At 67.3% G+C, this 55,792-nt stretch carries 58 protein-coding genes and 1 pseudogene (1 of these 59 cut by a window edge); 22 read left to right on the top strand and 37 right to left on the bottom strand.

Going from position 1 to position 55,792, the window contains the following annotated elements; translation table 11 throughout:
- The 7 genes from A5790_RS06870 to A5790_RS06840 all read right to left on the bottom strand — a co-directional run.
- Positions 1 to 52 carry the 5' end (the start) of a hypothetical protein gene (locus A5790_RS06870; RefSeq protein ID WP_066842157.1) on the bottom strand. Its footprint begins 653 nt before the window's first position, so only the first 52 of its 705 coding nucleotides appear in the window; its start codon is at positions 50 to 52; its stop codon lies off the left edge, out of view.
- A complete protein-coding gene (locus tag A5790_RS06865; RefSeq protein WP_066842155.1) occupies positions 52 to 954 on the bottom strand; it encodes a hypothetical protein in 903 nt (300 codons plus the stop codon). The genes A5790_RS06870 and A5790_RS06865 overlap by 1 nt, the downstream gene beginning before the upstream one ends.
- Positions 951 to 1,943: a hypothetical protein gene (locus tag A5790_RS06860; protein ID WP_066842153.1), complete on the bottom strand. Its 993-nt coding sequence runs from the start codon at positions 1,941 to 1,943 to the stop codon at positions 951 to 953. Before A5790_RS06860 ends, A5790_RS06865 begins: the two co-directional genes overlap by 4 nt.
- Positions 1,934 to 2,407 (bottom strand): hypothetical protein, encoded by a 474-nt coding sequence (locus A5790_RS06855; RefSeq protein ID WP_066842149.1) that lies wholly within the window; start codon positions 2,405 to 2,407, stop codon positions 1,934 to 1,936. Before A5790_RS06855 ends, A5790_RS06860 begins: the two co-directional genes overlap by 10 nt.
- Positions 2,397 to 3,266 (bottom strand): DUF58 domain-containing protein, encoded by an 870-nt coding sequence (locus A5790_RS06850; RefSeq protein WP_066842147.1) that lies wholly within the window; start codon positions 3,264 to 3,266, stop codon positions 2,397 to 2,399. The genes A5790_RS06855 and A5790_RS06850 overlap by 11 nt, the downstream gene beginning before the upstream one ends.
- A 7-nt stretch (positions 3,267 to 3,273) precedes the next feature.
- The gene (locus A5790_RS06845) at positions 3,274 to 4,275 is read right to left on the bottom strand and encodes a MoxR family ATPase (RefSeq protein WP_064425323.1); all 1,002 of its coding nucleotides are present in this window, start codon (positions 4,273 to 4,275) and stop codon (positions 3,274 to 3,276) included.
- Positions 4,276 to 4,372: 97 nt separating this feature from the next.
- Complete coding sequence (locus tag A5790_RS06840; RefSeq protein ID WP_082961618.1) at positions 4,373 to 5,536, bottom strand: sulfotransferase; 1,164 nt, start codon at positions 5,534 to 5,536, stop codon at positions 4,373 to 4,375.
- 115 nt (positions 5,537 to 5,651) lie between these two features.
- On the opposite strand from A5790_RS06840, the gene A5790_RS06835 reads away from it, so the two are divergent.
- Together A5790_RS06835 and A5790_RS06830 are read left to right on the top strand one after the other, a co-directional pair.
- Positions 5,652 to 6,227 (top strand): TetR/AcrR family transcriptional regulator, encoded by a 576-nt coding sequence (locus A5790_RS06835; RefSeq protein ID WP_064419898.1) that lies wholly within the window; start codon positions 5,652 to 5,654, stop codon positions 6,225 to 6,227.
- A complete protein-coding gene (locus tag A5790_RS06830) occupies positions 6,224 to 7,321 on the top strand; it encodes a DUF1214 domain-containing protein (protein WP_064427087.1) in 1,098 nt (365 codons plus the stop codon). The genes A5790_RS06835 and A5790_RS06830 overlap by 4 nt, the downstream gene beginning before the upstream one ends.
- A gap of 82 nt (positions 7,322 to 7,403) precedes the next feature.
- Here the strand turns inward: A5790_RS06830 and A5790_RS06825 are convergent, their stop codons facing one another.
- Positions 7,404 to 8,273: a 1,4-dihydroxy-2-naphthoate polyprenyltransferase gene (locus tag A5790_RS06825; protein WP_066842146.1), complete on the bottom strand. Its 870-nt coding sequence runs from the start codon at positions 8,271 to 8,273 to the stop codon at positions 7,404 to 7,406.
- Positions 8,274 to 8,317: 44 nt separating this feature from the next.
- Between A5790_RS06825 and A5790_RS06820 the strand changes: the two genes are divergently transcribed.
- The 5 genes from A5790_RS06820 to A5790_RS06800 are packed head-to-tail and all read left to right on the top strand — an operon-like array spanning position 8,318 to position 12,315.
- Positions 8,318 to 8,542 carry a hypothetical protein gene (locus tag A5790_RS06820; protein WP_066842144.1) on the top strand — a complete coding sequence of 75 codons (225 nt, stop codon included), beginning with the start codon at positions 8,318 to 8,320 and terminating at the stop codon, positions 8,540 to 8,542.
- A gap of 2 nt (positions 8,543 to 8,544) precedes the next feature.
- Complete coding sequence (locus A5790_RS06815) at positions 8,545 to 9,330, top strand: S-methyl-5'-thioadenosine phosphorylase (protein ID WP_066842142.1); 786 nt, start codon at positions 8,545 to 8,547, stop codon at positions 9,328 to 9,330.
- Entirely contained in the window at positions 9,327 to 10,358 is a 1,032-nt protein-coding gene (locus A5790_RS06810) for an NAD(P)-dependent oxidoreductase (RefSeq protein ID WP_066842141.1), read from the top strand. The genes A5790_RS06815 and A5790_RS06810 overlap by 4 nt, the downstream gene beginning before the upstream one ends.
- Positions 10,358 to 11,164: an alpha/beta hydrolase gene (locus A5790_RS06805; protein ID WP_066842140.1), complete on the top strand. Its 807-nt coding sequence runs from the start codon at positions 10,358 to 10,360 to the stop codon at positions 11,162 to 11,164. Before A5790_RS06810 ends, A5790_RS06805 begins: the two co-directional genes overlap by 1 nt.
- Before the next feature lie 23 nt (positions 11,165 to 11,187).
- Positions 11,188 to 12,315 (top strand): nitronate monooxygenase family protein, encoded by a 1,128-nt coding sequence (locus A5790_RS06800; protein ID WP_066842139.1) that lies wholly within the window; start codon positions 11,188 to 11,190, stop codon positions 12,313 to 12,315.
- Positions 12,316 to 12,369: 54 nt separating this feature from the next.
- Here A5790_RS06800 and A5790_RS06795 read toward each other — a convergent pair whose 3' ends face one another.
- From A5790_RS06795 to A5790_RS06785, 3 genes are all read right to left on the bottom strand, one after another.
- Positions 12,370 to 12,822: a nitroreductase family deazaflavin-dependent oxidoreductase gene (locus A5790_RS06795; protein WP_066842137.1), complete on the bottom strand. Its 453-nt coding sequence runs from the start codon at positions 12,820 to 12,822 to the stop codon at positions 12,370 to 12,372.
- A 127-nt stretch (positions 12,823 to 12,949) separates the two neighbouring features.
- On the bottom strand, positions 12,950 to 13,972 hold the full coding sequence (locus A5790_RS06790) for a cell wall metabolism sensor histidine kinase WalK (protein WP_066842135.1): 1,023 nt from the start codon (positions 13,970 to 13,972) through the stop codon (positions 12,950 to 12,952).
- Entirely contained in the window at positions 13,972 to 14,673 is a 702-nt protein-coding gene (locus tag A5790_RS06785; RefSeq protein ID WP_066842134.1) for a response regulator transcription factor, read from the bottom strand. Before A5790_RS06785 ends, A5790_RS06790 begins: the two co-directional genes overlap by 1 nt.
- A 103-nt stretch (positions 14,674 to 14,776) precedes the next feature.
- On the opposite strand from A5790_RS06785, the gene A5790_RS06780 reads away from it, so the two are divergent.
- The 3 genes from A5790_RS06780 to A5790_RS06770 are packed head-to-tail and all read left to right on the top strand — an operon-like array spanning position 14,777 to position 16,721.
- The gene (locus A5790_RS06780; protein WP_066842133.1) at positions 14,777 to 15,433 is read left to right on the top strand and encodes a glycosyltransferase family 2 protein; all 657 of its coding nucleotides are present in this window, start codon (positions 14,777 to 14,779) and stop codon (positions 15,431 to 15,433) included.
- Positions 15,430 to 16,092, top strand: a complete 663-nt coding sequence (locus tag A5790_RS06775; RefSeq protein ID WP_066842132.1) for a DUF2064 domain-containing protein — start codon at positions 15,430 to 15,432, stop codon at positions 16,090 to 16,092. Before A5790_RS06780 ends, A5790_RS06775 begins: the two co-directional genes overlap by 4 nt.
- Positions 16,092 to 16,721, top strand: coding sequence for a class I SAM-dependent methyltransferase (locus A5790_RS06770; RefSeq protein ID WP_066842131.1), 630 nt, complete (start codon positions 16,092 to 16,094; stop codon positions 16,719 to 16,721). The genes A5790_RS06775 and A5790_RS06770 overlap by 1 nt, the downstream gene beginning before the upstream one ends.
- On the opposite strand, the gene A5790_RS06765 is transcribed toward A5790_RS06770, so the two are convergent.
- From A5790_RS06765 to A5790_RS06750, 4 genes are all read right to left on the bottom strand, one after another.
- Positions 16,718 to 17,194: a hypothetical protein gene (locus A5790_RS06765; RefSeq protein WP_231987621.1), complete on the bottom strand. Its 477-nt coding sequence runs from the start codon at positions 17,192 to 17,194 to the stop codon at positions 16,718 to 16,720. The genes A5790_RS06770 and A5790_RS06765 overlap by 4 nt on opposite strands.
- Entirely contained in the window at positions 17,187 to 18,455 is a 1,269-nt protein-coding gene (locus tag A5790_RS06760; RefSeq protein ID WP_082961612.1) for a molybdopterin-dependent oxidoreductase, read from the bottom strand. The genes A5790_RS06765 and A5790_RS06760 overlap by 8 nt, the downstream gene beginning before the upstream one ends.
- A 52-nt stretch (positions 18,456 to 18,507) precedes the next feature.
- Positions 18,508 to 19,863 (bottom strand): hypothetical protein, encoded by a 1,356-nt coding sequence (locus A5790_RS06755; RefSeq protein ID WP_066842123.1) that lies wholly within the window; start codon positions 19,861 to 19,863, stop codon positions 18,508 to 18,510.
- An 85-nt stretch (positions 19,864 to 19,948) separates the two neighbouring features.
- Positions 19,949 to 20,563 carry a pyridoxamine 5'-phosphate oxidase family protein gene (locus A5790_RS06750; RefSeq protein WP_066842121.1) on the bottom strand — a complete coding sequence of 205 codons (615 nt, stop codon included), beginning with the start codon at positions 20,561 to 20,563 and terminating at the stop codon, positions 19,949 to 19,951.
- Between the two features lie 76 nt (positions 20,564 to 20,639).
- Here A5790_RS06750 and A5790_RS06745 point away from each other — a divergent pair, with 76 nt between their 5' ends.
- Positions 20,640 to 20,981, top strand: coding sequence for a DUF3140 domain-containing protein (locus A5790_RS06745; protein WP_066842119.1), 342 nt, complete (start codon positions 20,640 to 20,642; stop codon positions 20,979 to 20,981).
- On the opposite strand, the gene menE is transcribed toward A5790_RS06745, so the two are convergent.
- Both menE and A5790_RS06735 read right to left on the bottom strand, forming a co-directional pair.
- Positions 20,978 to 22,096 (bottom strand): o-succinylbenzoate--CoA ligase, encoded by a 1,119-nt coding sequence (gene menE / locus A5790_RS06740; RefSeq protein ID WP_255361508.1) that lies wholly within the window; start codon positions 22,094 to 22,096, stop codon positions 20,978 to 20,980. The genes A5790_RS06745 and menE overlap by 4 nt on opposite strands.
- Before the next feature lie 47 nt (positions 22,097 to 22,143).
- Entirely contained in the window at positions 22,144 to 22,446 is a 303-nt protein-coding gene (locus tag A5790_RS06735; RefSeq protein ID WP_064399641.1) for a DUF3349 domain-containing protein, read from the bottom strand.
- 222 nt (positions 22,447 to 22,668) lie between these two features.
- On the opposite strand from A5790_RS06735, the gene A5790_RS06730 reads away from it, so the two are divergent.
- The 3 genes from A5790_RS06730 to A5790_RS06720 are packed head-to-tail and all read left to right on the top strand — an operon-like array spanning position 22,669 to position 24,545.
- Entirely contained in the window at positions 22,669 to 23,931 is a 1,263-nt protein-coding gene (locus A5790_RS06730) for an inorganic phosphate transporter (RefSeq protein ID WP_066842117.1), read from the top strand.
- A 13-nt stretch (positions 23,932 to 23,944) separates the two neighbouring features.
- Complete coding sequence (locus tag A5790_RS06725; RefSeq protein WP_066842115.1) at positions 23,945 to 24,229, top strand: hypothetical protein; 285 nt, start codon at positions 23,945 to 23,947, stop codon at positions 24,227 to 24,229.
- Positions 24,230 to 24,242: 13 nt separating this feature from the next.
- The gene (locus A5790_RS06720; protein WP_064399847.1) at positions 24,243 to 24,545 is read left to right on the top strand and encodes a DUF3349 domain-containing protein; all 303 of its coding nucleotides are present in this window, start codon (positions 24,243 to 24,245) and stop codon (positions 24,543 to 24,545) included.
- A gap of 11 nt (positions 24,546 to 24,556) precedes the next feature.
- On the opposite strand, the gene A5790_RS06715 is transcribed toward A5790_RS06720, so the two are convergent.
- From A5790_RS06715 to A5790_RS06700, 4 genes are all read right to left on the bottom strand, one after another.
- On the bottom strand, positions 24,557 to 24,928 hold the full coding sequence (locus A5790_RS06715) for a VOC family protein (protein ID WP_066842113.1): 372 nt from the start codon (positions 24,926 to 24,928) through the stop codon (positions 24,557 to 24,559).
- Positions 24,929 to 24,947: 19 nt separating this feature from the next.
- Positions 24,948 to 26,489 carry a long-chain-fatty-acid--CoA ligase gene (locus tag A5790_RS06710; RefSeq protein WP_066842111.1) on the bottom strand — a complete coding sequence of 514 codons (1,542 nt, stop codon included), beginning with the start codon at positions 26,487 to 26,489 and terminating at the stop codon, positions 24,948 to 24,950.
- Positions 26,490 to 27,374 (bottom strand): SDR family oxidoreductase, encoded by an 885-nt coding sequence (locus A5790_RS06705; RefSeq protein ID WP_066842109.1) that lies wholly within the window; start codon positions 27,372 to 27,374, stop codon positions 26,490 to 26,492.
- A gap of 72 nt (positions 27,375 to 27,446) precedes the next feature.
- Positions 27,447 to 28,013 (bottom strand): TetR/AcrR family transcriptional regulator, encoded by a 567-nt coding sequence (locus A5790_RS06700; RefSeq protein ID WP_066842107.1) that lies wholly within the window; start codon positions 28,011 to 28,013, stop codon positions 27,447 to 27,449.
- Between the two features lie 146 nt (positions 28,014 to 28,159).
- On the opposite strand from A5790_RS06700, the gene A5790_RS06695 reads away from it, so the two are divergent.
- A complete protein-coding gene (locus A5790_RS06695) occupies positions 28,160 to 29,104 on the top strand; it encodes an oxygenase MpaB family protein (protein ID WP_066842105.1) in 945 nt (314 codons plus the stop codon).
- A 55-nt stretch (positions 29,105 to 29,159) separates the two neighbouring features.
- On the opposite strand, the gene A5790_RS06690 is transcribed toward A5790_RS06695, so the two are convergent.
- The 5 genes from A5790_RS06690 to A5790_RS06670 are packed head-to-tail and all read right to left on the bottom strand — an operon-like array spanning position 29,160 to position 32,899.
- The gene (locus A5790_RS06690; protein ID WP_066842103.1) at positions 29,160 to 30,071 is read right to left on the bottom strand and encodes a 1,4-dihydroxy-2-naphthoyl-CoA synthase; all 912 of its coding nucleotides are present in this window, start codon (positions 30,069 to 30,071) and stop codon (positions 29,160 to 29,162) included.
- Positions 30,068 to 30,517 carry a nitroreductase family deazaflavin-dependent oxidoreductase gene (locus A5790_RS06685; RefSeq protein WP_066842099.1) on the bottom strand — a complete coding sequence of 150 codons (450 nt, stop codon included), beginning with the start codon at positions 30,515 to 30,517 and terminating at the stop codon, positions 30,068 to 30,070. The genes A5790_RS06690 and A5790_RS06685 overlap by 4 nt, the downstream gene beginning before the upstream one ends.
- Positions 30,518 to 30,527: 10 nt before the next feature.
- Positions 30,528 to 30,983 carry a nitroreductase family deazaflavin-dependent oxidoreductase gene (locus A5790_RS06680; protein ID WP_156656318.1) on the bottom strand — a complete coding sequence of 152 codons (456 nt, stop codon included), beginning with the start codon at positions 30,981 to 30,983 and terminating at the stop codon, positions 30,528 to 30,530.
- 16 nt (positions 30,984 to 30,999) lie between these two features.
- A complete protein-coding gene (locus A5790_RS06675) occupies positions 31,000 to 31,686 on the bottom strand; it encodes an HAD family hydrolase (protein WP_066842098.1) in 687 nt (228 codons plus the stop codon).
- A 10-nt stretch (positions 31,687 to 31,696) separates the two neighbouring features.
- Positions 31,697 to 32,899 (bottom strand): RNA polymerase sigma factor, encoded by a 1,203-nt coding sequence (locus A5790_RS06670; RefSeq protein WP_066842253.1) that lies wholly within the window; start codon positions 32,897 to 32,899, stop codon positions 31,697 to 31,699.
- Between the two features lie 152 nt (positions 32,900 to 33,051).
- Between A5790_RS06670 and A5790_RS06665 the strand changes: the two genes are divergently transcribed.
- Both A5790_RS06665 and A5790_RS06660 read left to right on the top strand, forming a co-directional pair.
- A complete protein-coding gene (locus tag A5790_RS06665; protein ID WP_064398109.1) occupies positions 33,052 to 33,261 on the top strand; it encodes a hypothetical protein in 210 nt (69 codons plus the stop codon).
- Entirely contained in the window at positions 33,245 to 33,847 is a 603-nt protein-coding gene (locus tag A5790_RS06660; protein WP_066842090.1) for a nucleoside/nucleotide kinase family protein, read from the top strand. Before A5790_RS06665 ends, A5790_RS06660 begins: the two co-directional genes overlap by 17 nt.
- 98 nt (positions 33,848 to 33,945) lie before the next feature.
- Here A5790_RS06660 and fadD8 read toward each other — a convergent pair whose 3' ends face one another.
- Positions 33,946 to 35,580, bottom strand: a complete 1,635-nt coding sequence (gene fadD8, locus A5790_RS06655) for a fatty-acid--CoA ligase FadD8 (protein ID WP_066842088.1) — start codon at positions 35,578 to 35,580, stop codon at positions 33,946 to 33,948.
- A gap of 169 nt (positions 35,581 to 35,749) precedes the next feature.
- Between fadD8 and A5790_RS06650 the strand changes: the two genes are divergently transcribed.
- Positions 35,750 to 35,980 (top strand): DUF3253 domain-containing protein, encoded by a 231-nt coding sequence (locus A5790_RS06650; protein ID WP_066842080.1) that lies wholly within the window; start codon positions 35,750 to 35,752, stop codon positions 35,978 to 35,980.
- 87 nt (positions 35,981 to 36,067) lie between these two features.
- Here the strand turns inward: A5790_RS06650 and A5790_RS06645 are convergent, their stop codons facing one another.
- On the bottom strand, positions 36,068 to 36,532 hold the full coding sequence (locus A5790_RS06645; protein WP_066842078.1) for a YciI family protein: 465 nt from the start codon (positions 36,530 to 36,532) through the stop codon (positions 36,068 to 36,070).
- 141 nt (positions 36,533 to 36,673) lie between these two features.
- Here A5790_RS06645 and A5790_RS06640 point away from each other — a divergent pair, with 141 nt between their 5' ends.
- Positions 36,674 to 38,275, top strand: coding sequence for an amidohydrolase (locus A5790_RS06640; RefSeq protein ID WP_066842076.1), 1,602 nt, complete (start codon positions 36,674 to 36,676; stop codon positions 38,273 to 38,275).
- A 22-nt stretch (positions 38,276 to 38,297) separates the two neighbouring features.
- Here A5790_RS06640 and A5790_RS06635 read toward each other — a convergent pair whose 3' ends face one another.
- From A5790_RS06635 to A5790_RS06600, 8 genes are all read right to left on the bottom strand, one after another.
- Entirely contained in the window at positions 38,298 to 40,655 is a 2,358-nt protein-coding gene (locus A5790_RS06635; protein WP_156656320.1) for an arylsulfatase, read from the bottom strand.
- Positions 40,656 to 40,786: 131 nt separating this feature from the next.
- A complete protein-coding gene (locus tag A5790_RS06630) occupies positions 40,787 to 42,418 on the bottom strand; it encodes an AMP-binding protein (protein WP_066842073.1) in 1,632 nt (543 codons plus the stop codon).
- Positions 42,419 to 42,433: 15 nt separating this feature from the next.
- The gene (locus A5790_RS06625) at positions 42,434 to 43,837 is read right to left on the bottom strand and encodes a wax ester/triacylglycerol synthase family O-acyltransferase (protein WP_066842071.1); all 1,404 of its coding nucleotides are present in this window, start codon (positions 43,835 to 43,837) and stop codon (positions 42,434 to 42,436) included.
- A gap of 4 nt (positions 43,838 to 43,841) precedes the next feature.
- Entirely contained in the window at positions 43,842 to 45,287 is a 1,446-nt protein-coding gene (locus A5790_RS06620; protein WP_066842069.1) for a wax ester/triacylglycerol synthase family O-acyltransferase, read from the bottom strand.
- A gap of 91 nt (positions 45,288 to 45,378) precedes the next feature.
- The gene (locus A5790_RS06615) at positions 45,379 to 46,485 is read right to left on the bottom strand and encodes an NDMA-dependent alcohol dehydrogenase (protein ID WP_066842066.1); all 1,107 of its coding nucleotides are present in this window, start codon (positions 46,483 to 46,485) and stop codon (positions 45,379 to 45,381) included.
- 15 nt (positions 46,486 to 46,500) lie between these two features.
- On the bottom strand, positions 46,501 to 47,331 hold the full coding sequence (locus tag A5790_RS06610; protein WP_066842065.1) for an SDR family oxidoreductase: 831 nt from the start codon (positions 47,329 to 47,331) through the stop codon (positions 46,501 to 46,503).
- A gap of 20 nt (positions 47,332 to 47,351) precedes the next feature.
- Complete coding sequence (locus A5790_RS06605; protein WP_066842063.1) at positions 47,352 to 48,263, bottom strand: alpha/beta hydrolase fold domain-containing protein; 912 nt, start codon at positions 48,261 to 48,263, stop codon at positions 47,352 to 47,354.
- Positions 48,264 to 48,297: 34 nt separating this feature from the next.
- On the bottom strand, positions 48,298 to 49,776 hold the full coding sequence (locus A5790_RS06600) for an NAD(P)/FAD-dependent oxidoreductase (protein WP_066842061.1): 1,479 nt from the start codon (positions 49,774 to 49,776) through the stop codon (positions 48,298 to 48,300).
- 120 nt (positions 49,777 to 49,896) lie between these two features.
- On the opposite strand from A5790_RS06600, the gene A5790_RS06595 reads away from it, so the two are divergent.
- Positions 49,897 to 50,187: a hypothetical protein gene (locus tag A5790_RS06595; protein ID WP_066842059.1), complete on the top strand. Its 291-nt coding sequence runs from the start codon at positions 49,897 to 49,899 to the stop codon at positions 50,185 to 50,187.
- Between the two features lie 83 nt (positions 50,188 to 50,270).
- Here A5790_RS06595 and A5790_RS06590 read toward each other — a convergent pair whose 3' ends face one another.
- The gene (locus A5790_RS06590) at positions 50,271 to 51,719 is read right to left on the bottom strand and encodes an aldehyde dehydrogenase (RefSeq protein ID WP_066842057.1); all 1,449 of its coding nucleotides are present in this window, start codon (positions 51,717 to 51,719) and stop codon (positions 50,271 to 50,273) included.
- A 163-nt stretch (positions 51,720 to 51,882) separates the two neighbouring features.
- Here A5790_RS06590 and A5790_RS06585 point away from each other — a divergent pair, with 163 nt between their 5' ends.
- On the top strand, positions 51,883 to 52,896 hold the full coding sequence (locus A5790_RS06585) for an AraC family transcriptional regulator (protein WP_066842055.1): 1,014 nt from the start codon (positions 51,883 to 51,885) through the stop codon (positions 52,894 to 52,896).
- A gap of 97 nt (positions 52,897 to 52,993) precedes the next feature.
- Positions 52,994 to 55,792 (top strand): annotated as a pseudogene (locus A5790_RS06580) (protein kinase); the annotation flags it as partial.

Here is a 55,792-nt window from a genome sequence, read left to right as displayed (position 1 = left end):
GGGCCGAGAACAGCAGCAACCGGCAGCGCAGCCGCAACCGGGAAGGACGCATCAGACCACCTCGTCCCGCCGAGCCGCGCGACTGGTGCGGAACTCGCGCAGCGTGAGGTAGATCTCGAACAGCAACAGCACCGCTGCCACCATGGTGAAGAACCAGTACAAATCGGTTCGATCGGAGGCGGTGGCGCCGGCCTGCGCCGCCGACACACCGTCGACATCGGGCGCAGCCTCGGTGACCGCCTGCGCGGTGTCCCGTGCCACGAACGGCACGCCGAGTTGATCCGCGATGGCCCGCAGACGCGACGTGTCGCGGGTCGCCCCGTAACCGAACACCGCACCGCCGTCCACCGACCCGGGCACCGGATCGAACTCGCCCTGCGGGGCCTGCGACCCGGGCGCCCCGGACCCGAAGTAGAACACCAGATTCGGTGCGTCCGGGCTGCGTTGGCCCGCCGCGATCAACTGGTAACGCAGGACATTCGCGGCCGCGGCCGCGTTCACCTCGGCCCCGGCGGTGTCGGGGGCCACCGCCGCGACCACCGGCTTGAGGCTCCAGTTGTCTTCGGACAGCGGCCATTCCACCGAGGAACGCGCGGCGAACGTGATGAGTGCAAACCGTGCTTGCGGGTAGTGGGCGATGAGCGCGGCGACGTCGTCGCGGATCTCGGCGATCGCCGATTCGGCGGAGGTGTCGACGATCAGGAACACGTTGGCCGTCGTGTCGCCGTCCGAGCCGGTCGTGACCGATTGCTCGGCGTCACCGCCGACAGCCGGTCTGGCCGCGGCGATCAGCATCAGCACCACGGCGAGCGTCAGCGCCGACCACCGCCACACGGTGGTCCATCGTTGGCCGGCGCTGCGCGCCAGCTGGCGCATGGTGGTCAGCCGCAGCACGATCGCGGCGACAGCGACCGCGATCAGCAGTACCGGCGGTACGACAGGGGAGAACGTCATCGTCGTAGCACCGCCAGCGACAGGCACAGCAGCGCCGACACCGCGACCGCGATCGCCAACGGGACGGTCGGGGTGTCACCGCGGAATCCTGCGAGGGTGGCGGCCCGGTCGGCCTCGGGCGGATGCGCGCGGATCCCGTCCAGTTGACCCGTCAGGTCGGGTCCGATCGGTGCGTATCGCCCGCTCGTGGCCGATACGACGGATCGCACCGGACCCGGTGACGACACCAGCGCGTTGACCTGGATTCCGCGCTCCTGCACCAACTCGGCGACCTGCTGGTCGGTGTAGAGCGACGGGCGGGTCTCGTCAGGGGCGCGTAGTTCGCCGGGCCCCAGGTAGATGATCGAACGGCGGCGCTCACCGGGGGGCTCGTGGGAGGGGAAGCCCGCGGCGCACAGCGCGAGGACGTCGGCGACGCTCGTCGCGTAGTCCACGTATGTCACGGGCGTGGCGAACGACGCGAGGCTGTTGCGCTGGGCGGGCGTGAGCGCCGAATCGTCGGGCAGGCCGGCGAGACCGGCTGCCTCCCCGAGCCTTTCGACCGCGAACTGGTAATCGCGGGTCAGCGGGATCACCCGGCGGTTGACGGAGGTCAACCCGATCCGCTGCGTGCCGAACGCTCCAGTGCGCTGCGCGAAATAGGACAGGAACGCGCCGGTGCTGGGATCGTAGACCGGTTCGGCGACACACAACATGACGTCCTCGGGCACCTCGGACGTCTGGAGTGACCACCACAACCCGCTGGGTCGGGCGCTGGCCACCACGGCTGCGCCGAACAACAAGCCCAGCAGCGCGATCGTGACGACCATCGACACCGTTCGCGCCCGCGCCACCCGCGCGTATTCCGGCAGACGGGTGAGACGTGTGGTGTTCGCCAACGGCCGCAACTGTCGCTGCAACTGCTTGGTCGGCACGAGGACCGCGAGCGCGACAGCGCCTGCCAGACAGGCGAATCCAATGACTGCGATCGGCCACCAGGTCAGGGCCACGAGCGGATCAGCTCCTCGGTCGTCGCGCCGACCTCGTCGACCTGAACCGGTGAGGCCGCATTGAACTGCGCGTCGTCGAGTGCGGCGAGCATCGGCGCGGCGGGCGCCAGCTCACCGGATGCGATGTCGTCGAGCTGCATGTACTGGGCCCGTGTTCCGGTCGCCTGGTGCAGGAAACTGCGCAGAGTGCGGCTCATCGCGGCGCCCGCCTCGGCATCGGTGAGCTCGCCGTCGCGGTGGCCGGCCGCAATGCGTTGCACGCAGCGCGCGAAGCGACGGCGCAGCAGCCGGGCATGCAGGGATCGCACCACGGGAAGACGCCGGAGCTGCTGCGCCGGCAGCGTCCACACGAAAACACCGATGTACCAGGCGATTACCAATAGCACGATCAGCAGGCCGAGCCACAACCACCCCGACGAGTACGGCATCGGCCCACCGACGAACCGCAACAAGTCATCCGGCACGGGCGAACACCTCGGTCAGCGCGACGAGCCGGGTGCGGATCTCACCACTGCCGCCGATCCTGGTATGCGGGACGGCGCGGGCGGTCATGAACTCGTCGAGTCGCTGCGCCCGCGCCTGCTCGGCCTTGCGGTACGCCGCGACCACCCGCGGACCGAGCGTGGCGGTGTCGAGCACGAACCGGTCGGTCGACACGTCGAATCCGGCCCGGTCGTCCTTGGCGCCGATGGCGGGCATGTCGGAGACCGTCGCCCACAGCACGTCGTGGCGGGCGGTCAGCCGGGTGACGGCGTCGGTCAGCCGGTCGTCGACCTCCGGCTCATCGGAGACCACTACGACCAGCATCGGGTGGCGGTAATGCGTTGCCACGTAATCGAGTTGGCAGACGATGTCACTGCGGCCCGTCCCGAGCGACGCGTGACCGTAGTACCTGTGCAGCAGGCTTTCGATGTGGGTTTCGCCGCGGCGCTGCCGGATGTTGACGCACCCGCGGGTGTCGCCGAACACCATGCCGATCTGGTCGGACCGCCCGAGCGTGATGAGCCCGAATGCACCCAGGATGTTCACGGCCACATCGCGTTTCAACTCCCCGCTCGGGGTGAGGGCCGCCATATTGCGACCGGCGTCCGCGACGAGCAGCAGCTTGTGGTGCTTCTCGGACACGAACCGCTTGATCAGCACATGACCCGAACGCGCCGAGGCCTTCCAGTCGATGTCGCGGACGTCGTCGCCCGGTACGTAGGGCCGCAGATCGTCGAATTCCAGGCTGCGGGTGTGCAGCAACGCGTAGCGACCGCCTTCGAGCATGCCGCGGGTGTCGGTGCCGAAGTGCGTCCTCGCCGTGGTGAGGTGTCTGCCCATACCGGCCCTACGGCACTCGAACCGCTTGCAGCACAGCGTCGATGATCAGCTCGGGGGTGACGTTCGCGCTGGCGGCCTCGAAACCGAGGATGAGCCGGTGCCGCAGCACCCGATGGGCGAGCTTGGCGATGTCGCCGGGGATGACATGCCCGCGGCCGGACAGCAGGGCCAGCGCCCTGGCGGCATTGCAGAAGGCGATGGTGGCGCGAGGGCTGGCGCCGTACTCGATCAACCGGGCCAGTTGGCGCGGAAGATACTGCTCGGGTTCACGGGTGACGGTGACCAGTTGGCTGGCGTAGTGCATCAGCGCGCGGTCCATGTGGACGTGGCGCACGACCGCGCGCAGCCGGCGGATGTCGTCGAGGCCGGCGACCGGCCTGCTGCGGTGCTCTTTGTCGTAGAGCCCCGCGTCCATCCGGGACATCATCTCCACCTCTTGCTCGGGGGTGGGGTAGTGCACGACGTCCTTGAGCATGAACCGGTCGGTCTGGGCTTCCGACAGCGGATAGGTGCCCTCCTGGTCGACGGGGTTTTGCGTCGCGATCACCAGAAACGGCTCGGGAATCGGATACTCGGTGCCCGCGATCGTGGTCTGACGCTCCTCCATCGCCTCGAGCATCGCGCTCTGCGTCTTGGCGCTCGACCGGTTGATCTCGTCGAGCAGCACGATGTTGGTGTGCACCGGCCCGAGCTGGGTGACGAACGAATTGGTCGCGGACTCGTAGATCTGGGTGCCGATGATGTCGCTGGGCAGCAGGTCGGGCGTGCACTGGATGCGTCGGAACCCGCCGTCGATGGCTTCGGCGATCACGCGCGCAGCCGTCGTCTTGGCCAGCCCCGGAACGCTCTCGATGAGGATGTGACCGCCCGCGAGCAGGCCGATCAGCAACGACTCGCGCAGGTTCTCCTGGCCGACGACCTTGGCCGAGAATGCGTCAGAGACCGCGGCGACGACGCGTCGCGCTTCGGCGAGATCGCGCTGGTCGAGTTGAGTTCGTGCTGCGGTCATGGATGCCTCTCGTCTCCGGCTGCCGGATGCGGATACCCGGGCCAGGGTATTCACACACCGCTGATCGGGCGAACAGCCGCGGCGACCCGCGCGAGGGCTAGGCCAAAAAGCGTTCGACGTACGGGGCGAAGCGGGCCGCCAATTCGTTCGGGTCGAGTCCGAACATCTCCGGCGAGGTCGCCACCCGCCCGAGGCGGCCCCGCTGGTGGCCCGCGAGGTAGTCGGCCATGGCCGAGCGGGCGTCCCCGCTCATCGCCTCGTCGGCAAGCGTGTAAATCGCTGCTGCGGTGCCCATTTCGTCGGCCATGAAGTCGTCGAACCTGACGTCGATCGAGCGTTCGGCCCCAATGACGTCGCGATCGCGGATCAATGCGGCCAGCATCAGCTCGAGACGGTCGATCCAGCATGCGGCGATGTCCTCGACCGGAACCGGTGCGCAGTGCATGCGCGCGGAGTAGGTCAGCATCGCGAGCATCGACAGCACGACGGGGACCGGATCGCGGTGGGTCGTGATCACCACCACACCGGGAAAGACCCGGTCGAGCACGGGCAGCTGCTCGAGGTGCTGCGGGGATTTGAGCAGCCACCGTCTGCCCCCGCGCAGGAACTGCAACGCCTTCAACTGCAGCGCCAGGTGCTCGTAGTGGGGCGTCTGGTCATGTGAGAGGTAGTAGTCGCGCCACCGCGGCACATACGCCAACGTCTCGAACAGCATCGAGCTGAAGTCGTTGGCCAGCAGCTGGATCTCCTCGTGCACGTGGTCGGTCGTCATCTCGTGCATGAGCGCGAAGTGCGGCATCACCGCGTTCATGAACTCCACCGCGGCATCCATCCGGGTGCGCCGGGGATCCGGGTCGATACCGGCCTCTGAGGGCAACGGGAACGGTTCGTTGCTCTCGAAGTACGGAAGGGTGCGAAAGGTCGGACCCGCGGCCAGCAGGTTGTGCAGGTGGGTGGTGCCGGTGCGTGGCAGCCCGGCGATGACGACCGGCGGCGCCAGTTCGATGTCGTGGATCTCGGGATGGCTGGCCAGGAGGTCGGTGAGCAGCAGGCGGTTCTTCAGCAACTGGACCAGCTGGGCGTGGAAGTTCACCACTCCGGCGTCGCTCAGTCCCGGAATCTCCTGCAACGCAGCCAGATACACGTCGAGGCGGTCGCGGTAATCGTCGGGGCCGAAGTCGTCGAGCCCGGTCTCCGCGCTGGCCTTTGCGTGCAGGACGTCGGCGTCGAGCGGACACTCGGGCGCCATCGCCGCCATCATGTCGCGAATCGGCTGGATCTCCACGGGGAAGCGCGGCTCGGCGAGGTCGTCGAGGACGACGGGCGGCGCAGGTGAGATGTCGGTCACAGTGAGTTATGTTACTGTCGGTTTCGTAATGACGACGGAAATTGGCCGACCCCGCGACAAGCGCATCGACGACGCGGTGCTCAGCGCGACGGTCGACCTGCTCGGATCCACCGGTTACGCGGACCTCACCGTCGACGCGATCGCCCGTCGCGCGGGCACGAGCAAGCCTGCCATTTACCGCCGCTGGCCGGGAAAGGCCCATCTCGTGCACGAGGCGGTGTTTCCCCTCGGCACGGCGACCGAACTCCCCGACACCGGGTCGCTGGCCGGCGACATCCGCGAGATGCTCAGCCGCACCGTCGGCGTGCTGACCACCCCTGCCGCGCGCGCCGCACTACCGGGCCTGGTCGCGGAGATGGCCGCCGATCCCGCGCTGCACGCCGCGCTGCTGCAGCGCTTCTCGCACGTGCTCTCGCGCGGGCTGACCGAACGGCTCGACGCGGCCGCGGCCCGCGGCGAGGTACGGCCGGAGGTGTCGGCCGCCGACGTCGTCGAGGCCATGGCGGGCATGACGTTTCTGTGCCTGATCACCCGAGCAGATCGACTCGACGACGCGTGGGTGGACCGGACCGCCACTTTCATCACGAGAGGAATCAGCGCATGACGCACGAATCGACGAGCGCGTGGCGAGAACTGCTCGACACCCTCGGCGGCCTGGACCGCAGCTTCCTCGAAGGGGACCGCGCCGTCTCCGACGACCGTCACATTGCCGACGGCTACCGCATGCTGGCCACCACGCTCGGCGTCGCGTTCGACACATATCTCTTCGCCGAGCCGAGCCGGCCCGTGTGGGTCGAACTCAACACCCCGTTCCGTCGCGACCGGCGCTGGGGCGGGGACAACACCGACGCCTTCTACTTCATGTGCCCGGTCGACCCGAAGCGCCGCTACCGCATCAGCGGTAACAGGGGCGACAGCGTCTACTTTTCGGTGACCGCCTACAACGAGCCGTCCCCCGGCGCGTGGTCGGATCGGATCGTCGCGCTGGTCCGCGACGACGACCTCGAGTTTGATGCCGACGGCAACTTCTCCTTCGAATACGGCCCGACCGACGGCGGTGTGGTGCTGGTGACCCGCGACTACCAGGCCGACCCGCTGACGGGGCGCCCAGTGTCCTGGCATATCGAGGCGCTCGACGAGCCCGACCCGATCCGGCACGGCGACGCCGAGACCGCAGCGGCGCTGCGGTCCAGCGCGGCGTGGCTGCGCACGATGTTCGCGATCCTGCCGCTGGCGGTCGGTGTGCGAGTCGACGACGCCCACACGCTCGGTCACGAGATCGCCCAGGCCGCAAACGAATTCGCCGAGCCATACCAGGTGCCCGACGCGAACTTCGGGTGGTCGGCACGCGACGCGTGCTACTCCTACGGCAGCTTCGTGCTCGAAGACGACGAGGCGCTCGTCGTCACCCACCGGCCGCCGGCTTGCCGGTTCTGGAACCTCGTCGTGTGGAACCAGTTCATGGCGGGTGTGACCGACGCCAGGACGTCGATCAACGGTTACAGCGCGGTGCCCAACTCCGACGGTTCAATCACCGCCGTCATCTCCCGCGGTATGACCGCGCACCCGAATTCCATTACCACCGTGGACTATCCGCGCGGCAACCTGGCGTTCCGGTGGTTCCTCGCCGATGCGGTACCCGCCAAGCCGGAGGTGACGCTGGTGAAGGTGACCGACGCCCCGACCGACGTCACCTAGTCATCTTCAGCGCGAGCGTGCGTGTTGGCACACGACACGTCGCGAAATCCCGACATTTCACGCACGCTCACGCGGCGTGAGATCACCCGAGCGCCAGCGCAAGCGCCACAGCGACCGCCCACACCAGCATCGTCAACCCCGTGTCACGCAGAACCGGGATCAGGTCCTTACCGCCACGGCCTCGACGCACCGGTGCCGCCGCGCGCACCGCGAGCGGCAGGGCCACCAGGGCGACAGCCGCCCACGCCGTCGCAAGCATCAGCGCCAACGTCAACGCGAATGCCACCACCAGCAGCAGCTGATACAGCAGCCGGGTCCGCGCGTCGCCGAGTCGTACGGCCAGCGTGATCTTCCCCGACTCCTTGTCGGTCGGGATGTCGCGCAGGTTGTTGGCCACCAACACCGCCGACGACATGGACCCCATCGCCACCGCGATCGCGCCGCCCACCCAGTCGATCCGCAGCGCCTGGGTGTACTGGGTGCCCAGCACCGCGACCAACCCGAAGAACACGAACACCGCGACCTCGCCGAGTCCGAGGTAGCCGTACGGCTTCGACCCGCCGGTGTACAACCATGCCCCGGCGATGCACACCGCGCCGACCGCGATCAGCCACGGCGCGCTCACCGCCGCCAGCACCAGGCCCGCGATCGCCGCCACAGCCAGGCTCACCACTGCGGCGGTCAACACCGCCCGAGGCGTGGCGACCTTGGAACCGACCAGCCGCAGCGGGCCCGCGCGGACGTCGTCGGTGCCGCGGATACCGTCGGAGTAGTCGTTGGCGTAGTTGACTCCGACGATCATCGCGACGGCGACCGCGAGTGCGAGCAGCGCTTTCCACCAGCAGGCGCCCTGCAACCACGCCGCCGCACCGGTGCCCGCGATCACGGGCGCGATCGCGTTGGGCAGCGTGCGCGGCCGAGCGCCCTCGACCCATTGCGCGAATGTCGCCACGAGCGCCAGTCTCGCACGGCGCCAGGCCGTGGCAGACTGAGCGCATGGAGGACCGACTCAGCAAGGCGGAGATCCGCAAGGACGCCGTGCAGGAGATCTTCGACTCCGGCGTATCGACCGTCGGCGAGGTGGTATCGATCGTCACCACCGCGGTCAAGGACGTCGCCAATGCGATCGGCGGTTTCGCCACCGACGCGTTCGAGATCCGCGACACCGTGCGGCGCGCGTCGCAACAGCTCGACGAGACCGACGACCAACCGCCCGCGTAGTCGTGCTGGGAGTCATCGGCGGGAGCGGTTTCTACAGCTTCTTCGGGGCCGACGCCCGTAGCGTCACCGTCGAGACCCCCTACGGCGCGCCGAGCGCCCCGATCACCGTGGGCGCCGTCGGCGCGCACGAGGTGGCGTTCCTGCCGCGTCACGGCGCCGACCACGAGTTCTCCCCGCACACGGTGCCGTACCGGGCCAATATGTGGGCGCTGCGCGCCCTCGGGGTGCGACGCATCTTCGCGCCGTGCGCGGTCGGCAGCCTCACCCCCGCCCTCGGGCCTGGGGCCATGGTGGTACCCGACCAGCTCGTCGATCGCACCCGCGGACGCGCCGACACCTACTTCGACTCCGGCGGCATTCACGTCGCGTTCGCCGACCCGTATTGCCCGAGCCTGCGCGCGGCGGCCACCAATCTGCCCGGCGTCGTCGACGGGGCAACCATGGTGGTGGTGCAGGGCCCGCGGTTCTCCACCCGCGCAGAGAGTCGCTGGTTCGCCAATCAGGGCTTCACCCTGGTCAACATGACCGGCTACCCCGAGGCGGTGTTGGCCCGTGAACTCGAGATGTGCTATGCGCCAATCGCCTTGGTGACAGATCTGGATGCCGGCATCGACAGCGGTACGGCCGTGCGCACCGTCGACGTGTTCGCCGAGTTCCAACGCAACCTGGTGCCGTTCAAGAAGCTCGTACACGACGCCATCGAAAACACTGCAAACACGGCCGAGGTGAATTCCTGTACGCACTGCCTGGCGCACGAGGGTGTCCGACTGCCGTTCGAACTCCCGTGAGAGTCCTGCTGACCGGCGCCGCCGGATTCATCGGGGCCCGGATCCACGAGGCGCTACGCGACGCGGGACACGACGTGATCGCCATCGACGCGATGCTGACCGCCGCGCACGGGCCAGGGGCCGAACCACCGCCCGACTGCCGGGTGGTCGACGTCCGCGACTCGGCCGCGCTGGCACCGCTGATGACGGACGTCGACGTGGTGTGCCATCAGGCGGCCGTGGTCGGTGCGGGTGTCAACGCCGCCGACGCGCCCTCGTACGGCTCGCACAACGACTACGGGACGGCGGTGGTGCTGGCCGAGATGTTCGCGGCCGGCTGCCAACGGCTGGTGCTGGCGTCGTCGATGGTGGTCTACGGGCAAGGCCGTTACGACTGCGCCGAGCACGGACCGGTCGACCCCCATCCGCGCACGCGCGCCGACCTCGACGCCGGTGTCTTCGAGCACCGGTGCCCCCTGTGCGGCGCGATCATCCAGTGGCGACTGGTGGGCGAGGACGCGCCGCTGCGGCCCCGCAGCCTGTACGCCGCCAGCAAAACGGCGCAGGAGCACTACGCGCTCGCGTGGGCGGAGGCGGTCGGGGGCGCGGTCACCGCGCTGCGCTACCACAACGTCTACGGCCCCTACATGCCCCGCGACACCCCGTATTCCGGCGTGGCCGCGATCTTCCGCTCCGAGCTCGAATCCGGCGATGTGCCACGCGTTTTCGAGGACGGTGGGCAGATGCGTGACTTCGTGCACGTCGACGACGTGGCCGCGGCCAACGTCGCAGCCGTGGAATCTGAGCGCAAAGGATTCGAGGCGTTCAACGTGTGCTCGGGACGACCGATCTCGATCCTCGAGGTGGCCGCCGCGCTGTGCGAGACCCGCGGCGACGCGCCGCCGGTGGTCACCGGCCAGTACCGCAGCGGAGACGTCCGCCATATCGTCGCCGACCCCGCGCGCGCCGCCGAGGCGCTCGGGTTCTCCGCGGCGGTGGACCCGCTCGACGGGTTGCGCGAGTTCGCGTTCGCACCGTTGCGGACCTGATGCGCCGCACCGTCCGCGTTGTCGTTATCGTCACGCTCGTGGCGTCCGGTCTGATGGGTCTGCTGTGGTCTCAGCAGAGGCGGTTGGTCTACTTCCCGTCGCCGGGCCCCGTGCCGTCCGCCGCCACGGTGGCGCGCAACGGACAAGACGTGGTGATCGAAACAGACGACGGAATCCGTTTGGACGCATGGTATTTCCCGGTCGAGGGGGACGGGCCCGCCGTGCTGGTGCTGCCAGGCAACGGTGGAGACCGGTCGATGCGCGCGGCGCTGGCGGTGGCGCTCAACCGGATGGGCTCCTCGGCGCTGCTGGTGGACTACCGCGGTTTCGGGGGCAATCCGGGCCGCCCGTCGGAGGACGGTCTGGCCGCTGACGCGCGGGCCGCGCAGTCGTGGCTGGCCGCACAGGACGGGGTGAACGAGATCGCCTACTTCGGCGAATCCCTCGGCGCCGCAGTCGCTGTCGGCCTCTCCGTCGAACGACCGCCGAATGCGTTGATGCTGCGTTCACCGTTCACCTCGCTACCCGACGTCGGGGCGGTGCACTATCCGTGGCTGCCGGTGCGGTGGCTGCTGCTCGACCGCTATCCGTCGCTGGAGCGGATCCCGTCGGTGCGCGCGCCGCTACTGGTGATCGCGGGGGACCGCGACGGCGTCGTGCCCGAGCCGATGAGCCGACGGCTCTACGACGCGGCCAACGAGCCGAAGAGCTACGAGCTGGTGCCCGGCGCCGGGCACAACGACCTCGAGCTGCTCGCCGGCAAGCAGATGCTCGACGCGATCCGGCGGCTCCTGGCTCGGGGGTGACCCGGGGTAGCCATACTGGCCGGGTGAAACCAGCGATTTGTGAGCAGTTCGGCATCGACTTCCCGTTGTTCGCGTTCAGCCACTGCCGCGACGTGGTCGCCGCGGTGTCCAGCGCGGGCGGCTTCGGCGTGCTGGGCGGGACGGCGTACACACCCGAGCAGCTCGACCAGGAGCTGTCCTGGATCGACGACCACGTCGGCGGCAAACCGTACGGCGTCGACCTGATCGTCCCGGCCCGCTACGAGGGCAAGGGCGAGGATCTGACGATGAGCGACCTCGCGGGCCGGATCCCCGACGAATACCGCGGCTTCGTCGCCGAGCTGCTGGCCGCACACGACATCGAGGCCGAGGAGGCGCCGCGGTTCGGCAACGCCGCCCTCTCGGGCAACACGGGCAAAGACCTGCTGGACGTGGCGATGAACCACCCCATCCGGTTGATCGCCAACGCGCTGGGCGTGCCGCCCGACTACATGATCAAGGCCGGCAAGGAGAACGGCGTGCCGGTGGCCGCGCTGGTCGGCGCCAAGGAGCACGCCGTCAAGCAGGCGCAGGCCGGAGTCGACCTGATCGTCGCCCAGGGCACCGAGGCCGGCGGGCACTGCGGTGAGGTGACGACGCTGGTGCTGGTGCCCGAGGTGTTGGACGCGCTGGCGGCGATCGGCAGCGACATCCCGGTGCTCGCCGCGGGCGGGATCGTCACGGGCAGGCAGATGGCCGCGACGGTGGCGATGGGCGCGGCCGGCGCCTGGACCGGTTCGGTTTGGCTGACGACCGAAGAGGCGGAGACCGCGCCCTACACCAAGGAGAAGTTCCTGGCCGCCTCGTCGCGCGACACCGTCCGTTCGGCGGGCAGGACAGGAAAGCCTGCGCGCCAACTGGTTTCGGATTGGACCCAGGCGTGGTTGCCGAACGAAGGCGGCCAGAAGCCGCTGCCGCTTCCCCTGCAGTCGATGCTCGCCGAGCCGGTCGTGCGTCGCATCGACGTGCTGGCCGCCCAGGGACATCCCGGCGCCCAGGCGCTGGCGACGTACTTCGTCGGACAGGGTGTCGGGCTGATGAACAAGGTCAAACCGGCGCGCGAGGTGGTGCGCGAGTTCATCGAGGACTACGTCGCCGCGACCGAACGGCTGAGCAACTCGCTACCCGACTAGTGGGGTGATTTCGGTGCGACTACTTATCGCAGAGCGATCGGTAGGGCACCGAAATCACCGAGCATCGAAGGTGATCCGCACCGAGATCGGGTCGCTTTCCATCGCCCGCATCGTCAACGCGGTCGCCGACTGGCCGAGCCTGCCCGCGCCGCCGAAGGTGCGGGCGCGGACGCGCACGTCGTCGTCGGGCTCGAACGTCGCGGTGCCCGTGCGCCATTCGCCGTTGACGCGGACGCGCACTCTGGGGTTCGCCGCGATGTTGTAGGCCCAGCCTGCGCGGCGACCGTGCTGCGAGATCACCCATACGCCGGTGTCGTCGGCGCGGCCGGCCAGCGGTACGAGCCGCGGCTGCCCGCTCTTGCGTCCGATCGTCTCGAGGTCGACCACCAACGACGACCGGATGCCCACGCGGTCGAGCGCGGCGACCACCGGGTTCATCAGGACGCGTCCCAGCTGCCGCTCGAACTTGAACTTGCGCACCGCCTTGTCGGCGCTTCGTGCTGTCATCGCGAACCTCCTCGGGGGATGAGGTCAACGACGTTACTTGAGTGATAACTCAAGAACAAGCCGCAAGCGGCCGAGTGAGAAGCCACGGTCGTGAAATGCGCTGCTCAACGACCAGCGACGGTCAGCATTAGTCCGCCGCCAGCGGCAGTCGCACCTCGAAACGTGCGCCCGTGCCCAGGTTGCGGGCGGACAACGTGCCGCGATGGGCCTGCACCAGGCCCGCGGCGATCGCGAGCCCCAGCCCCGACCCGCTGGGCAGCGACGAATCAGCACGCGGCACGCGATCGTTGGACCCGCGGTAGGCGACGTCGAACACCCGCGGCAGGTCGGCCTCGTCGATGCCGACGCCGGTGTCGTCGACGCGCGCCCACGCACCGTTCTCGTCCGAGCCCAGCGACAGCGACACCCGGCCCCCCTCCGGGGTGTGGGCGATCGCATTGGCCACCAAGTTGGACAGCACACGCACCAACGCGCGGTCGCTGCCCAGCACCCGCACCGGCGCCTCCGGCAGCTCGGCCGTCAACGCCACTCCCGCGCGCTCGGCGGCGATCCGGTGCGCGGTGAGCACATCGTCGACCACCTCGTCGAGCGCCACCTTGTCGAACACCGGTTGGACCGCACCCGCGTTGATCTTCGACATCTCGAACAGGTCGTCAACCATCTCAGAAAGCCGAACCGACTCTTGCTCAATGGTTTTGGCGTGTACGCGGACCTCGGCGTCGGGCACGACGCCGTCGGCGATCGCCTCGGACACCGCCCGTATCCCGGCCAGCGGGGTCCGCAGATCGTGGCTGACGAACGCGACCAGCCTGCGGCGCGACTGCTCGGCGGCCCGTTCGGACTCGCGGATCTCCTGCTCCCACACCGTGCGACGGGCCTGATAGCGCGCGAGCATCACCGCGGCGGGAATCGTCACCACCGAGACGATCACCAGGACGATCGCGGTCTTCTCGAAGGTTTCGGTGATCATGAAGCGGCTGGCGCCGAGCACACCGGTGAACGTCGCCAACACCGGGATGAGCACCAGCGCCACCATGCTCACCGCCAGCGACCACGACCGGGCCAGGCGGATGACGAGTGCGCCCGCGAGCACCACGGGAACCGAACATGCCAGCGCCAACCCGATGATCTCCCAGAGGTCGGACGGCACTAGGCGCTCTGCCCTTCCGGCGAGCGGGCCTCGCTGCTCCACAGATAGCCGCGGCCCCACACCGTCTGCACCCTGTGGTGCTCACCGAGCTTCGACCGCAACCGCTTGACGTGCACGGTCACTGTCGACAGGTCGCCGAAATCCCATTGCCACACCTGTTTCAACAGTTCCTCGCGGCTGAACACGACGTCGGTGTGGGTGAGGAAGAACAGCAGCAGGTCGAACTCGCGGTTGGTCAGCGACACCGGCTGTCCGTCGACGGTCACGGTGCGCGCGGCCGTCGACACGGTTAGGCCGCCGACCGCGATGTCCAGCGCCCGCCGGCCCGTCGGTGCGGGCGCGCGCCGCAGCACCGAGCGCACCCGCAGCGCCAGTTCGCGCGGGCTGAACGGTTTGGTGAGGTAGTCGTCGGCGCCGGCCTCCAGGCCCGCGATGCGGTCGTCCTCCTCGCCGAGTGCGGTCAGCAGGATCACCGGCATCGTGTATCCGCCGCGCTGGCGCAGGTTACGGCACAGCGTCAGCCCGTCCGGGCCCGGCATCATCACGTCGAGGACCGCGACATCGATGTGCTGGGAGCCGAGCAGCCGCAGGGCCTCGGCTCCGTCGTGGGCGATCGCGACGTCGAGCCCGTCGCGCTCGAGATAACGACGCACGACATCACGCACGACGCTGTCGTCGTCGGCGATCAATACCCGCGTCACAGTTTCCGAGAGTAGTCCCGTGCGGCGACTACCTGCGCCGATGTCACGGATCCGTCATTGATCCACTGGTCGGCGCGGTCAGGGGCTGGTTAGCCTCGAACCCATGCCCGACCGTTCGGTGACCGTGGTGCTGCCGTGTCTCAACGAGGCGCAGTCGCTGCCGGGCGTGCTCGCGGCGATCCCGGACGGATACCGGCCGCTGGTGGTCGACAACAACAGCACCGATGCGACCGCGGACGTCGCCCGGGAGCATGGAGCGCAGGTGGTACCTGAGAAGCGGCCCGGTTACGGCGCCGCAGTGCACGCCGGGGTGGTAGCGGCGACGACGCCCATCGTGGCGGTGTTGGACGCCGACGGTTCGCTGGATCCCCGTGACCTGCCCGCTCTGGTCGACGACCTCCACCGCGGGGCCGACATGGCGATCGGGCGCCGCCGGCCGGTGCCGGGGCTGAAGTGGCCGTGGCATGCCCGCCTCGGCACCGCGGCGGTGTGCTGGCGGCTGCGGCAGCGCCACGGCCTGGCGGTACACGACATCGCCCCGATGCGGGTCACCCGCCGCGACGCTCTGCTCGACCTCGACGTTCGCGACCGCCGCTCCGGGTACCCCCTCGAAATGCTGGTCCGGGCGGCGGCCGCCGGGTGGTGCGTCGTCGAGCGCGATGTCGACTACCGCGCGCGCACCGGCGGCAAGTCCAAGGTCAGCGGATCGGTGCGCGGTAGCGCTGTGGCCGCCTTTGACTTCTGGCGGGTGATCTCGTGACGGTGCTGGCGGTGACGGTGTTGGTGGTGGCCAAGGCGCCGGTGGCCGGTCTGGCGAAGACTCGGCTCGCCGCGACGATCGGCCCCGCCGCCGCGGCCGACCTCGCCGCCGCAGCGCTGCTCGACACCCTCGATGCTGTCACCACCGCGCCTTTCGGACGCAGGGTCGTCGCGCTGACCGGCGATCTCAGGCAGGCGAGTCGAGGTGACGAAATCGCCTACAGCTTAGACGGATTCACGGTGATACCCCAACGCGGCGCGGACTTCGCCCAGCGACTGGCCAACGCGCACGCCGACGCTTCCGTCGGCGACCCGGTACTGCAGATCGGCATGGATACCCCGCAGGTCACCGCCGGCCTACTCGTCGAATGCGGGCGAGCGCTGATAGGAAGCGACGCGGTCCTCGGACCCGCCACCGACGGCGGGTGGTGGGTGTTGGGTGTCTCGCGCCCGTCCATGGCCGAATGCCTGCGGAGCGTGCCGATGTCGCGGTCCGACACCGGCGCTTTGACCCTGGCGGCGTTGCGCGGCAAAGGCATAGACGTCGGTTTGCTCGACGAGCTCGCCGACTTCGACACCATCGCCGACATCGACGCGGTGCGCCGGGGATGCGCGGCGGACAGCCGGTTCGTCCTGGCCGCCGAGGCGGTGCTCGCCTGATGCTGGGCAACCTCTACGACTGCGCGCTCGACGGGGAGCGGTGCTGGATCCGAAGCGACGACGGTCAGGTCCGCGCCCTTCCTGTGCATCGCTGGATCGGAGGCGCGAACGCCGATTGCCGCTTCGACCGCGCCGTCGTCGGGCTGTGCGAAGGGCCGACGATCGATTTGGGCTGCGGTCCAGGACGATTGGTGATCGAGCTGATCCGCCGGGGCATACCTGCGCTCGGTGTCGACCAGTCCGCGACCGCGGTCGGGCTCGCGCGGCGCAACGGTGCGCCCGTGCTGCGCCGCGACGTGTTCGGGCAGCTGCCCGCGACCGGACGGTGGCAGACCGTGCTGCTGGCCGACGGCAACGTCGGCCTCGGCGGCGACCCGTTCCGGATGCTGCACAGGGCGGCGGAGTTATTGCGCCGAGGCGGGCGGTGCATCGCCGAGTTCGAGGCTCTGACACAGGGTGTGCGCAACCGCTGGGTCCGGCTGGAGTCGTCGCGCGTAGTCGGGCCGTGGTTCCCGTGGGCGTCGGTGGGCATCGACTGCGCCGCCGAGGTCGCCGAGACCGCGGGCCTGGCGATGACCCGCGTCCATCCGATCGGCAACCGGGTGGTCGCCAGCCTGACGCTGGCTTAGGTCTTGGTCGTCGCCAGCCGTGCGGCGTAGACCACCGCGCTGATCCCGAACATCGCTGACGTCAAGAGCAACCACCTGCCCAGGTACGGATCCTGGGTCTGTCCCGTCGCGGCCAGCACGACCGGCGCGCCCTGTTTGATGATGCCGGGCAGAAACAACAGCAGGGTCAACCCCGAGCCGAGCGCCGGTACCCGCACATAGTTCAGTAGTGGAACCCGTAACCGGGGAATTCGCGTGCTCCACAACAGGGCCCGGTCCACCAGCGCGTAGAGCGGAAACAGTACGAGATCATGGACGACGATCGCCGCGGCGAACCACACCGCGATGGATTGCCACCATGTGCGGGTGTTCCACAACGCCGGCGGTGTGAGAGTGGCCAACACATAACCGAATAGCGCGAAGCCGGCGACCAACGTCAGCAGGTGCAGCGGATGTGATCCGTAGACGGCGCGGAACCGCCCCACGTCAATCACCGGCCCGGAAGTCGATCGAGCCCACCCATTTGGTGTTGTGCACGCCTGGCAGCGCAGGCACGATGACGCGGGCCGGGAAACCGTGATCGGGTGACAGGTCGACGCCGTTGACCCTCAGCGCCAGCAGCGCGTCGGGATGCAGAAGCTGATTGCGTTGCAGCGTCGCGCGATTGAAAGCCCCGCGCCGCTCCACGGACCGGACGAACGCCGATACCGGTGAGGCCACACCGGCCAACCGGGCCAAATCCCGCAGCGGCACGCCGGTCCACGTCTCGGTCGTCGACCAGCCTTCGACACAGGCGATCGGCAGCCGGGCGGTGTGTTGGGGCATCGCGGTCAGCGCGGCGCGGTCGAGCACCACCGGTGATGCTCCTCCGGTCATGGTGAGTCGCCAGCGCTCGCCCGTCATCTCCGGTGTGATCTGGGCCGCGGCGGCAGTCCTGTTGACCTGGAAGTCATTCGGGCCGTCGCCGCGGGTTCGGCCGCGGGGCAGGAGGAGTGCGGCGTGCCTGGTCCATCCGCCGATCGACTGCCCAGCGGTGAGAACCGCGACCAATGCGGCCCCGCCACCGACCAGAGCGAGCGCGCCGCGGCGACTCATCGTCGGGGGATCGGGATCGGCGGGAGCCAACCCGTCGGGCTCATACGGGTCGACGACGGTGTCCTCGCGCGACGTGCGCAGCACGGCACGCATCGACCGTGACCGCAAACCCTCCCGCAGGCGGGGGAGCTTGATGGCGACGTGCACGACGAACCCGGCGATGAACACCCAGGCGCCGAAGTAGTGGGCGGTGTAGAAGCTGAAGCCGAAGATGTAGTCGTACTGGATGTTCAGCACGCCGGTGACGATCTCGAACAGCGCCCCACCGACCAGCATCAGCAACGAGATCCGTTCCACCAGTTGGGCGATGGAACGCGCAGGCGGCCAGGCGAACAGCCGGGGAATCACCGACCACAACTTGGCGAGCACCACCGGCACGAGCACCAGTCCGAGCCCGACGTGCAACCCCTGCGTCAGCCGGTACAGCCAGGACGGGTCGGTGGGCCAGTCGAAGGTCGGAAGCTTGAGCCAGCCCACATCGCCCGGTATGGCCTGATCGAACTGCGGCCCGTAGGCGATGTAGGACAGCAGGCCGGTGAGGATCACCACCGGCAGCCCGATCAGCAGCACCGAGCCGAACACCGATGTCAGCCACAAACCGCGCAGCGGGCTACGCCAGCGGATCACCCGCTGTACCCGGGGCCGGTCGCCGGGTTGCACGGTTCCAGGGTCCCGGCAATGTCCTACGGATGCGCGTGGTGACCCGCGACCGTTACCAATTCGTCAGAATGAAGTGGTTGAGCAGCAGGGCGCCCACCACGTTGACGCCGAGCCACCAGCGATGCGACCGCGGTGGTAGCACTGTCCCGGCGGCGGTCAGCCAGACGGTGAACGGCAGCCAGATGCGTTCGGTCTCGGCCTTGCTCAGCATCGACAGGTCCGCGAACAGGATCGCCAGCAGCGCGCCGAGAAGAAGCATGGGCAGGCCGGGCCGACGCCGGATCGCCGCGATGTCGAACACCCTGCCGAGACCGGCCACACTGCCGAGGCCGATCGCGCACACCACGGAGGCGAGGTTCGCCCACCCCCAGTACGGGAACGGCCGGTCATTGGCGATGCCCTGCCAATAGCGTTCCTGCACCAGCTGATAGCCGTCGAACCACCAGAACCCCATCACCGCGAAGGCCGCCACCACGGCGAGGACGACCCCGACCGCCGGTACCGCGGCACGGGCAGCGGCCCGCCAGTCGGCCGCGCACATCAGCACCGCGAGCGCGGGTAACGCCATCAGAACCAGGCCGTAGTTGAGGAACAGGCCCCAGCCCAGTAGCAGACCGGCCCCTGCGGCAGCGAGGACGGGCCATCTCGCGGTGCCCCCGACGGCGATCGCCAGCAGCGCGATACCCCACGCCGCGACTCCCGCGAAGTAGCCGTCGGCCGACACCGCGATCCAGATCGCCGTGGGGGCAACAGCGACGAACGGGGCCGCCAGCCGCGCAGTCGATTCCCCCGACAGTGCCCGCACCGCGACGAGGATGGCGGCTGCCGCGCTGGATCCCACCAGCAGGCACAGCAGGCCGGCCCACGTGCCACCACCGAGGCCGATGCGGTCGAGCCAGACGAAGGTGAGCAGCGCACCGGGGGGATGTCCTGACACATGGGTGATCCACGAATCCGGTTGGTAATCAAGGATTCTGTCGGAAAACGTTCGCAGCGCATGCGGTATGTCCGTGACGGTGGGGACCTGACGCAGATACTCGTGGCGGGCGACCAACCTGCCTGCGAAACCACGCTGCCACCCGTCGATCATGGCCAGCGAGAACGCCCATGCGCACGCCGTCGCCCATGTCGCCCACGGCAACGCACGCCACGACAGCCGTTGTGCGACCCTCGGCCCCCACCACACCACCGCGGCGCCGATCACGACCGCGGGGACCGTGCCCCACCCGACGTGTGCGTTCCACCATCCGAAGATCGGCGCGGTGTCGGCGAACTGGCGTATGCGCCCTGGCGTCGCGTTGATCAGTGGCGTGACGATCCCCAGGTCGAGCCGCGGCACCACGAACGCGGCGACCACCAGCAACACACCGACGGCGACCGCCACGAACTCCTTGCGACTGGTCGGCATTCCGTCACCCTATTCGCCGGCCGCACCCAGATCTGAGTGATTTCGGTGTAGTTCGTCGCATTCACCGCGACGGACTACACCGAAATCAGTACAGCCGGGTGCGGGTGTTGGCCTCGCTGTAGTACTCGTCGAGTTGGGCCTGGGTCCATTCGGGCCGGATCGCCTTGAGTAGCTGCGCGACGCTCGGCAGCGCCGATGGGTTCCACGTCGACGGGTCCCAGGCCTCCGAACGCAGAAAAGCCTTGGCGCAGTGGAAGAACACCTCTTCGACTGCAACCTCCAGCGCGAGGATCGGACGCTTCTCCTTGACCGTGAGCGCGTCGAAATAGTCAGCGTCCGAGAGGATCTTGGCGGTCCCGTTGATGCGCAGGGTGTCGCCGCGGCCGGGGATCAGGAACACGGTACCGACATGCGGGTTCTGCAGGACGTTGAGATAGCCGTCGACCCGTTTGTTGCCCGGCCGCTCCGGTATCGCGATCGTGGTGTCGTCGATGACGTGCACGAATCCGGGCGGATCGCCCTTGGGCGACACGTCGACGCGACCCCGCGCATCCGTCGTCGCGACGAAAGCCAGCGGCGCGTGGGCGAGCCAGTCGCGCTGTACCGGCGACAGGCGGTCCCTGACCTTGTTGGCGACGTAGGGGTCCGGTCGCCCGACGATGGCCCGCAACTCGTCGACCGTATTGACTTCGCGACGCATGGGTCCATCATGCTCGACCGCGCAATGGGTTAACCCCGTCGGTCGCCGGGTAGCCGAACGGGCGGAGGTGAGTGCGATGGCACACCACGTCGAGGTCGACGCCGCGCTGTGGGACGAATTTCACCGCGTGGTCAACATGACGTCCCGCGAACTACTGGACTGGCTGCGCACCCGGTCCGCCGCCGAAGACTCCGAAGAGATGCCCGACCAGGCGGGCACCGAGACCGGCCGCGCCGTGCTCGAGATCCTGCAGAAGCGCTCGGTCGACCTCACCGACGAGGACGAGCGCGTGATGCGCAAGGTCGTCGACCGCGTTCACGCCGAACGCGGCGTCGACCTCGAGCCCACGGCCGGTCAGGAGAACTGGCGGCACAGGCTCATGACGATCGGTCACGACCCGCTCAAGCCTGTGACCTAACTAGAGAACCTGGCCGCCAGCGCGCGCCGGTCGATTTTGCCGATGCCGCGCCGCGGTATTTCGTCTACGACGTGGAACTCGCGCGGTGCCGCGGTGGCATCCAGGGTCGCGGTGACGTGCTCGCGTAGCTCGGCGGGCGTGGGGGAGTCGCGACCGGCAGCGAGCACGACGGCCGCGGCCACCCGCTGGCCCAGCCGCTCATCGGGCACCCCGAACACCGCGCATTCGGCCACCGCCTCGTGGGTTGCAAGGGCGGCCTCCACGATCTGCGGCATGATCGTCAACCCGCCGCTGCCGATCGCGTCGTCGACCCGGCCGAGCACCGTCAACCGGCCCTCGGGGTCGACGACTCCCACGTCGTCCGTGCGGAACCAGCCCGCATCGGCGAAGGGATCGGGGTCCACCGGGTTGCGGTAGCCCTTAGCAAGCGTCCGGCCGCCCAACACAATCCGACCCCCGTCTGATGTCGCCGGCCGCGCGCTGTCGCGAATCCGAACCCGCACACCGTCCAACGGCACGCCGTCGTACACGCATCCGCCTGCGGTCTCGCTCATCCCGTAGGTGCGGACGACCGAAATCCCCGCCGCGGCAGCACGTTCGGCCAGGCCAGTCGGCATCGGCCCCCCGCCGATCAGGACGGCGTCCAGCGTGGCCAATGCGTCGGCCGCCCCCTCGTTGCGCAGCGCTTTGTCGAGTTGCACGACCACCAGCGAGGCGTAACGCCGTCCGGGGCCCAAAGCGTCGACGGCAGAGGGCAATTCGTCCGGATCGAACGTCGGCGCCAAGGCCACCGGTGTGGTACCTGCAACGACACTGCGGACCAGCACCTGAAGCCCCGCGATGTGATGCGCTGCCAAAGCCAGCAGCCAGCGCCCCGGCCCGCCGAGCCGGTGATGTGTCGCCTCGGCGCTGGCGGTCAATGCGGCGGCGGTCAGCATCGCACCCTTGGGCGTCCCGGTGGTGCCCGATGTCGGCACCACCACCGCCACGTCGTCGTCGATCTCCGCGCCGCACCGCAACGCCCCTGACAGAAAAGATGATTCGCGATCATCCCCGGCAGGCACCGGCAGCACCGTGGCGCGACCGGCCAGCATGTTGTGCACGACGGGCAGCAATGACAACGCCGCGGCACCGGACCGGACCGCGACCGCGCGCAGGACGGCTATGGGTCACCCTCCCCGTCGCGTGGATCATCGAGGGGCCAGCCGCGGACCGCCAATCGTTGGCGAACTCGCTCCACGTCCTCAGACGTCGGCAGCGCATCGGTGATCTGGGTGATGAGGACTCCGATATCGGCGTCGTCGAAGTCGCCGTTCCGCTTGAGCTCCATGGCGACGGTTCGCACCTCGTCCTCGGTGAGGCGCCGCCGCAGGAGCGAGAACAACGGCACCCGGTCCGGACCGGGCACCCCTTCGGGGTAACCGGCTGTGATCCACGCGACAATTTTGGCCAGAAACTTCGTCACTGTGCCCTCCCGCGTGTCGCATCGGGTCTACCCACTCCCGATTGGATGATGCTAGTGCGCGACCGGACAAGACGAGTTCGGCGTCGCCGGCAAACGCTCGACCGCCGGCGGGTGAACAATGGATGAACACATTGCCCGAGAAGGCGAAATGCCAGATGACACGCCGGTCCAAGAGCGTTGCAGATTAGGTGAAACGAACTCTATGGCCGCAGAATTAACGCCGTGAGCGCTGAGTTGATCGTCCTCGTGCTGTTGATCACAACCGCACTGGCCTTCGACTTCACCAACGGCTTCCACGACACCGGCAACGCGATGGCCACATCGATCGCCACCGGTGCGCTCAAGCCCAAGACCGCGGTCCTGTTGGCGGGCATTCTCAACCTGGTCGGCGCGTTCCTGTCGGTCGAGGTCGCGGTCACGGTGACCACCTCGGTGCTCAACGTCCAGGACGGCCAGACCGGCGCCCTGCTGCCGTCGATCGACGCGTCGACCGGTCTGACGATCATCTTCGCCGGGTTGATCGGCGGCATCCTGTGGAACCTGCTGACGTGGTTGTTCGGCATCCCGTCGAGTTCCTCGCACGCACTGTTCGGCGGGCTCATCGGCGCAGGCCTGGCCGCCATGGGCACCGCAGGCGTCAACTGGAGCGGCATCAGCCAGAAGGTGCTCATCCCCGCGATCGCCGCGCCGCTCATCGCGTGCCTGGTCGCCGCCTGCGGCACCTGGCTGGTGTACCGGATCACCCGCAAGGTGACAGAGCGCCGCCGCCGGGAGGGCTTCCGCTGGGGCCAGGTCGCGACGGCCTCGCTGGTCGCGCTGTCGCACGGCACCAACGACGCGCAGAAGACGATGGGTGTCATCGCGCTCGCGCTCATCACCACCGGGCACCTGAGCGGCGACGTCAAGGAGAACGGCCTGCCGTTCTGGGTCATCTTCAGCTGTGCGGTCGCGATCGGGCTCGGCACCTACCTCGGTGGCTGGCGCGTCATCCGCACCCTGGGCAAGGGTCTGGTGGAGATCCAGTCACCGCAGGGCTTCGCCGCCGAAGCTTCCTCGGCCGCAATCATTCTCAGCTCGAGCGCCGCTGGTATGGCGTTGTCCACCACCCACGTCGCCACCGGTTCGATCCTGGGCAGCGGCGTCGGCAAGCCGGCCGCCGAAGTCCGCTGGGCGGTGGCGGGCCGGATGGCTGTGGCCTGGCTGATCACCCTGCCGGCCGCGGGACTCGTTGGCGCACTGTCCTTCTGGCTGGCCCATGGCGTCGAGGCGCTCACGGGATCGGGCCTCGCGGGCGACGGGTTCATCTTCCTGGTGTTGGTGGGCCTGTCGTTCTACATGTGGTGGCGCGCTCAGCAACAGAAGGTCGATCACACCAACGTCAACGCCGAGTGGGACGGTGCGACCAACTCCGTGGTCCCCGCCGAACTGCGGGCCGCCATCGAGGAAGCAATGCCCGAACCCGTCAGGCCGCCTGCGACGGTGTAGCGGAGGAACATCGATGACCTATCTCGAGAGCATTCTGAAGGTACTGGTGGTCGGGCTGGTCCTGGGCGCGGGACTGCCCGCGTTGTTCGCCACCGGCTTGATGGCTTTTTCGAGCGGCGCCGGGCACGAGTCGGCCGACGGCACCGTGACCGCACCCAACCGGGTCCGCAAATACCTCGGCATCGGTTTGTTCGTGTTCGTCGGATGGGTGATCGTCACCGCGGTGCTGTGGATCACCAGGGGCACGATCATCCACCATACGGGGATCGACCTGTTCCCCTTCATGCCGCAGAAATGAGTTGCGCCACACCATGACCGAGAACCGCACCGTGCTGGACAGCGTGCTCAACTGGCTGCGCCGCGGGTATCCGGAAGGCGTGCCGCCCACGGATTATTTCCCGCTGCTCGCGCTGCTGAAGCGCTCGCTCGCCGAGGACGAAGTGGTCAGCGCCGCGCAGGCGGTGCTCAGGAGCGCGAACTCGGACATCGTCACCGAAGCCGACATCCGCGCGGCGATCCACCAGGTCACCGCGCAGGAGCCGAATCCCGAAGAGATGCACCAGGTTGCGTCGCGGTTGGCCTCGGTCGGCTGGCCGCTGGCCCCCGCGCGCTGAACTCTAGGGCGTCACCGCCGGGTGTCGCGGCGCAGCGGGTGCGTCTCGGGCACCTGAACGAAGATCAGCAGCACGCCGTCGGGATCCTCGACGTGCATCTCATGCAGGCCCCACGGTTCCTCACGTGCCTCCCGCGCGATCGGTACACCCCGGCCCGACAGTTCCTTCTCGGTGGCGTACACGTCGCGCACCTGAAGCCACATCGTGCCGCCCGCCCGCGGGCCACCGTGGCCGGCGAGTTCGATCAACGACTGGCCGGCGTAGAAAACCGTGCCCGCACCGTAGTCGCGGGCGATCGCCAGCCCCAACTCGTCGCGGTAGAACGTCAGGGAACGCTGATAGTCCGCCGGCCGAATGAGCATCCGGCTGGCCAGAATCTCCATGACATCGTGTCTATCACGCTCAGCCGATCTGCCGCCCGACACCTTCCCAATAGGGTTCCCGCAGCGCACGCTTGAGGATCTTGCCGCTGGGGGTGCGGGGCAGGTCTTCGGCGAACGACACCGACTTGGGTAGCTTGAACCCGGCCAGCCGCTCGCGGGCGTACGCGATGAGGTCTGCCTCGCCGGGGAAGCAGCCCGCCCCGGGCACCACGACCGCCTTCACCGCCTCACCCCACGTCGGGTCCGGAACGCCGATCACCGCGACGTCGGCGACGTCCGGATGTGTCATCAGAACGTTCTCGATCTCGGTCGGGTACACGTTCTCGCCGCCGGACACGATCATGTCCTTGACCCGGTCGTGCAGGTACACATAACCCTCGGCGTCGACGTAACCGGCGTCGCCGGTCTTCAACCAGCCGTCCGGGGTGACGGTGGCGGCCGTCGCAGCGGGGTTGTTCCAGTAGCCGCGCATGTTCTGGCGCGAGCGGGTCCACAGCTCGCCGACAGTCCCGCTGGGGACGCCGCGACCGGCGTCGTCGACGATGCGCACCTCGACCCACCCGAACGGCTTACCGCAGGAGCGCATCAGTTCGGGGTCGTGGCGGTCGAGTTGCGTGATGGATCCGGTGGTTTCGGTCTGCCCGTACACCTGCAGCAGATCGCAGTTGAACCGTTCGAGAGCCCGGACCAGGACGTCGTCGGTGATCGGCGATGCGCCGTAGACGATGGCGCGCAGAGCCGAGAAGTCCGTCTGCTCGACGCCCGGGGTTTCCAGTAGGCGCTGGATCACGACCGGCACCAGCAGCATGTTCGTAATACCATGCTGCGCAACGGCTTCGAGGACAGCGGTCGGGTCGACGTCGCGCAGCACAACCGTGCGCGCGCCCTCGCACAGGCCCACCAGCGCCCAGCCGGAGCCCGCCATGTGGAACATCGGCATCACGGCCAGGCTCACACTGTCGGCGTCGAAGCGCCATTTGTCGGCGATCCCGGTGGCCTTGCAGAAGTAGTTGTCGTTGGTCAGCATCACGCCCTTGGGCGCTCCGGTGGTGCCGGAGGTGTACATCAGAAATGCGACATCGTCTGGTTGCGTTGCGACGCAGGGGTCGTCGGCGGGATAGGCCCCCATCCAGCGATCGAACTCCGGCCACCGGGGGTGCTCGCCGACGGCGACGACCTGTGCCGTCAGCCGGTCCTCGATCGCCTCGACGTGACAGAAGAAGTCGGCGCCGACGATCACCACCTTTGCGTCGGCGTCGTCGATGATGTGCAGCATCTCGGGTGGTGCCAGTCGCCAGTTGACCGGCACCACGACCGCGCCGAGTTTGGACAGCGCACAGGCGACTTCGAAGAACTCGATGCCGTTCTTCTCGATGAACGCGACCCGGTCGCCGAACCCCACACCCGCCGCGCGCAGCGCCTGGGCTACCCGGCTGGACCGGGTATCGAGGTCGCCGAACGTCGTGGTGCGATCACCGGCGATCAATGCGACCGCGTCCGGACGTTCGGCGCCGAAGACGCGTGCGATGTCGGCGACGGTCGCGATGTCGGGGTGGGGCATTTACTTGTTCGGTTGTAGGCGTTGCCGTTTCATCACGGCGTCGACGACCGCGGGTGCGAAGCTGTTGAGCACCTGGGCGCTGACAGCCATCCGCGGCGCGATCCGCACGGGCCGGGTCTTGGCGGCCGTGACCATCCACTCGGCGGCCTCGTCGGAGGACAGCCCCGGCAATCCGTCGTAGGCGCGAGTGGGGGCGATCATGGGCGTGCGCACCAGCGGATAGAACAACGTGGTCGAGTGCACTCCGTCAGCGCTCCACTCGGTTTCGATGACTCGGCTCACCGCGGTCAGCGCCGCCTTCGACGCGTTGTACACCGAGAACAACGGCGACGACTCGCTGAGCACGCCCCAGGTGGACACGTTGATGATGTGGCCGTCGCGCCGCTCGCGCATGCCCGGCGCCAGGCCGCGGATCAGTCGCAACGGCCCGTAGTAGTTGATCGCCATGGTGCGTTCGACGTCGTGCCAACGGTCCAGCGACTCGGCCAGCGGTCTGCGGATCGACCGGCCGGCATTGTTGATCAGGATGTCGACGCCCCCGAGCTCAGTGACGACACGTTCGACCAGCCCGTCGACCGCGTCGAGATCCGACAGGTCGCAGGCGTGTGCCTTGGCGTCCCCGCCGTCGTCGGCGATCCGGTCGACCAGCGCGTCCAGCAGCTCCTGTCGGCGTGCCGCCACCACCACGATGGCGCCGCGGCGGGCGAACTTCTCCGCGGCCGCCTCGCCGATCCCCGATGACGCGCCCGTGAGCAGGATGCGCTTACCACGCAGGTCAACGATGTCGCGGCCGGGCTGGTACTGCAGCAACTCGGGGACCACGGGCGGGCGCATGGTGGTCAGGACGAGTTGGTCGGCCAACCGCCGCAACGGGCTCTTGCTCACGAGCGGTGAGTCTAGGCGAGCGGCTTGTGCACGAAAACGCGCGCTCACCGCTCCAGAACGTGCACAAATCGCTCAGTTGCGGCCGGCGGCCAGCAGACCTGACGACGCGAACTTCAGCCCGGCGCGCAGTTCGTCGAGGCGGATCGGGTCGTCGGACTCGATGTACCGCAGGGTCGTCGCCACCGCCATGTTGAAGAACAACCACGCCAACGCTTTTGGGCTCAGCTCGTTGCGATACTGGTCGCGGTAGTGGTTCATGTGCAGCGTCGACATCGCCACGAGCGTGGCATTCAAACCCGAAATGCTCTCGAAAGCGCGCACGTGGTCCGGACGTTCGGCGAGGTACCGAAGCAGGCCGCGGTTGGCGATCGTGACGTCGATGAGGAAGTCGATGGAGGCCGCCATCGCCTCGGCGGGCTGGGCGAGCGTCACGGCCCGCAGGCGTTCCTCGATGGCCGGGGCCTGCGAGAGGGCGAGATGCTCGATGGCCGCCTCGAGGATCTCGTCCTTATCGGCGAAGTACTGGTAGATCGATCCTTTACTGACGCCCGCCCGGTCGGCGATCAGGTTCGTCGTCACCTGGGCGGGATCGGTGGTGAGGAGCAGACCGGCCGTCGTCTCGACGATTTTTGCGACCATCTCACGAGAGCGCTGCTGCTGCGGCGTCTTTCTCCGCGCTGACCTGCGCCTATCCATGCTCACCGACGCCCCTTATGCGACTTGAATGCGACCTGTCGGTCATATTAGCCTCGCCGAACGACCTGGAATGGAGGTGGACGCCGCCCATGACCGCCACTTCGGACATCGATCTGTCTGTCGACGACGAACCGATCGAACTGGTACCGCCGGATTCGCTGACCGCCGAGCACACGGGCCGTTGGACGTTCCTGATCTTCGAGGGCGCGGCGTTCATGATGCAGGCGATGCATCCCGTCATCGCCGAGGTCACCGGCCGCTATTCCGCGTCGTTCCACGGCGATCCGGGCGGACGGGCGATCCGGTCCATTGACTCGGTGCTGCGGTGGACTTACGGCGGCACCGAAGCCGTGGCCGAAGGAAATCGGGTCCGCGCCATGCATCGGCCGATGACGATGAAGAGCGCGTCGACCGGCAAACAGATCAGCGCCCTGAATCCCGAGGCGTACCAGTGGGTCATCTGCACCGGCTACATCGTCAACGTCCACGGTGCTCGCTTGTTGATCGGGCGGGACTTCACCGACGACGAGAAGACCCAACTGCTGCGCGACAACCGCCGACTGGCGCGCCTGTTGCATGTGCCGATGCGCGACTATCCCGAGACCGATCAGGAGATGACCGACTACTTCGAGTCGATGATCGACAAACTCGAGGCCACGCCGCAGGCCCGGAAGCTGATGGACGACTTGATCACCGGCACGATGGAGCTGCCCCCGTCGGTGCCGCAGGTGTTCTATCCGCTGATCAAAGCCATGCTGCGGCCCGCATTCCGCTTCAATTACCTGTCGATCGTCGGGTTGCTCGACCCGCGTCTGCGCACCAAGCTCGGCGTGAGTTGGAGCCCCGAAGAGGAGCGCCAGCTCAACCGCATCTACAAGGCCATCCGCATCGCCTACCGCGTACTTCCCGACCGGCTGACGTACTTTCCGCTGGCCTACCACGCCCGCAAGCATCACCAGTGCCTGGAGAAGATGGCCGAGCGGCAGAAGAAGTCGTGGGCCTACCGGGTGCCGGGCGCCGTCGCACCTGAGTAGCGATTCCGGTGCGCTACCAGTCGCTCAGCGATTGCTAGTGCACCCAAACCGCCGCCTAAAAGTAGCGCGGGAAGCCGCTCCAGTCGGGGTCGCGCTTCTCCAGGAACGCGTCGCGGCCCTCGACTGCTTCGTCGGTCATGTACGCCAATCGTGTTGCCTCACCGGCGAACAGCTGCTGACCGACCAGACCGTCGTCGGTGAGGTTGAACGCGTACTTGAGCATCCGGATCGCCTGCGGCGACTTGCCGTTGATCTCCGAAGCCCACTGCAGAGCGACGGTCTCCAGTTCGGCGTGGTCGACAACGGCGTTGACCGCACCCATCGCGTGCATCTGCTCGGCGGTGTAGGGGCGGCCCAGGAAGAAGATCTCGCGGGCGAACTTCTGGCCGACCTGTTTGGCCAGATATGCGCTGCCGTATCCGCCGTCGAAGCTGCCGACGTCGGCGTCGGTCTGCTTGAACCGGGCGTGCTCGCGGCTGGCCAGCGTCAGGTCACACACCGCGTGCAAACTGTGTCCGCCGCCGGCGGCCCACCCGTTGACCAGACAGATCACCGGTTTGGGCATGAACCGGATCAGCCGCTGCACCTCCAGGATGTGCAGGCGCCCGGCGCGCGCCGGGTCGACGGTCTCGGCGGTCTCGCCCGACGCGTACTGGTACCCGCTGCGGCCGCGGATCCGCTGATCCCCGCCGGAGCAGAACGCCCATCCGCCGTCCTTGGGCGAGGGCCCGTTGCCGGTCAGCAGCACGACACCGACGTCCGATGACATCCGCGCGTGGTCGAGGACGCGGTACAGCTCGTCGACCGTGTGCGGCCGAAACGCGTTGCGCACCTCGGGCCGGTCGAACGCGACGCGCACCGCGGGCCGCGGAACGCCGTCGACGACGTGGCGGTGATAGGTGATGTCGGTCAGTTCGAAGCCCTCGATGGGCTGCCACAACGACGGGTCAAAGGGGTTGTCACTCACGGGGTTACCTTATCGATGCGGAAAACCGGGCAGCGACCGGCGAGCGCCTCGAACTCGTCGGGGTTGGGTCCGGTGACCAGTCCGGCGCTCTTGATGAAGTCCACCCCGGTGGGCACCTTCGACGGGAACTCCCGCAACAATGGTCGCGCCTCCTCGACGGGCATCTCCACCATCCGCACACGTTCGCTGCGGCGGCCGATGTGCAGCGTGACCTCACCGGCCGCCCTGACATTGGCGGCCCAGTCGGAGCCGGGTACCCCGCCGACCACATAGCGCTGACCGTCGACCTCCATCGGCGTGACCGGGGTGGACCGCATCTTGCCGGTCTTGCGTCCCGGTACGGACAGCACGACGGGTCCTTTCTCCCCGAGGATGCCGAGCTTCTGCAGGCCGATCATCACCTTGTTGACGTACTTCAGCCACCACGGCAGGCGAATGTCAGACATGGCGCAAACGCTACGTGATCGGATCAACGCGGAACACCGGCAGGCGGCCCGCCATCCCCTCGAGCTCGTCGGGTGTCCCGGTCTCCAAAACCCCCGCCCGCGTCATCAGGTCGACACCGACGGGAACCTGCGCCGGGAACTGCCGCAGCACCCGGCGCGCCTCGTCAGGGCTCAGCTCGACGAGGCGCACCCGCTCCGAACGCCGGCCCTGCCGCAGCGTGACATGGTTCGCCGCACGAGCGTTGCGCACCCAGTCCGCGCCCGGGTAGCCGTTGATGACGTAGCGGGCACCGTCGACGAACATCGGCGTGATCGGCGTCGACCGCGGCTTGCCCGTCCTACGGCCCGGCACCGTCAACACCACGGGCGACTCGTGCCGCGAGATCGGCAGCCCGAGGCGCAGCAGCACCATCACCAACTTGTTGGCGTATTTGAGCCACCGCGGGGGCGTCATCCGATCGCCCATGCCGTGAGGCTATCGCTCAGATCGCGACGCCGTGGCCGGACAGCGCGGTTCGCAGACCGTCCGGGCGCTCGGTGGTCGGTAGCGGATCGACAAGGGCGAACCGGCAGCCCACCGCGCGGGCGCCGCCGTCGGCCTCGTCGCTGTCCCCGATCATCAACGCGGACACGGCTTCCACGCCCAGCCGGTCCAGCGCGATCTCGAAGATCGCCGGGTCGGGTTTGACCGCGCCGACTTCGAAGGACAACACGAACTCGTCGACGAATTCGGCCGCACCGAGGGAGACGAACGCCGGTCGCACGTCGAAGGCGATGTTCGACACCACCGCCGTCCGGATGTGCCTGCGATGCAAACCCTGCAGCACCTCGGCGGTGTCCGGATACGGAGTCCAGTTCATCGGATCGATCAGCAGCCCGTACAGCGACTCGGCGTGCTCGTTGGCCAACCCGGACTCGCGCAGCACGTGCAGATACGCCTCGCGATGGAGATGCGGCGCCAGATCGCGGTTCACCCATACGCGGTGAGCCTCCGGAGTCATCTCGACGTGCTCGCCCGTTGGCGCGGTCATCCGGCGCATCAACTCGGCCTGGACGTGGCCGTCGACCTTGCGGTCGTCGACCTCCATCCCGTGAAACCAGCTCTCGTCCTCCTCGAGCCGGAACAACGTACCCGAAAAGTCGAACAGGACGGCGTTGATCTCACTCATGGCACCGATGCTACCGACCAACTCGACTTGCCTTGTCGCGCAGCACTTCCCGTTCCCTCTCGTTGTCGGTCATGGCGGCCGCCCGGTCGAACTCGCCGGCGGCCTCTGCGCCGCGGCCCAGCCGGGCGAGCAGTTCGCCGCGCACGCTCGGCAACAGATACGAGCCCTCTAACCCGGTCAACGAGTCGACGATCTCCAGCCCCGCCTCGGGGCCGTCGGCCATCGCCACCGCCACCGCCCTGTTCAAATCGACGACCGGCGACGGCGCCGCGCGAGCCAACCCGTCGTACAGCGCGACGATGCGGTGCCAGTCGGTGTCGGCGGCGGTGGGCGCGGTGACATGGCACTCGGCGATCGCCGCCTGCAGCGTATAAGGTCCCCATCCAGTGCCCTTGTGCCGCAACGTGTTCGCAGCGCGCTCGAGTGCCGCCACCCCGCGTTGGATCTGCGCTCGATCCCATTTCGCCCGGTTCTGGTCCTCCAGGAGGATCGGCCTGCCGTCGCTGTCGGTGCGGGCGGCGAAGCGCGACGACTGCAGCTCCATCAGCGCCACCAGGCCGTGGACTTCCGGTTCGTCGGGAACCAGCGCGGCCAGCACCCGACCGAGGCGGAGCGCCTCGGTGCACAGCTCGTCGCGGATCCAGCGCTGACCGAACGACGCCGAATAACCCTCGTTGTAGATCAGGTAGATCACGCTCAGCACCGCCGACAGCCGCTCCGGATACTCCGAGCGGTCCGGCACCTCGAACGGCACGTTCGCGGCCGCGAGGGCCTTCTTGGCGCGGGTGATCCGCGCGGCGACCGTCGCGGTGGACGTCAGGAAGGCGCGGGCGATCTCCTCGGTCGTAAGCCCGCCGACGACCCGCAATGTCAACGCGATCCGGGCTTCGCGCGGCAGCACCGGGTGCGCAGAGATGAAGATCAGCCGGAGCACGTCGTCGTCGATGCGGTCGGGGTCCCACGATTCCTCGACGTGGCTTTCGAGCTCGCGAGCGATCGCGGCGTATTTGCTGTCGAGATTGTCCTGACGGCGCCACAAGTCGATGGCCTTGCGTTTGGCAACGGTGGTCATCCATGCGCCGGCGTTGCGCGGTACACCCGTCGTCGGCCACTGCTCGAGCGCGTCGACGAGCGCGTCGGCGGCCAGGTCTTCGGCGAGCCCGACATCGCCGACCGAGCGCGTCAGAGTCGCGACGATTTTCGCCGCTTCCATGCGCCACACCGCGTCGACGGTCGCCTGCACGTCGCTCACGCGTTCATTGTGCCGACGCGGGCCTCACGCCGGAGTTTCGGGACGCGTAATCTACGTTTTCCTGCGGCGTGTCGCAGTGCTTTCGCCGAGCTCGCGACGGAAAGTTAGAAGGTATGACCCACAGGTTGGTCACAGCGTATTGGGAAGGCCGCAAGGCATTCCCGCACACGCTCGTCAACCCGTACGCGGGACTGGGGGATCGGGCGATCGCGAGGATGTGGCGGCTGGGCTGGCAGCGGGCCGCCGACGAGCAGCGGGGCATTCCGAGCGAAGAGGAGCGACTTGCTCGCTTCGCCGCGGAAATCGATGCCCTCCTGGGCTAGTCGCCTCGACGCGCTGCGGCGCCGACAGCCCCGCGTCGTTCTCGGCGTCACGGGTGCGCCGGGCGCGGGCAAGTCGACACTGGCCGAGGCGGTCGCGACCGCGGCCGACGATGCGGTCTACGTGCCGATGGACGGCTACCATCTCGCCGACGTCGAGCTGCAGCGGCTCGGTCGCCTCGACCGCAAAGGCGCCATCGACACGTTCGACGCCTACGGGTATCTCGCTCTGTTGCAACGCATCAGGGCCCAGGGCGACGAGACCGTCTACGCACCGGCGTTCCACCGCGATCTCGAACAGCCCATCGCCGGCAGCATCGCCGTGATGCCCGACCATCGCCTGATCGTGGCGGAGGGCAACTACCTTCTCGACGACGAGCCCCCATGGCCGACGGTCCGTGCCCTGCTCGACGAGGTGTGGTTCGTCGACGCCCCGCCCGACGTTCGCCGTCGTCGCCTCATCGCCCGCCACGTCGAGTTCGGTAAGTCACCCGAGCAGGCCGAGGCGTGGGTGCGCGCCGTTGACGACCCCAACGCCGCGCGCATCGAAACCGCCCGGGATAGAGCCGATTTCGTGGTGACGCCGTAGCAAACCCCACGCCGTAGCAAACCCCCGCGAGCGACCGTGTCTGCCCGCCGACACGCCGCCACCGCGTGTACAAGAGCGGTCGCTCGCAGCAGACAAAGCTAGCCGACCGCGCGGTCGCTGCCCTCCCAGAACTGCGCGCGCACGGCCTTCTTGTCCGGCTTGCCCAGCGCGGTCACCGGCACCGAGTCCACGACGATCACCTGCTTGGGCGACTGCACCGAACCCTTGCGCTCCTTGACCGCCGCCTGGATCTCCGAGGTCATCTGCGCGACGGCCACCTCGGAGCGGTCGGCGTCCGGCCGCAGCACGACCACCGCGGTCACCGCCTCGCCCCACTTCTCGTCGGGCGTTCCGATCACACACACCTGGGCTACCGAAGGATGTTCGGCCACAACGTCTTCCACCTCGCGGGGAAACACGTTGAACCCGCCGGTGACGATCATGTCCTTGGTTCGGTCGACGATGTAATAGAAGCCGTCGGAGTCCTCACGGGCGAGATCGCCGGTGTGCATCCAGCCGTCATGAAACGTTTTCGACGTCTCGTCAGGACGGTTCCAGTAGCCGCCGGACACCAGCGGCCCGGACACGCAGATCTCACCGACCTCGCCCTGCGGCACCGGGTTGCCGTCACCGTCCAGCAGCGCAACCCGCGCGAACACGGTCGGCCGCCCGCACGACGTCAACCGCTTCTCGTCGTGATCGCCCTTGGCCAGGTACGTGATCACCATCGGCGCCTCGGACTGGCCGTAGTACTGGGCGAAGATCGGGCCGAACCGGTCGATCGCCTCGCGCAGCCGCACCGGGTTCATCGCCGAGGCGCCGTAGTACACCGTCTCCAGCGACGACAGGTCGCGGGTGCGCGAATCCGGGTGATCCATCAGCGCGTAGATCATCGACGGCACCAGCATCGTGGCGGTGATCTTCTGCTCCTCGATCACCCGCAGCACCTCGGCCGGGTCGAACTTGGTCAGCACGAACAGCTCGCCGCCCTTGATGATCGTGGGCACGAAGAACGCGGCACCCGCATGCGACAGCGGCGTGCACATCAGAAACTTGGGGCGCTCCGGCCACTCCCACTCGGCCAACTGGATCGTCGTCATCGTCGTGATCGACTGCACGGTGCCGATCACGCCCTTGGGCTTACCGGTCGTGCCGCCGGTGTACGCCATGCCGCCGATGTGATCGGGCGGCAGGTCGGCGGCCACCAGAGGCTGCGGTGAGTACTTCGCGGCCTCGGCTGTCAGGTCGACGCCGACGCCCTCCAACTCCGGAGGCACCGGACCGATCGTCAGCACCTGCTTGAGCGCGGGCACCTTCTCCAACAGTCCCTGCGCGCGCTCGACGAACATCGGGTTCGGGTCGATGATCAGCGACGTGACCCCCGCGTCGTTCAACACGTAGGCGTGGTCGTCCAGAGAGCCGAGAGGGTGTAGTGCGGTGCGGCGGTAGCCCTGGGTCTGCCCGGCGCCGATGATCATCAGCACTTCCGGCCGGTTCAGCGACAGCAGGCCGGTGGCCGTTCCCGAACCCGCGCCGAGCGCCTCGAACGCCTGGATGTAGCAGCTGATGCGCTCGGCGAGCTGTCCACCGGTGAGCGTGGTGTCCCCGAGGAACAGCACCGGCTTGTCCTTGTTCCGCTTCAATGCCCCGACGGTGAGATGGCCGGAGTGGACGGGATGGCGCAGCAGGTCGCCTGGTGAGCGCTCGCGCGAAGTAGCAGCAGCCTGAGTCATGCCGATCAGACTAGAACGTGTTCCAATTCCCGTCACGGAGTCCCCGGAAATCTCCGGCGACGCTAGAAGCGGGCGGACACCGCGACCGCGAACGTATACGGCACCGTGATCCGCGACTCCGGGGTATGCGCAGACGCGTAGGTTCGGCTGAGTGAGCGACCGACAGCGAATGCGCGAGACGATCCTCAAGCTCTCCCGTGAACGCGGCCCGGACAAGACGATCTGCCCGTCCGACGCGGCCCGCGCCGTCGGCGGTGACGACTGGCGCGATCTGATGGACGACGCCCGCGAGACCGCTCGCGACCTGGCCCGCGACGGTGACGTCGAGATCACCCAGAAGGGTGAGGTGCTCGACCCGAACGCGGTGTGGCGCGGACCCATCCGGATCCGCGCCACTTAGTCGGCCTCCCTCGTCCGCGAAATTGCATTCCAGCAGGCGTCCACTCGCACTTTCGCTGCCGGAATGCAATTTCGCGCCCAACAGCAGTCAGCCCAACTTGTCGGCCTCGGCCCGTGCCTGTGCCGCGACCTTCTCGGCCAGCTCGGCCTTCCACTGGATCTCCTTCTTGATCCACGGATTGTCCTGCGGAAACTGGTCGGTCTCGCCCACCAGCCGCACCTCGAGCTTGACGCCGGGTCCCAACGGGCACTTCTGCGCCCACTGCTTGGCCTCCTGCTTCGACGAGACGTCGATGATCCAGAAGCCGTTGAACAACTCCTTGGCCTCGGTGTACGGGCCGTCGGTCACCACCGGCGGATCGGAGTCGAAGTCGACGACGAAACCGTCCTCCGGCCCGGTCAGACCTTCGCCGGCGAGCATCACACCCGCCTTGATCAGCTCCTCGTTGTAGCGACCCATCGACTCGATGACCTCGCCGAAGTCCACCTCGGCCTCGGCGAATGCGGCCTCGGCCTCGGGGGTGACTCGCATGATCAGCATGTATCGCGCCATTGTTCTTCTCCTTCTGTCGGGAAGGGGCCGGCTGTATCTTCGGGTGCCCCTCATGACTACGTCGAACGACCCTTCACCCAAATCGACACGCGGCGCGACATTTTTTCATCGAATTTCTCCCGCGACTGAGAAGATTGCCGGATGCCTGCCGCTGACCTGGTCATCCGCGGAACCGTCCTGACGGTCGACGTCAACCAGCCGACCGCCGAGGCGCTTGCGGTGCGCGACGGCCGCATCGTCGCGGTCGGTAGCCGCGGCGAGATCGACGGCTGGATTGGCCCCGACACCGAGACCCGCGACGTCGACGGCTGCGTGATGCCCGGATTCGTCGAGGCGCACGGCCATCCGCTGATGGAGGCCATCGTGCTGTCGGAGCGGATGGTCGACATCCGGCCGGTCACACTGCCCAACGCCGATGACGTTGTTGCCGCCATCAAGGCCGAGGTCGCTGAACGCGGCACCGAGGGCGCATACCTCAATGGCTGGGATCCGCTGCTGCAGGCCGGATTACCAGAGCCCACGCTGGCCTGGCTCGACGACGTCGCACCCGACACGCCCTTGGTGATCGTGCACAACTCGGGACACAAGGCCTACTTCAACAGCGCTACCGCCCGACGATTCGGACTCACCCGCGACACTCCCGACCCAAAAGGCGCCCGGTACGGTCGCGACACCGATGGTGAGCTTGACGGTACCGCGGAGGAGACCGCCGCGGTGTTCAGCCTTCTGGCCGGCGTGATCGATCCGGCCGCCTACCCGGCGATGCTGCACGCAGAACTGCAGCGGCTCAACGCGGCCGGGCTGACCACCTGCTCGGAGATGGCTTTCGACCCGGTGTTCCGCCCGGTGATCGAAGCACTGCGCGGTGAACTGAGCGTGCGACTGCGGCTCTACGAGATCTCCAACGCCGAGATGTCCACCGACGCAGTACCGGCCGACGGTGACGACCTGCTCCGTCAGGTCGGCATCAAGATCTGGGTGGACGGATCCCCGTGGATCGGCAACATCGACCTGTCGTTCCCGTACCTGGACACCGACGCCACCCGCACCATCGGCGTCGCGCCCGGATCGTGTGGGCACGCCAACTACACCCGCGACCAACTCACCGAGATTGTGCACGCCTACTTTCCGAAGGGCTGGCCGATGGCGTGCCACGTACAGGGCGACGCCGGCGTCGACACCATTCTCGACGTCTATGAAGAGGCGCTGCGCCGCTGGCCTCGTGACGATCACCGGCTGCGGCTCGAGCACGTCGGCGCCATCCGCGACGATCAGCTGCAGCGCGCGCACGATCTCGGCGTCGTCTGCAGCGTATTCGTCGACCAGATCCACTACTGGGGCGACATCATCGTCGACGGGTTGTTCGGCACCGAACACGGAAGTCGTTGGATGCCATGCGGATCCGCGGTCGCCACGGGTATGCGGATTTCGCTGCACAACGATCCGCCGGTCACCCCCGAAGAACCCCTGCGCAACATCGCTGTCGCAGCCACCCGTACGGCACCGAGTGGTCGGGTGATCGGCCCGGAGCAGCGCATCTCCGTCGAGCAGGCGATCCGGGCGCAGACCGTGGACGCGGCCTACCAGTTGTTCGCCGACGATGTGGTCGGCTCACTGGAAGTGGGCAAGTACGCCGACATGGTGGTGCTGTCGGCCGATCCCCGGACCGTCCCGCCGGCGGACGTCGCCGACCTCGAGGTTCACGCCACATACCTTGCCGGACGGCAGGTTTACGGCGAATAAGGTTGTCGCCGAAGCATCGTCGTCACTGCCGAGCCATCGCGATGCGCAAGGCCTCCGCAGCAGAAACGCGATGATCTTCGGCCTCGGCGGCATCGGCGATCGCCAACTGCACGCCCCTGATCCTGCCGGTGAACGCGTTGCCGTGCGGCTGGTAATCGGGCGAGACCGGTGAGCCGGTGTCCCGGCCGACGTCGCAGCCGTCGTCGGCGGAGAACACATTGGCCAACGTCGCTTCGACGGTTCCTTCGCCGACCTTCTTGCCGTCGACGTAGAGGGTGACGTCACCGCCCTTGCCCAGACCGCCGCCGGCGTAGTCGAACTCCATCCGAACCTGGTGGGATCCGGACGGCAGCGCATCCGTGGACTCGGCGAAGAAGTGTTTGACGCCGCCCAGGTTGTAGCAGTACTTGAGCTTACCGTCCTTGGCGTACAGGCTCCAACCGCCGATGTTGGCGCCCTGGGCGATGATCACGCCTTCGGCGCCGCCCTCGGGCACGTCGATCTCGGCGGTCACCGAGTGCGACTTGTTCTTCAGGCTCAACACGCAGTTTTCCGACAGCCGGCCCATGCCCGAGAACAGCAACTGAGTGTTGCCTTTGATCAGCGTCGGTCGACCGGCCAGGTCGGGGTTCATCCGGGTGCCGACGTCGTCGTTCAACGGCAGTACGTTGTAGCGGGTGGCCTCGATCAGCCAGAGCCGCTGCAGCTCATGCAGTTTCTCGGGCATCTCCGCGGCCAGGTCGCGGGCCTGGCTCCAGTCTTTCGTGGTGTCGTAAAGCTCCCAGACGTCGTCGTCGAATGCGGGCACCTCTTCGCCGACCAGCAGCCACGGTGTCTTGTGCCGGGTCACCGCCGTCCAGCCCTTGTGGTAGATGCCGCGGTTGCCGAACATTTCGAAATACTGGGTTTCGTGTTGGTCGGGCGCCTGACCATCGTTGAACGAATACAGCATGCTCACCCCTTCGATCGGGTGTTGCTGCACACCGTTCACCGACACCGGCTCGGGCAGCCCGGCGGCCTCCAGGATCGTCGGGGCCACGTCGATGACGTGGTGGAACTGCCAGCGCATCTCGCCCTTGGGAGTGATGCCCTTTGGCCAGTGCACGACGGTTCCGTTGCGCGTTCCGCCCCAGTGTGAGGCGACCTGCTTGGTCCACTGGTACGGCGTGTCCATGGCATGCGCCCAGCCCACGGAGAAGTGGTTGTAGGAGTCGGGGCCGCCGAACTTGTCGAGCCGCTCGATCATGAACTGCGACGTCTCTATCTCGGCCAAGCCGTTGAAGTTGAGCATCTCGTTGTAGGTGCCGTTCATCGTTCCCTCGGCGGACGCGCCGTTGTCGCCGATGATGTAGTAGACGAGCGTGTCGTCGAGCACCCCGAGCCGCTGCAAACCGTCGACGAGTCGACCGACGTGGTGGTCGGTGTACTCGAGGAAGCCGGCGTAGACCTCCATCTGCCGGCACAGCACCGGCTTGAGCTCCTCTGGCATGTCGTCCCACGCCGGGATCTCGGCATGGCGTTTTGTCAGTTCGCAGTCGGGCGGGATGACGCCGAGTTCCGTCTGTCGGGCAAACGTCTGCTCCCGCAGGGCATCCCAGCCTGCGTCGAACTTGCCCTTGTACTTGTCGGCCCATTCCTGCGGCACGTGATGCGGTGCGTGGGTGGCACCGGGCGCGAAATAGATGAAGAACGGCTTGTCCGGCGCGAGCGCTTTTTGCTGACCGATCCACGAGATCGCTTTGTCGGCCATGTCTTCCATGAGATGGTAGCCCTCTTCGGGCGTACGGGTAACCTCGATCGGTGTGGTGCCTTCGTACAACGAGGGATACCACTGATTGGCCTCGCCGCCGATGAAGCCGTAGAAATACTCAAAGCCCCCGCCCGCGGATGGCCAGGCATCGAACGGACCGACCGGGCTGGTCTGCCACACCGGGACCTCGTGGCACTTGCCGAACTGTGCGGTGTTGTAGCCGTTGAGTTTCAGTGTCCGTGCGATCGGTGACATGGTGTTGGGCAGCACCGAGCTGTACCCGGGCGCACCGGTAGCGATCTCGGTGATGCCGCCCATGCCGACCGAATGGTGGTTGCGCCCGGTCAATAACGCCTGGCGCGTCGGTGAACACAACGCGGTGGTGTGGAACCGGTTGTAGCGCAAACCGTCGGACGCCAGACGGTCGGCGGTCGGAGTTTGGCACGGCCCGCCGAAGGTGCTGGACGCGCCGAAGCCCACATCGTCGAGCAGGACGACGAGAACATTGGGGGCACCGTCGGGGGGACGCACCTGGGGAATCGCGGGATACGAACTGTCCGGATCCTTGGCGTCGAACGTGATCAACCCGGTGCGTGGCCGACTCGGTATCGGCAGATGCGTCCTGTCCATCGTCTTGTCGTCGGTCATTCCCGTCCTTCCACCGCGTCGCCTTCGTCGTTCCTGGACTTTAGGGGGCCAGGGCCCGGGTCGCTGCAGCTACGTCGAAACTGTCGAGCAGCGTTGACGGATTCGACACCGCCTCACCTGGTCGACGCCCCTGCCCGCTGGACCTCGCAGAGCACGGTCTCGCGCGCCCACTTGTAGTCGGGTTTTCCGTTGGCGGCGCGCTTGATCGCGTCGACCTGGACGACGACGCGGGGCCGCTTGTACCCGGCGAGGCGCTCCGTGAGGTAGTCGTTGATCGCGTCCACGACGTCGACGCCCGACCTGCTCGGCGCGACGACCGCCGTCACCCGCTGACCGAACCGTTCGTCGGGAATGCCGACCACGAGGGCGTCGGCGACATCGGGATGGGTCTTGATGACCTCCTCGACCTCCTCGGGGTACACCTTCTCTCCGGCGGTGTTGATGCATCCCGAGCCTCGCCCGAGTAGTACGAGGGTCCCGTCGGCCTGCAGCCGGCCCCAGTCGCCGATGAATGCGTAACGCTGGCCGCCGATTTCACGGAACACCCGCGCCGACTTGTCCGGGTCCTTGTAGTAGCCCTTGGGTGTGAGCTTGCCCCCGGCGGCGATCATCCCGGCCTCGTCGGAGCCAGGCTCGATCTCGCGGCCGTCTTCGCTGAACAGTTTGGTGTCTGCCAGCAGCAGGAACTGACCGGTCTGAGCGAGCTGATCACCGCGGCGGGAGACCTGCACGCCCATCGCGCCCTCGGTGGCCCCGATGCCGTCGATCAGCGCCGCGTCGACGTGTTCGAGCAGACCCTGCTTGACCGGCGCGGACCACATGACTCCCGAGGACAGGATCACCCGCAACGAGCTCAGATCCCAACGGACGTCCGCGTTCTCCAGCGCCGTCAGCATCGGCCGTGCAAACGCGTCGCCGACGATGATCATCACATTCACCGACTCGCGCTCGGCCGTGCTCCAGATTTCGTCGGGATCCAGTGATCGGCCGGGCAGTGTCACCGCGCGACCGCCCGCGAGCTGAACCGCGATCGAGTTACCCAGGCCGGCGGTGTGCATGAGCGGCGAACACGGCATGACCACCGGTGCGGCGCCCGCGCCGATCCGCTCCGCTCCGGCGGCGACGAGATCGTCGACGTTGTCGGGCAGCGGCGGGATGCCCAGCACGACCGAGACAAGTCCCAGCAGACCGTCGGTCCAGTCGCCGACGTCGTAGACCACACCCTTGGGCATGCCGGTGGTTCCGCCGGTGTAGATCATCACCTCGTCATCGCGCCGACGGGCGATCCGCACCGCCGGCCCCGAACGAGCGAGGACATCTTCGTAGCGCTCTCCTGCCGGGCACATTGACGGTGCGTCGTCGACCTCGGCGAGCAGCTTCAAAGCAGGCACTCGCTCGGCGACGCGGCCGACGGTCTCGCCCAATGAGGCGTGGAACACCAGCGCCTCGGCGTCGGAGTCCTCGAGCAGATAGACCAGCTCGTCGTCGACGTAGCGGTAGTTGATGTTGATCGGGACCATTCGCGCCTTCAGCGCCGCGAGGAAAGCCTCGTAATACTCAGGTCCGTTGTAGAGCAGTAGTCCGACCTTCGAGCCCGGTGCCAGCCCGGCAGTCTGAAGCGCGCCGGCCAGCCGTGCCGCCCGATCCTCGAATTCGGCCCACGTGCGGCGGGTTTCGCCGTGGACGAGGGCGATCGCCTCGGGAGCGCGGTCGGCGTACCCCTCGATGATGTCGGCGTAGTGCATGGCTGTCTCTTCTCGTCAGGCAGGGGTTTTGGGTGCGCGGGGTGCCGGGTTCATCGCGAGCTCGTCGAAGCTCTGGACAACGAGCTCGGCGATCCGTTCGGTGTCGGGTATCACGTTGCGTGCGGCGCCAATTCCGAAGCACAGCTTGCCCGCATAGGAGGCCAGGGTGATGTTCAGCGCGTGCGCCGGCGGCACGATCGGCGCCGCGTAAAGGCTCGCGAGTCGGCCCCCGCTCATGTAGAGCGCGTTCTTGGGGCCGCCGGGGATGTTCGACACCAACATCGTTGCCGCCTGGGGGACCGTTCCCCGCCCGACGGGAAGCTCCTCGCGCAACTGCGCGGCGCCGAGGAACACGACCGACTCCAGCTCGAGCACCCCAGGTGCCATGCTCTTCACACCCGACTTCAGCGTCGTGGTGGACGCGACGATCTGCGAGAGTCGCTCTGTGGGCATGGCGTCGGGCGCGCCGAGCTGCACCTGTGCGAGTGCGGCCGCGTTGGAGGGTTTGTCGTCGTCGGCTCCCCGTGTGGAGACGGCCATCGAGGCGATCAGCGGCCGCGTCGCGGGGTCGCCGTGCTCGGCGAGATATCGCTGCATCGCGTCGTCGCAAACGCTGAGCACCACGTCGTTGATGCTGCCGCCGGCTTGCTCACCGAGGCGCTTGACGTCGGAGAGGGGGAGGTCGAAGACCGCGAAACTGCGCGCCGGTGACTGTCGTATCGAGCCCGAGGCCAGCCTGGGCGCGGTGAAGGGCAGTGCTCTGGAGCCGCGCCGCAGCCCGATCGCCTCCGGAACGATCCCGACGAAACGTCGGCCCACACCGACCGCGGTCTGCGCTTGGCGCCCAGCGGCTTTCAGCGTATCGATCGGAGTGGATCGGCGACCCGTGCCCTCGCGGCGTGGTTTCTCCGGGCGCGGCCCCCACAGCGGCGTGATCTTCGCGTCGTCCGCCGACTCGGACAGCGAGCCGAACAGCATCCGCGCCCCGCTGATGCCGTCCGCCAGCGCGTGATGGAGTTTGTAGAACAGGGCAACCTGTCCGTCTTCGAGCCCCTCGATGACGTAGCACTCCCACAGCGGCCGCGACCGATCCAGCAGCGCCATGTAGAGCTGGCCCATCATCTCCATCAACTGCTTGCGGGAGCCCGGAGCCGGCAGTGCGACCGAACGAACGTGGAAGTCGAGATCGACATCATCGACGGTCACCCAGTGCGGGAGCCGGCCGGGACCGAGCGCGGGACGACGGTCGAACGGAGCGACGGGCGTAGTCGCGCGGAACGTGTCGACGAGGCGGCGGGCGAAGTCTGGTCCGGTTTCGCCTTCGGGTGGGTCGAACAGCATCAGCACGCCGGCGTGCGACGGTCGCGTCGTCGATTCCAGGACAAAGAACGCCGCGTCCAACAAGGCAAGTCGTGTCATCTGCTCAACCGGTCGTCGAAGGGGTTCGGGAAGGGGCGGACGCGGCCTGGTCGCGGGCGACCGCGAGAAGTTCGTCGAGCGACGCCCGGAAACCGCGGACGAGCTCCCAGGTGTCGGAAACGGCCGCGGCGTCGGCCAGGACGCAGAGGTTGAACTGGTCGCAATAGCTCCACACCGTCATGTTGAGGGTGGCGCCGTGCGAGATCTGCCCGGTGGAAAACCACTGCTCGACACGCCAGCGACCCAGGTAGCGCGGATCGCGTGGACCGGGCACGTTTGACACCACCACGTTCTTGAACGTGTCGAAGCGCCCCTTGGTCCGCGCGTTGAAGCGCGCGAAACCCGAGATCGCGCGTTCGGGCAGCAGCTCGACGACCGCGCCGATGTCGGCATCCTTGGTCTTGGCGAAGTGTTCCTTCGTCGCCTCGGCCGCGATGCTCGTCGCGCGCAGCCGTTCGAGTGGGTCGGCGATCTGGGCGTGCAGCCAGACGTAGTCGACCGACGAGTAGTTGCCCGGGTGGGCGCGCTCGGCCGCCGGCGTGACCGCCAGGGGCATCGTGGCCACCATCGCCTCGGTTGGCGGGGAGCCGAGACTCTGCTGTTGGTGGCGCACGCCGCCCGCGACACACGCCATGAAGACGTCGTTGATCGTGGCCCCGAGGGTCTTGCTCACCTCGCGCACATCGGCGAGCGGGACACTCTCGCAGGAGAATCGCCTACTGCGCGACAACCCGCACTGGAATGGTCCGGGCGGCGTGGAGCGGTCGAGGACGGTCGGTACCCGCCGTTCGCCGCCGGCAGCAAAGTCGCGCTCAATGCGCGTCCGATCACGGATGGCGCGGGCGGTCGGGGCCACCCGGCGGAGCCTCGAGGGCAGGTCGCGCAGCGCCCACCCCAGGCGTTGCGCTCCCGACGGCAGCGGTGGTGGTGTCCACGGGGGCGGCACGATCGGGGCGTCGTCGGGTTCGTCTTCGGGATCGCTGTTGTAGAACGACGCGAGCATGTCCAGCACGCCGACACCGTCGGAGTAGGCGTGGTGCAGCAGTGTCACGAGGGCGACGCGGCCGCCTTCGAGGCCTTCGACCACCCAGGTCTGCCACAGGGGTCGGTCGCGATCGAGCGGGTGGGCGTAGATCTGCTCGACGAGCGCACAGAATTCCGCCATCCCACCGGGAGCGGGACACACCACGCGGCGCACGTGCGCGTCGATGTCGAACTCGGGATCCTCGACCCAGATCGGGTGATGCAGACCCAACGGCGTGGGCAGATACCGCAGCCGGAAGACGGGAAGCAGGTGGGCGCGCTCCTCGAACATCCGGCGCGCCTTCGGCCACGACCAGCCGTCGGTATCAGTCGAAGGATCGATGATGCTGATCTTGAGGGTGTGGTTGTAGGCGCTGCCCGCATCGAGGTACAGCATCAGAGCGTCGATCCCATTGAGTCGTCTCATGGCATTGGCCTCCTCCCGCGCGCGCGGCGCGGTGCCGATTGGGTCAGCGTAGGTATTTCGCCGTCGCCGAAATGTGGTTTCGGCGATCTGTTCAGTGGATGATCACGCCGCGGATGTTCTTGCCGTCCCGCAGGTCCTGGTAGCCCTGATTGACATCCTCGAGGGTGTAGGTGCGGGTGACGAGTTCGTCGAGCTTGAGCTGGCCGGCGTCGTAGAGGCGCAGCAATCTCACGATGTCGTACTGCGGATTGCAGGAGCCGAACAGCGACCCCTTGATCGTCTTCTCGTGCAGGGTCAGATCAAGCCCGGAGACGTGCACGGTCAGTTTGGTCGGATCGGCCAGGCCGGTGATGACGACGGTGCCGCCCTTGCCGATGACCGCGGTGGCCGCCGAGACCACCTCGTCGTCAACGGTGCCCACCAGGATCAGCGCCGCGTCGGCGCCCTGCCCCCAGGTCAGCTCGTCCACTTTCGCTGCGGCGCTTTCGGCGTCGGCGAAGGCATGGGTGGCGCCGAACTTCAGCGCGGTGTCGCGCTTGAGTGCTACCGGATCCACGACCACGACGTACTTGCACCCGGCGGACCTCGCCCCCTGGACGGCGTTGATGCCCAGGCCACCGGCGCCGTAGATCACGGCGGTGTCGCCGGCACGCAGGCTGCCGGCGTTGACCGCGCTGCCCCAGCCCGACGGCACACCGCAGCCCACCAGTACCGCGGTCTCCAGCGGCAGCCAGTCATCGATTTTGACGACCGAGTGCTGAGAGATGGTGGCGCGCTCCGAGAAGGTGCCCAGGATGCACATGGCACCGAAATCCGTTCCGTTGGAATGGAACCGGAAGCTGCCGTCTGGCATGCAGCCGTCGAGGATGGTGGCGCCCATGTCGCAGAGGTTCTGCCGGCCGGTCGAGCAGTAGCGGCACGTGCCGCAGTTCGGGATGAAGCTGCACACCACGTGGTCGCCGGGCTTGACCTTGGTGACCCCGCGGCCCACCTCCTCGATGACCCCGGAGCCCTCGTGGCCACCGACGATCGGGTATCGCGGCGGCAGGTCGCCGTCGGTGAGGTGCAGATCCGAATGGCACAGCCCGGCGGCGGTGTATTTGATCAACACCTCGCCGGGCCCCGGCCCGTCGAGATCCAGTTCCATCAGTTCGAAGGGCTTGCCGGCCTCGAGCAGTACTGCGGCAGTCGTCTTCATGGTGTGTCTCCTTGACTACTTGGCCCACGGGAAGAACGTCGCCGCTGCGGCGGCGATGAGCCGTTGGTACGACGAGCCGATGACGCGGGCCAGCAGATCGACGGCCTTCGCCTCCGCGCCGATCACGACCCGAGCGCGGCCCTTGGTCACGCCGTTGAGGATGGTCTTTGCGGCCATCTCGGGTGAGTGGATGAGCAGCCACTTGTCGTAGAAGTCGGCAAGTGTGCGCTGGTCTTCGTTGTCGGCGACAGTGGCGTTGCGCGCGACGGCGGTCTTGATGCCGCCGGGGTGCACACAGGTCACCTTGACCGGGTACTTGGCGATCAGCATCTCTTGCCGCAGCGCCTCGGTGAAGCCGCGCACGGCGAACTTGGCGGCGTTGTAGGCGCTCTGGCCGGGCACAGAGATCAACCCGAACAGGCTCGACACATTGACGATGTGCCCGTCCCCGGAGGTGATCAGATGCGGCAGGAAGGCTTTGGTGCCGTTGACCACACCCCAGAAGTCGACGTCCATGATCCGCTCGATGTCTTTGAACTCTGAGCTCTCGACGTTGCCGTTGTAGGCGATGCCTGCGTTGTTGTAGACCTGGTTGACCTTGCCGAAATGGGCCACGACCGCGTCGGCGTAGGCCAGCACCGCCTCGCGTTCTGCGACATCGAGTGGATCGGACTTCACCTCGGCGCCGAGTGCCTCAGCCTGGCGCACGGTCTCGGCGAGCCCGTCGGTGTCGACGTCGGAGAGCGCCAGACGGGCACCCCTCGCAGCCAGCTTGAGGGCCAACGCCCTGCCGATGCCGGAACCCGCTCCGGTGATGACGGCGACTTTGCCTGCGAATTGACTCATGTGACCGTGACCTTTCGTTGTTAAATCTGGGAGCTGTCGCTGATGTGGCTGCGCAGTTTCGCGCCAAGGTCGGCGACCGCGTCGGCCGCCTCTGGCAGCAGGCTGACCTGCAGGTGGAAGTCGTGCCACAGACCGTCAAACCGCCGGTGGTCTAGGATGACGGACCCGGCTCCGGCGCAGGCCTTTTCGAGCTTGTCGGCATCGATGGAGATTGGATCGTCTCCGGCGCTCTGCATGACGATCGGCGGCAGGTCCGTCATCTCGCCGTAGACCGGGGAGATGGCAGGCAATCGCGGATCGGATGAGCCGACATAGCGCGGCGCCCACTCGGCGGCCATCGACGGCTGGATCAGCGGATCACGCAGGACCGGACGCGCGCCCTCCGCGTCGATGGCGAGGTCCGCCCACGGGCAGATCAATCCCAGCGCCGCAGGCAGGGCCAGGCGACGGTCGCGCAGCGCCATCGCCAGCGCCAGCGCGAGCCCACCGCCGGCCGAATCACCGGCAATGACAGTGGTTTTCGGGTCGAGCCCGTCCTCGAGCAGGCGGCAGTAGACCCGTAGCATCTCATCGAGCGCGATCGGGTACTGCGCGTGTGGCGCGCGCGAGTAGTCCGGCAGCAGGGCCGACATGCCCGCCGCTGCCGCGAGGTGTGCGGCCAGGCCCCGATAGCCCCCGGCGCTGCCGAGGGCATAAGCACCGCCGTGGATGTAGATCATCGTCCCCATCGGCGTGGCCTGGGGTGGCAGCACCCGGTCGACGCGAACGCCCGCGACGGACAGGCGTTGGAAGCGTGTGCCCCGCGGAGGGCGCGCGGCGGCGGTGAGCGTCTCCAACATCAGGCGGCGACCGACGACGCCGGTGCGCGTTGAGCCGAACAGTGGTCGAGCGCCCCGAAGAACGGCCCGGACAATACCCTTGCTGACTCTCATGATGACCTCGGTAGATGTTGGCGGACAATCAGACTCACGCGACGGCGGTGTCGAACCGTGCCCCGTCGAACTTCAGCAGACCGTCCTCGATCGGTTCGTCGAGCAGCATGATCGAGTCTTTCTCGTAGTGCATGAGAACCTTCCACGGGTGCCTTGAGCCTTGGCGCGGCAGCGTGTCTTTCGCCCGCTGCACATAGCCGGAATTCAGTTGGTCGAACATCCCGACGTCCAACCGGGAGCCGTCGATGTCCCGGGGTGTGGCTACCGTATGGCCCTTCTCGTCCATGTGCCGCAACAGTCGGCAGAGGTAGGACGCGGCGATGTCGGCCTTCAGCGTCCACGAGGCGTTGGTGTACCCGACGATCCAGGCGAGGTTGGGAATGTCTTCCACCAGCACTGCCTTATAGGTCATCTGCTCGGACAGCTCCCGTGGCCGACCGTCGACGATCAGTTTCATCCCGCCCAGCATCTGGACGTTCAGACCTGTTGCGGTGACGATGATGTCGGCCTCGACTTCCTGCCCGGACTTCAGCACGATGCCCGTTTCGGTGAACGTGTCGATCTGATCGGTGACCACCGACGCCTTGCCCGATTTCAGCGTTTTGAACAGATCGCCGTTCGGCACGGCGCACAACCGCTCATCCCATGGCATGTAGTCAGGGGTGAAGTGCCCCATGTCGACGGACCGGCCGACCTGGAGCCGGACCAACCAGAGCAGCAGGCGCCGCATCTGGCTGGGCCAGCGCTTGCACGCCTGGTAGAGCCGGCGCTGAAAAGCGATGTTGCGGTTGCGTGCCAACCCGTACACCCATGTACGGGGCAGGAACCGACTGAGGAACTCCGAGATTCGGTCCATGGCGGGCAGAGTGAAGATGTACGACGGTGAACGCTGCAACATCGTGATGTGCTCGACGTCGTCGGCCATCGCCGGAATGAGAGTGACCGCAGTTGCACCACTGCCGATCACGACGACCTTCTTGCCCGTGTAATTGAGGTCTTCGGGCCAGGACTGCGGATGGACGCATTGGCCCTGGAACCGGTCCACCCCGGGGAAGGTGGGTAAGTAGCCGGCGTCGTAATTGTAGTAGCCCGTGCAGGCGATGAGGTAATCGCAGGTATACCTGAGGGTTTCGTCCGTCGCCTCGGACCGGGCGGTTACCGTCCAGCGGGCGTGCGCACTCGACCACTCTGACGTCTGTACTTTGAGTCCGTAGTGGATCTTCTCGTCGATCCCGTGCTCCGCGGCTGTATCGGCGATGTACTGCTGGATGGATGGGCCATCGGCGAGGACTTTCGCGTTCATCCAGGGACGGAACTTGAAGCCGAAGGTGTACATGTCGGAGTCCGACCGGATGCCGGGATAGCGAAACAGATCCCAGGTACCGCCCATCCGGTCGCGCCGCTCCAGAATCGCCACAGTTTTATGCGGCAACTCGGCCCTCAGGTGGCACGCGGTGCCGATGCCCGACAGGCCCGCACCGATGATCAAAACGTCGAAATGTGGTGCATCCATGACAACCTCGCGCGTCGTGCCCGCTGTCTTAGCGGAACGGTGTGTCCAGAATCGGCGAAGTGGCCAGGAAATGTATTGACATTTTCCGACGCACTTTTGTCATTTTCCGACAGTCAGGCAGTGGTCGTGGCCGTGCGGGCGGTGCGCGATCGCCCGTTGTTCGTGAAGGTGCTCCGGACGCAGCCCGAAGCGTTCGTGCGATCGCTCACGACTGACGGCCCCAGCATGATCGAGGTGATGCGGCCGCTCCGCAAGCGAATGGCTGAGCGAGCGCGGCGGTGGCTCAGTGACGAGGACGCGGAACTTGTCGCCGAAGGCATTACCCGCCTTGGTGTGTCACTGGTTCTGTCACCGCAGGGGCCGATACCGCTCTACGACGACGACGGGTTGCGTGCATACCTCGCGCTGTAGGTCGTACTCGGGATCGCCCAGCTCGCAGCGCGGCAGCACGCCTGCGATCCCGACATGTAGCATCAGCTCTCGGTCGTTTCGCCTTACGCCCTACCGGCAATGTACATCGACTTGAGGTCCTGGTAGTTGTGCAGTGCCTCGGGGCCGAACTCGCGCCCGATGCCGCTGTCTTTGACGCCGCCGAACGGCGAACCGATGGCCAATGGGTAGCCGTTGACGCCGATGGTGCCGGTGTGCACTTGCCGCGCGATTTCCTTTGCCCGCTCGGTGTCCGCGCTGAAGACCGTGCCGCCCAGCCCGTAGCTGGAATCATTGGCGATGCGTACCGCGTCGCCCTCGTCGTCGTAAGGGATCACCGCGAGCACGGGCCCGAAGATCTCTTCCTTCGCGATGGTCGCGTCGTTGCTTGTGCAGGCGAACACGGTGGGTTCGACGAACCAGCCCTTCTCCAGGCCGGTTGGGCGACCACCACCGGCGACCAATCGCGCTTCGCCTCTGCCCTTTTCGATGTAGCTCTCGACGCGCTCGCGATGGGCTCCGGTTGCCATGGGTCCGATGTCGGTGCTCGGATCCAACGGGTCACCGACCCGCAGCGAGGACACCTGGGTTGCCAGCGCGTCGACAACCTCGGCGTAGCGATGTGTCGGCGCCAGGATCCGGCCACAGGTGACGCACGTCTGTCCGTTGTTCATGAACATGATGAACTGCAGGTCACCCATGATGGCGTCGAGATCGACGTCGTCGAGCAGTATCGCCGCCGACTTGCCGCCGAGTTCCAAGGTCACCGGGCGCAACAGGTTCGCGCACGCAGTGGCTATCGACCGCCCGGCCGCTGTCGACCCCGTGAAGGCGACCTTGTCTACCCCCGGGTGCGAGACCAAATACGCTCCGATATCCGGCCCGCCGGGAACCCAGTTCACGACGCCAGGGGGAAGGTCGGCTGCCTCAAGGGCTTCGGCCACGATGAAGGAGTCCAGGACGGTTGCCGGCGGTGACGGTTTGACGACTACAGTGCACCCCGCCGCGAGGGCGGGAGCGATTTTGCTCATCGCGAGCACCACCGGGTAGTTCCACGGCACGATCGCTGCCACGACACCTACCGGCGACCGGCGGACCACCGTCTCCAGGCCGGTTTGGGATGGCCGGGTTTCCTCCTCCGCCATGGCCGTCGCCAACTCGGCGTAGTACCGGATCAATCCGGTCGCGAAACCGCCCTCGAACGCTTCGCTCAGCCCGATCGGCATGCCGTTCTCCTGGCTGACGGTCCGTGTCAACTCGGCTGAGCGCTTCTCCATTGCGTCAGCGAACCGGTTCATAGCGGCGGCACGATCCGCCGGAGAGGTTGCGGACCATTCGGAGTTGTCCACCGCATTGCGTGCGGCCGCCACCGCACGATCCACGTCGGCCAGATCCGCTTCCGGGACGGTGCCGAGGATGTCCTCGGTAGCGGCGTTCAGTGCCGTTACCCGTGAGGAGCTGGACGGCGCAACCCAACCGCCGCCGATGAAGAGTGTGCTGCGGTCGATGGGCATGGGATCTCCTGCGTGGTGAGTAGCCGGTCGCATCGAGTCGCACCTGGCCGGTGGTTGCGCATGGGGCGTGCAGAATCATGATGGTCGTGGCCGATGCGCGGGTCTTGACAATCACCGACGTTCTTTTATCATTTCCCGACACCAGCACGGAGATAATCGGTTTATGGGCAGCCTGCTTCGGGCCACCACGCTGTGGGGATATGGCGAATTGGTACAGGAGCTCGGCGGGGACCCGGAGCATTTCCGCAGGCGCTTCCGGATAACTCCCGATGTCGAGAACCAGGTAGACACTTTCATCTCCTTCGACGCCTACGTTCGCCTACTGGAGGCCAGCGCCGACGAACTGGGCTGTCCGGATTTCGGGCTTCGCCTGTCGCGATGGCAGGGCCTGGACATTCTCGGACCCATTGCGGTGATTGCGCGAAACGCGCAAACCGTACTTGGCGGCCTGGAGATGATCGGACGCTACCTGTATATCCATTCCCCGGCGTTGAGGCTGACCCTTTCGCCGAGCGCCCCAAAGAGCGGTCTCCGGTTCACCTACGAGGTGACCGAACCGGGACTCACCTCGTTGGTGCAGGGGCACGAGATCAGCATGGCCATCGCGGTCCGGATCATCCAGCTGTTGGGAGGTCCGAACGCGCGGCCGAGCACCGTTTCGTTCACTCACGACCAACGGGGCTCGGACGCCGCATACCGGGAAACGCTGGGGTGCCCGGTGCGCTTCGCACAAGCGTGGTGTGGATTCGAGATATCCGACAGCCTGGCCTGCACACGGATCGAGAGCGCTGATCCGGAGACCAGACGCCTCGCGGCGAAATACCTTGAGTCAAACTATCTTCCGCCGACGGCGTCGTTGTCGGAACGCGTGGCAGAGCTGATCCGGCGGCTATTGCCCACCGGTCAGTGCACGGTGGACGCCATCGCCGATCAACTCGCTCTTCATTCACGGTCGCTACAACGCCGGCTGGACGCCGAGGGTGTGCGATGTCAGGAACTGATCGATCGGGAGCGTCGCGCCTTGGCGACGACCTACCTCGCCGAGCGCGGACTGCCGCTCAGTCAGGTAGCCGGCCTGTTGGGCTACGCCGAACAGAGCACCCTGAATCGTTCGTGCCGACGTTGGTTCGGGAAGACACCGCGGCACTACCGAGCCAGCCTGACGGCGGGCAATTAGTAGGCCGATCGCACCCCTGGCCCGATGGCCGGCGATATCGTGGGTTCGACGACAGAAGAACACGAGATGAAGGTCTGGCCGAGGATGGTGACCGGCGATGACCGACGTTGACCCGCTCGCGACGCAGCGGGACCAGGTTCCAGACATCCCCGCGGAACTGAGTCAGGCGGGGTTCGACGATGTGGAAGAGATCGGGCACGGCGGATTCGGGGTCGTGTACCGCTGCGCCCAGCCCATGCTGGATCGTGTGGTCGCCGTCAAGGTATTGAGCACCGACCTTGACCCCGACAACCTCGACCGCTTCCTGCGCGAGCAGCGCGCCATGGGCCGCCTCTCCGCGCACCCGCACATCATCAACGTTCTTCAGGTGGGTGTGCTGGCAGGCGGTCGGCCGTTCATTGTGATGCCATACCACGCCAAGGGGTCGCTCGAGGTGCTGATTCGTCGTCACGGTCCACTCGACTGGTGCGAGACGCTCAGCGTCGGCGTGAAGCTCGCGGGTGCCCTCGAATGCGCGCATCGCGCGGGCACGCTGCATCGTGACGTGAAGCCCGCCAACATTCTGCTCTCCGACTACGGCGAACCGCAGCTGACCGACTTCGGGATCGCCAGAATTGCCGGCGGCTTCGAGACTGCGACGGGTGTGATCACCGGTTCGCCGGCCTTCACCGCTCCCGAGGTGCTCGAGGGTGCATCGCCGACGCCGGCATCGGACGTGTATTCCCTTGGCGCGACGTTGTTCTGCGCGCTGACCGGTCATGCCGCATTCGAACGCCGTAGCGGTGAGCAGGTGGTGGCGCAATTCCTGCGAATCACGTCGCAGCCCATCCCGGACTTGCGGAGGCAGGGACTACCCCCCGACGTGGCCGCGGTCATCGAACGGGCCATGGCGCGCGAGCCGGCCGATCGTCCGGCGGCCGCAGCCGAACTCGGCAACGAGCTTCGTGCCGTTCAGCTTCGCAGCGGGGTGACCGTCGACGAGATGCCCCGCCCCGTCGAGCTGGGTGTGGAGCGCCGCAAGTCGTCCACTGGACCCTCGGCTCATCGTCATACCGGGGGCACGCCGACACCCCCGACGCCGGCGACGAAATACCGTCCGCCTGTCCCGACCGGGATCCTGGTCCCGCGCGACCGCCTCACCGGTGTGCTTCGCGCAGGTGGACGACGGCGCCTCATCCTCATCCACGCCCCCTCGGGGTTCGGCAAGAGCACACTGGCTGCCCAATGGCGTGAGGAACTCACCGGTGACGGCATCGCGGTGGCCTGGCTGACGATCGACGACGAAGACAACAACGAGGTGTGGTTCCTTGCGCATCTACTCGAATCGGTCCGACGGGTCCGTCCGCCCTCGCTGAGTCGTTGGGACAGGTACTGGAAGAACACGGCGACAACGCCAGCCGCTACGTGTTGACCTCGCTCATCGAAGTAATCCACGCGGCGGACGACCGGATCGCCGTCGTGATCGATGACTGGCATCGGGTCTCTGACAACCAGACCCGTGCTGCCCTGGGCTTTCTGCTCGACAACGGCTGTCACCACTTGCAGGTCATCGTGACCAGCTGGTCGCGTGCAGGCTTACCGTTGAGCCGGTTGCGGATCCGTGACGAGCTGGTCGAGATTGACTCCGCAGCTTTGCGTTTCACCACTGACGAGGTGGCCGTGTAGCTCAACGACATCGGCGGCCTGGAGCTGTCACCCGCCGACGTAGAGGCGCTGGCCGCATCGACAGACGGATGCGTTGCCGCGCTGCAGCTAGCGGCGTTGTCGCTGCGCGGAGGCGGCGACGCCACCAGCCTCGTGGCGCGCCTTACTGGTGCCAGCGATGTGATCGGCGAGTTCTTGGCCGAGAACGTGCTCGACACTCTCGAGCCTGATCTGCGCGAGTTCCTGTTGGCTACCTCGATCACCGAGCGGACCTGCGCCGGACTGGCGTCCGTGCTGACCGGGGTGGCAAATGGGCGGGCGATGCTGGAGGAGGCCGAGCAGCGCGGGCTGTTTCTGCAGCGGATCGACGACGATCCGAATTGGTTCCGCTTCCACCAGATGTTCGCCGAGTTCCTGCGCCGTCGGCTCGAACGAGATGGGCCTGATCGGGTCAAAGAACTTCACCACACTGCGTCGGCGTGGTTCGCCGAACACGCCCACCTCAACGAGGCCGTCGACCACGCGCTGTCCGCCGGCGATCCCGCCCGCGCCGTCGACCTTGTCGAACAGGATGAGACGAATCTGCTCGAGCAGTCGAAGATGTCGACGCTGCTCGGAATTGTGAAGAAGCTGCCGCCGCAGTTGGTGGTGTCGCGCGTCCGTCTCCAGCTCGTCATCGCCTGGGCGAACATTTTGTTGCAGCGATCGGTGCCCACTACCAGCGCGCTGAATCGCTTCGAGGTGGCTTTGGGCCGGGCAGATCTCCCCGATGCGACACGGGCTGATCTGCGCGTCGAGGCGGATGTGTTGCGAGCCGTCGCCGAGGTCTTCGCCGACCGCGTTGAACGCGTGGATGCCCTTCTTGCCGAGGCGATGTCGAGGCCGGACACACTGCCTCCGCGCGTGCCGGGGGTGGCCGGAAACGCTGTGGCGTACGCGGCGATCTACCGCTTCGACTTCGATGCTGCGCGTCGGGTGCTCGAGTGGGCGGCACCGTACCAGGAGATGTTGGGGCCATTCGCCACCGTCTACGGACACTGTTTTGGCGGCATGGCCAGGTGTCTGCTTGATGTTCCGCTGGCGCTGGACGATTTCCGACGGGCATTCGAAATCGCCATGGGCGTTGGGGCGCAATCACACCCGGCGCGGCTGGCTGGCGCGCTGCTTGGCGAGTTGCTCTATGAAACTGGAGAACTGGCCGAGGCGGCGAGTCTGCTTGACGAAGCTATCTGCTCGGGTCCGAGGGCGGGGG

Source organism: Mycobacterium sp. 852002-51152_SCH6134967, from assembly GCF_001667105.1.
In the GTDB taxonomy this organism is placed as follows: domain Bacteria; phylum Actinomycetota; class Actinomycetes; order Mycobacteriales; family Mycobacteriaceae; genus Mycobacterium; species Mycobacterium neumannii_A.
Note: the sequence above shows the minus strand (reverse complement) of the source record. Positions and strands in the feature narration are given on the sequence as shown.

Bases quoted from the DNA above. Each gene is read 5' to 3' on its own strand.
- A5790_RS06585 (WP_066842055.1), top strand. From the start codon at position 51,883: ATGGGCAGCCTGCTTCGGGCCACCACGCTGTGGGGATATGGCGAATTG.
- A5790_RS06590 (WP_066842057.1), bottom strand. From the start codon at position 51,719: ATGCCCATCGACCGCAGCACACTCTTCATCGGCGGCGGTTGGGTTGCG.
- A5790_RS06830 (WP_064427087.1), top strand. From the start codon at position 6,224: ATGACGCACGAATCGACGAGCGCGTGGCGAGAACTGCTCGACACCCTC.
- A5790_RS06665 (WP_064398109.1), top strand. From the start codon at position 33,052: ATGACCCACAGGTTGGTCACAGCGTATTGGGAAGGCCGCAAGGCATTC.
- A5790_RS06630 (WP_066842073.1), bottom strand. From the start codon at position 42,418: ATGCACTACGCCGACATCATCGAGGGGTACGCCGACCGCGCTCCCGAG.
- A5790_RS06750 (WP_066842121.1), bottom strand. From the start codon at position 20,563: ATGCGTCGCGAAGTCAATACGGTCGACGAGTTGCGGGCCATCGTCGGG.
- A5790_RS06615 (WP_066842066.1), bottom strand. From the start codon at position 46,485: ATGAAGACGACTGCCGCAGTACTGCTCGAGGCCGGCAAGCCCTTCGAA.
- A5790_RS06865 (WP_066842155.1), bottom strand. From the start codon at position 954: ATGACGTTCTCCCCTGTCGTACCGCCGGTACTGCTGATCGCGGTCGCT.
- A5790_RS06680 (WP_156656318.1), bottom strand. From the start codon at position 30,983: ATGGGCGATCGGATGACGCCCCCGCGGTGGCTCAAATACGCCAACAAG.
- A5790_RS06625 (WP_066842071.1), bottom strand. From the start codon at position 43,837: ATGACACGACTTGCCTTGTTGGACGCGGCGTTCTTTGTCCTGGAATCG.
- A5790_RS06745 (WP_066842119.1), top strand. From the start codon at position 20,640: ATGGCACACCACGTCGAGGTCGACGCCGCGCTGTGGGACGAATTTCAC.
- A5790_RS06650 (WP_066842080.1), top strand. From the start codon at position 35,750: ATGCGCGAGACGATCCTCAAGCTCTCCCGTGAACGCGGCCCGGACAAG.
- A5790_RS06720 (WP_064399847.1), top strand. From the start codon at position 24,243: ATGACCGAGAACCGCACCGTGCTGGACAGCGTGCTCAACTGGCTGCGC.
- A5790_RS06605 (WP_066842063.1), bottom strand. From the start codon at position 48,263: ATGAGAGTCAGCAAGGGTATTGTCCGGGCCGTTCTTCGGGGCGCTCGA.
- A5790_RS06805 (WP_066842140.1), top strand. From the start codon at position 10,358: ATGCGCCGCACCGTCCGCGTTGTCGTTATCGTCACGCTCGTGGCGTCC.
- A5790_RS06780 (WP_066842133.1), top strand. From the start codon at position 14,777: ATGCCCGACCGTTCGGTGACCGTGGTGCTGCCGTGTCTCAACGAGGCG.
- A5790_RS06715 (WP_066842113.1), bottom strand. From the start codon at position 24,928: ATGGAGATTCTGGCCAGCCGGATGCTCATTCGGCCGGCGGACTATCAG.
- A5790_RS06850 (WP_066842147.1), bottom strand. From the start codon at position 3,266: ATGGGCAGACACCTCACCACGGCGAGGACGCACTTCGGCACCGACACC.
- A5790_RS06840 (WP_082961618.1), bottom strand. From the start codon at position 5,536: ATGATGGCGGCGATGGCGCCCGAGTGTCCGCTCGACGCCGACGTCCTG.
- A5790_RS06835 (WP_064419898.1), top strand. From the start codon at position 5,652: ATGACGACGGAAATTGGCCGACCCCGCGACAAGCGCATCGACGACGCG.
- A5790_RS06795 (WP_066842137.1), bottom strand. From the start codon at position 12,822: ATGACAGCACGAAGCGCCGACAAGGCGGTGCGCAAGTTCAAGTTCGAG.
- A5790_RS06675 (WP_066842098.1), bottom strand. From the start codon at position 31,686: ATGAGTGAGATCAACGCCGTCCTGTTCGACTTTTCGGGTACGTTGTTC.
- A5790_RS06755 (WP_066842123.1), bottom strand. From the start codon at position 19,863: ATGCCGACCAGTCGCAAGGAGTTCGTGGCGGTCGCCGTCGGTGTGTTG.
- A5790_RS06695 (WP_066842105.1), top strand. From the start codon at position 28,160: ATGACCGCCACTTCGGACATCGATCTGTCTGTCGACGACGAACCGATC.
- A5790_RS06600 (WP_066842061.1), bottom strand. From the start codon at position 49,776: ATGGATGCACCACATTTCGACGTTTTGATCATCGGTGCGGGCCTGTCG.
- A5790_RS06700 (WP_066842107.1), bottom strand. From the start codon at position 28,013: ATGGTCGCAAAAATCGTCGAGACGACGGCCGGTCTGCTCCTCACCACC.
- A5790_RS06685 (WP_066842099.1), bottom strand. From the start codon at position 30,517: ATGTCTGACATTCGCCTGCCGTGGTGGCTGAAGTACGTCAACAAGGTG.
- A5790_RS06770 (WP_066842131.1), top strand. From the start codon at position 16,092: ATGCTGGGCAACCTCTACGACTGCGCGCTCGACGGGGAGCGGTGCTGG.
- A5790_RS06635 (WP_156656320.1), bottom strand. From the start codon at position 40,655: ATGGACAGGACGCATCTGCCGATACCGAGTCGGCCACGCACCGGGTTG.
- fadD8 (WP_066842088.1), bottom strand. From the start codon at position 35,580: ATGACTCAGGCTGCTGCTACTTCGCGCGAGCGCTCACCAGGCGACCTG.
- A5790_RS06670 (WP_066842253.1), bottom strand. From the start codon at position 32,899: ATGGAAGCGGCGAAAATCGTCGCGACTCTGACGCGCTCGGTCGGCGAT.
- A5790_RS06660 (WP_066842090.1), top strand. From the start codon at position 33,245: ATGCCCTCCTGGGCTAGTCGCCTCGACGCGCTGCGGCGCCGACAGCCC.
- A5790_RS06610 (WP_066842065.1), bottom strand. From the start codon at position 47,331: ATGAGTCAATTCGCAGGCAAAGTCGCCGTCATCACCGGAGCGGGTTCC.
- A5790_RS06725 (WP_066842115.1), top strand. From the start codon at position 23,945: ATGACCTATCTCGAGAGCATTCTGAAGGTACTGGTGGTCGGGCTGGTC.
- A5790_RS06645 (WP_066842078.1), bottom strand. From the start codon at position 36,532: ATGGCGCGATACATGCTGATCATGCGAGTCACCCCCGAGGCCGAGGCC.
- A5790_RS06820 (WP_066842144.1), top strand. From the start codon at position 8,318: ATGGAGGACCGACTCAGCAAGGCGGAGATCCGCAAGGACGCCGTGCAG.
- A5790_RS06710 (WP_066842111.1), bottom strand. From the start codon at position 26,489: ATGCCCCACCCCGACATCGCGACCGTCGCCGACATCGCACGCGTCTTC.
- A5790_RS06845 (WP_064425323.1), bottom strand. From the start codon at position 4,275: ATGACCGCAGCACGAACTCAACTCGACCAGCGCGATCTCGCCGAAGCG.
- A5790_RS06620 (WP_066842069.1), bottom strand. From the start codon at position 45,287: ATGAGACGACTCAATGGGATCGACGCTCTGATGCTGTACCTCGATGCG.
- A5790_RS06640 (WP_066842076.1), top strand. From the start codon at position 36,674: ATGCCTGCCGCTGACCTGGTCATCCGCGGAACCGTCCTGACGGTCGAC.